Genomic DNA, 57,671 nt, shown 5'->3' with positions numbered 1-57,671 from the left:
ACCATTACAATCGAAGAGATGCTTCTGGATACCAGAAATAAGCTTGTTGTCGATGTTAGAAAAAAGGATGACTTTGACAAGGAAACATATCCTGATGCCATCAACATATTCTGGGAAGATTTTATGGAGCATAAGGATGAGCTTCCCAAGGATAGGCCTATTTATCTTTTGTGTTATTCAGGACGCAACTCTGAAGATATAGCAGATATCCTTTCTGAAGAAGGATATGAGATATACAGCGTCGAAGGCGGCTATTATTCATGGCTTCGAATAAAGCTTGAAATGTTCATGAAGGACGGCGAAGCATCCGATAAGCGCTGCAAGGATATAGAGCATAGCATTATCAAGAAGTTCAGAAAAGATATCTGGAGTCAGTTCACCAAGGCAATCAATATATATGACCTTATACAGGATGGTGACAGGATAGCTGTGTGCATCTCCGGTGGCAAGGATTCCATGCTTATGGCCAAGCTCTTTCAGGAGCTTCACAGACATGGCAAGCAGAATTTTGAAGTAGTATATCTTGTAATGAATCCCGGATACAATGATATAAACTATCAGACGATTCTTAATAATGCAAAACTTATGCAGGTTCCTATTACTGTATTTCGTTCTGACATATATAATATTGTTGCTAAGGATGATATAGCCAAGGCAGGAAGCCCCTGTTATCTGTGCGCTCGCATGAGAAGAGGCGCTTTGTATCAGAAAGCAAGGGAGCTTGGATGTAATAAGATAGCACTTGGTCATCATTATGATGATGTAATAGAGACAATCCTTATGGGAATGCTCTATTCCGGACAGGTTCAGACTATGATGCCCAAGCTTCACGCTACCAACTTTGAAGGTATGGAGCTTATAAGACCTCTTTATCTTATAAGAGAAGAGGATATTATAAAGTGGCGTGACTACAATGGACTTCATTTCATCCAGTGTGCATGCAGGCTTACAGAGAGCTGCGCCAGCTGCGGCGGAACAGAGCAAGGTTCCAAACGCGGTGAGATCAAAGGTCTTATTAAGGAACTTAGGACAAAGAGTCCATATATTGAGAGCAATATCTTTAAGAGCGTAGAGAATGTACATATCAATGCGATCATGGGATATAAGACTCCTGATGGCGCAAGACACAGTTTCCTTGATGACTATGATAATAAATGAAAAGACGCATTTTTTTCTGTATAGCATATAAAGAATGTATATATATTTGGTAATACCAAGGCAATCTTTGCATGGAAACAACATGGAGATAGCATGGAGAGAACTTACATTGCAATAGATCTTAAATCTTTTTATGCTTCTGTTGAGTGTCAGGAGAGGGGGCTTAATCCTCTTATGGCCAGGCTGGTCGTGGCAGACTCGTCCAGAACCAGTAAGACTATATGTCTTGCGGTATCTCCGGCACTTAAGGCTTATGGGATTCCTGGACGCGCCCGCCTTTTTGAAGTAGAACAGAAGGTAAGTCAGATTCAAAGGTCAACAGGAAAAAAGATAGATTATATTGTAGCTACACCTAGAATGCAGCTGTATATGGACTATAGTGCCAGAATATACAGTATATATCTTAAGTATATAGCGCCCGAGGACATACATGTATATTCTATAGATGAGGTGTTCATGGATGTCACAGGCTATCTTAGGACCTATAAGATGACAGCTCATGAACTTGCCATGACTATGGTAAGGGATGTCCTTAAAGAGACTGGTATTACGGCAACAGCCGGTATAGGAACCAACATGTACCTGTGCAAGGTGGCAATGGACATAGTTGCCAAGCATATCCCTGCTGACAAGGACGGAGTCAGGATAGCAGAGCTTGATGAGAAGAGTTATAGATATAAACTTTGGGATCATAAACCGCTTACTGATTTCTGGCGCATAGGAAGAGGGTATGCCAGAAAGCTTGAAGCTCATGGAATGTACACCATGGGAGATGTAGCCAGATGCGCACTTCAAGATGAGGAGATCTTGTACAAGCTTTTTGGTATAAATGCAGAGCTTTTGATAGATCATGCTTTTGGCATTGAACCGGCTACTATAGAAGAGATCAAGGCATATAAACCAGAGAATAACTCAGTGTCATCAGGTCAGGTCCTTCATTGTCCATATGATTTTGCAGGAGGCAGGCTCATAGTAAGGGAGATGACAGATCTTCTGGTGCTGGATCTTGTAGACAAGAAGCTCGTTACCGACCAGATAGTACTGACTATAGGATACGATATCAGTAATCTTACCGATCCCGATATTCGGAAGAAGTACAAGGGAGCTGTTACAACGGACTATCTGGGAAGGACGATCCCTGAACATGCTCACGGAAGCGCTAATATGCAGGAGTTTACATCTTCTACGGCCAAGATCATGGACGCTGTTATGGCTTTATACGACAGGATTGTCAATAAGGATCTTCTCGTAAGACGTATCAATGTTACTGCTAACCATCTCAAGGATGAGAAGGATCTGTTACAGGAAGATTCCTATGAGCAGATGGATCTTTTTACAGACTATAAGGCCGTTGAAGAAGAAAGAGCCAAAGAAAAAAAGATCCGCGAAAGAGAAAGACGTGCTCAGGAAGCAGTCCTTGCCATCAAGAAAAAGTATGGTAAAAACGCTATTCTAAAGGGCATGAACCTTGAAGAGGGTGCGCAGACAATTGCAAGAAACTCTCAGATAGGCGGTCATAAAGCCTGATATATGAGATGACAGGTACATACCAATAGAGCGGGATATATGAGATTTTATTGTTTTCTTTAGAAAGAAGCATTTTATGGATAATGAACTTACTGAAAAAGAAAAACTAACAATAAAAAAATATTCTGATATAATAGATGCGCAGCGCCCTGTGTCACTAAAGCATCCTGCTATGGACAAGATGAAGAGAGCTGCGCAGTTTTCGCCCTTTGCTGCTCTCACAGGCTATGAGGATACAGTTGAGAGTGCCAGGGATCAGTTCGTCAAAGACCTGGAGCTTTTTGGGGAGCATATGGAGAATATTGACGATTAAGATATAAAAAATAACTGATAATAAGGACTGCTTTGATAATTATAGATATTAATACACATTTTAAGGAGAACTAAAAAATTATGGGAATGAATCCGGCAATCATGATGAAACTTATGCAAAGGTTTAATATATTCAGGACGCAGCATCCTAAATTTCAGGCTTTTATTGGAAGCGTAACTCAGGGAGCTATAAGAGAAGGAACTGTTATAGAGATCAAGGTTACAGATCCGGAAGGCGGAGAGTATATTTCTAATATAAAGCTTACAAGAGAAGATATAGAAACCGTAGATATGCTCAAGAATATAAGAGAATAATTTTTTATTTTTGTTTTGGGACTATCATGTGAATTGATATATACAAAGCAAAAATCATGCAACAATTGATTGTAAGCGCTTACAAGGAGGTAAAGCGCTAGGGGGGTTCTGATTGTTTTCTTTAAGAGATAGGAATCATATGTCATGGGATCACAAAAGGATACTTTTGGGGATTCTGATAATCTGCAGTATCAGCTTGGGGCTTGGGACAAATAATCGTGTATATGCAAATGATAAACCGGTTCGTGTAGGCTATTATGAGAATGAGATATTTCAGGAAGGAGCTAAGGAAGGCTCTGTCAAATCCGGCTATGCCTACGAATATTATCGCAAGTTGTCTGAGTACACCGGATGGGAATATGAGTATGTATATGGGACGTATGCGGATCTTTATAATATGCTTATAGATGGTGAGATAGATCTTCTTGCAGGTCTTGCAATGACTGACGACAGGAAAGATATCATAGGTTATCCGGATGCGCCTATGGGGAGCGGATTATATAATCTTATAAAACATGATACAGATAACAGCATCACATCAGACCCGGTATCGTTCGAAGGCAGAAGTATCGGAGTACTGGACAGCGTGTTGGTCGATGCTCTTCGTGATTATCTAAAAGAGCAGAATGTTAGTGCTGATATAGTTTTATATGATGACTATGTTTCTTTGTTTGAAGACTTTGACAACGATGAACTAGAGATAATAGCAGTTGAAGGTAATGGTGCATACAGTAGAGAAAACTCTGTTGTATTGTGTACATTTGGATCGTCTGATTTTTATCTGTGCGTTAATATCCAAAGGCAGGATCTACTGCTAGAGCTCAATAGTGCACAGACAATGCTTGCCAATGAGGAACCTAATTATATAACCAATCTTCGTAACAGGTACTATTCGGGAAGTATTTCAAGTCTTGCCTTCTCTGATTCTGAAAAAGAGTGGCTTATTGACAATGATACTCTTGATGTTGGATATCTGGAAGACCTGCTTCCTTACTGTGATACGGATGAAGATGGTAATGTTACGGGCCTTGTGAAGGACATGATACCACAGATACTAAGTGATCTTAATATCACCGGAGTTACTGTCAATTATCATGGGTTCAGATCCTATTATGACATGATACAGGCTATGGATAAGCAGGTTATAGATCTGGCTTTTCCTGTAGAAGGAAGTCTTTTTTATTCCGAAGAAAATGGTATATATCAGTCAAGTACCGTACTATCAACAGTAAATGAACTGGTCTATAGCACTACTTATGATGAGGATTTGGATAAAGTGATCGCAGTCAATAAAAACTGTGGTCTTCAGTATTATTATATAATGGCGGTATTACCGGATGCCAAGCTAAGGTATTATGACTCGGTTTATGAATGCCTTGACGCTGTTGTAAACGGCGAAGCTGATGGCACAGTGTTGAACGGCCTTCGTGCATATGACATACTAAAGAATAGTAAATACCACGATCTTTCAGCTATTAAGCTAGGTCAAAGGGATGAGATATGCTTTGGTATTGAGATTGGTAATAAGGGGCTTTTAAAGCTTATAAACAGAGGCCTTAGCGTAATTGATGAAGACTATGTTCTTAACATGGCATCACATTATACTGACAAGCTTTATTCATATACAGTTAAGGATTTTTTGAAAGACAATTCCGAGATTGGTGTAACATTCCTGATCGTTGCATTCCTTGTGATCCTTTTTATCCTTGTACTAGGGTATCAGCAGAAGATCGAAGAAGAGAAAAATCAAAGGGCATCTATTCAGAAAATATTCGATCAGATGATCATGGCTTTTGCCAAGATGATCGATAAAAAAGATGAATATACTAGCGGACACTCCTTCAGAGTTGCAGATTATTCCAGAAAACTTGCATCCAAGATCGGATACAGCAAGGCTCTTTGCCAGAAAGTCTACAACGTAGCTCTTCTTCATGATATAGGCAAGATAGCTGTGCCTAGCAGGATCCTTCATAAGCCCAATCCGCTTGATGATAAGGAGTATTCGATTGTCAAAGAGCACGCAAGCCTTGGAATGGAGATCCTTCAGGAGATAGATGCGTTTCCGGAGATATCTCTTGGAGCAGGTTACCATCATGAGAAATATGACGGGACCGGTTATCCGGAAGGCCTTAAGGGAGATGAGATTCCGAAGATAGCACAGATCATATCCGTTGCAGATGCTTTTGATGCTATGTATTCGACAAGGCCTTACAGAAAGAGGATGAAACTTGAGGATTGCCTTGAAGAGATCAGAAAAGGAGAAGGAACTCAGTTCAATCCAAATATAGCAGAGGCCTTCATAGAACTGGTCCATGAAGGAATGCTTGATGTTGATGAAGAGTCGTACGAAGATGTGCTATGGTGGTGATACTTTTATTACAGATCTACATTCAGGTAATATCCATATCATGATGTATGGAGTATTCTGAATTGATCAATATAGTTCTATGGAGACTGGATATATGGCTTATGTGACACAATTTCTTGATATTGTACATGGATTTTCTTTGCTTGGTATTACAATAAGATTTATATTTGTAACTATAGTTGGTACTGTTGTAGGAATAGACAGAGAGATGAAGAACAGGTCAGCAGGTATCAAGACACATGTTCTTGTATGCCTTGGAGCCTGCATGGTCAGTACTACCAGCCAATATGTAAGCATCATGTTTCAGGGAGTAGCCGGAGATATCAACAGACTTGGCGCCCAGGTAATAAGCGGTGTGGGTTTTCTTGGAGTAGGTACCATCCTCATAACAGGTAAGAATCAGGTTAGAGGACTTACAACTGCAGCGGGGTTGTGGGTATGCGCCTGTGTGGGCCTTGCAGCCGGTATGGGTTTTATAGAAGGAGCTACTATCGCTCTTTTATTTATTATTTTCACTCTGAAAATTTTGAATCTTGTAGACAATAAGATTCATATGTATGCCAAGAACTTTGAATTATATATTGAATTTGAGAATACTAAAAGTGTAAGATCCTTTATAGATGATATGCATAAAAAAGATATAAGTATCTATGAACTTAGCGTCAATAAAAGTGATATAAAAGGGCAGGGACCTATCGCTATAGTGAGAGTCGGCGTTAGCAATATCAAAGACAGACCCGCTTTTATAGATAATTTAAGAGAATATGAGTACATAAGTTTTGTTGAGGAACTCTGAAACAATATCATACTAATATGGGAGAGAGTATATGCATCAGTCAGGAATCAACATGGAACAGGTCAAGTCTTATAACAGGGCTATGATCATCAAGTACATATGTGAGCACAAGACGGCATCAAGAGTTGATATAGCATCTGAATGCGGCCTTACACCTGCTGCAGTAACTCAGATAATAAGTCCCCTTATCAGAGATGAGATCATAGTAGAAGTGGGTACAAGCGGCAAGCAAAAAGGCGCCGGAAGAAGAAAAGTACTTCTTTCCATGAACTATGAGAATATATATTTATATTCGATCAATATAGGCCGCATAGAATCGTCTATAGCTATAACTGATATAAATGGCGATGTGGCAGCAATGACACATATACCTACAGATAACAAGGCTACGCCGGAACAATATCTAAAGGTAATTGCTAATGCTTGTGTCAAGCTTTCGGATGGTGTCAAGGAGCCGATCAGGAACAAGATAAAGGGAGCTAGCGTTGGGATTCCCGGTGTAGTTGATATTGAGAATGGAATAGCTGTAAGGGCGTACGGAGTTTGGGAACAAAGCGTTTTAGTAAAACAGATCCTAGCCAAAGAGCTTGGCATGCCGGTTATAATTCAAAATGATGTCAATGCCTTTGCAAGAGCAGAACTCTTATTTGGAGACGGAAGATACAAAGATAATCTTCTTATCGTCAAATGGGGGCAGGGCGTTGGCGGAGCGATAGTCATAGATGGCAATGTATATGGTAATAAAGAGCGTAAGACAGCAGAGATAGGTCATATGATAGTCGATCCACAGGGAGATATATGTAGTTGTGGCAAAAGAGGCTGTCTTGAAACAAGGGCTTCTTATAAGAAGCTAAATAGCATTATTCCTTTTGAACCGGAGGATTTTGCAGGTGCTTTTGAAAAAGGAGACGAAAAGCAGAAAAAAGAGCTTGAGGAAGTTATTTCACTTTTTGCCCTTGCCCTTGTGAATGCCTGCGAACTTGCAGCGCCTGAGAAAATAATTCTGTGTGGACCATTATTCAAGGATGAGCTTGTAAGAAACAAATTAAAACAGAGTATGATCTTGATCGATCCGTCTTTTAAGAACGATAGGCTTATATTCACAAAACTCTATGACAAAGAAGAATATCTGGGACCTGTTGCGGAATTCTTGCATAGAGCGGTATTTGGTTTGAAGTTTTAGTTATTAACAGTTTTATCTGCATTATAAAAGCCCTGCGACAATTGCCGCAGGGCTTTATAGTCGGTGCACCATAAGGCACACGTAGTTGGCATATTCAGATTCTAAGTTCCTGACCATGGTCGTTTAGCCACTTACGATGTTTCTCATAATCAGGCATAACACTTTCGACAGTAGACCAGAAAGCTTTGGAGTGGTCCATATGCGTAAAGTGAGCCAGTTCATGAACCACTACATAGTCAAGAACTTCCGGAGGAGCCATGATAAGTCTCCAGTTGAAAGATAAGGTTCCGCTTGTAGAGCAGGAGCCCCATCTGGTCTTTTGATCTCTTATGGCGATCTTCTTGTGATGAACACCCATGATCTTTTCAAAATGTTGAACACGAAGAGGAAAATATTCTGAAGCGTTCTTTTTATATCTTTTTTCAAGGAGAGCACGTTGAGTATCGGTAAGCTCCGGCATATGCTTCTTAAGAGCTTCTTCCTTGACTTTCATCTCTTTGTGCTTCTCTACAATCCATCTTGCACGTCCTTCAAGCATATCATTGATAGTAGAATCACTGGTACGAAGTGGTATTCTAAGCTCTGCACTTCCATCTGCGTTGACGATCACTGAGCCGGTCTTCCTCTTAGAGCGGATCACACTTACAGGAAGGCTGTGATGGCCGGATCTGTCAGAGTAATTGATATACTTGGTTACAGCTGCCTCACTATTATTTTTCATATCCCAATAACCCTTTGAAACTCCTCACTATATGTAATGATAATCTCCCTGCAAGTAGTATAGCATAATGAAAAAATAGGTTAAGGCTTGACTTTTGCAAATCTTTATGAAGAACGAATAACATCGGTATAAGATGCTGAAAAATACAGGAAGATTGCGGGAATAATTCAGAAATGAAAAAATAGTTAAAAACAGTATTGACATCAAAGGAAGGGAAGAGTATTATTTTTTCATAATCCTACTGAAAAAGTATGAATAGTATGAAAACAAAAATATTAAATAAATGACGATCGAAGGGAGAATAGTATTATGGCTAACATCAAGAAATCTGCAACAGAACTTATAGGACACACACCTCTTCTTGAGCTTGTTAATTATCAGAACAGCGAGAATATCAAGGATGCAAAGATCATTGCAAAACTTGAATATCTCAATCCTGCAGGAAGCGTGAAAGATCGTGTAGCATATGCTATGATAGTAGATGCTGAAAAAAGCGGTAAGATCAAACCCGGGGCAACTATCATCGAACCTACATCAGGTAATACCGGTATCGGTATTGCTTCTGTAGCAGCAGCAAGGGGATACAGAGCTATCCTTACACTTCCGGATACAATGAGTGTAGAAAGACGTACTATCCTTCAGGCATATGGCGCTGAGCTTGTACTTACAGATGGCGTTCAGGGTATGAAGGGTGCTATCGCTAAGGCTGAGGAACTTCACAAGGAGATTCCGAATTCTATTATCCTTGCTCAGTTTGATAATCCGGCCAATGCTACAGCTCATAGAACTACTACAGGACCTGAGATCTGGGAAGATACAGACGGACAGGTTGATTATTTTGTAGCAGGTGTTGGTACAGGTGGAACACTTACAGGTGTTGGTGAGTTCTTAAAGAGCAAGAATCCTGATATCAAGATCATTGCTGTTGAGCCTGATACATCAGCTGTTCTTTCAGGTGAGAAGCCCGGACCTCACAAGATCCAGGGTATCGGAGCAGGCTTTGTTCCTTCTGTTCTTAATACAGAGATCTTTGATGAGATAATCAGAGTACCTAATGAGAACGCTTTCGAAACAGGCAGAGCTTTTGCTAAAACAGAAGGTATCATGGTAGGTATTTCTTCAGGTGCGGCTTTATGGGCAGCACAGCAGGTTGCATCAAGACCTGAAGCTAAAGGTAAGAACATCGTGGTTCTTCTTCCTGATTCAGGAGACAGATACCTTTCTACACCTCTTTTTGCAGCAAAATAATTCAAGAGATATGATTCGTTATAGCCTCATGACGTGAGTAAAACGAGCGGCTGATGGTTCGGATTGATGGAGCCTTAGACATTAATTCGGGTTTTAAAATGGATCATTTTAAAACTGATCTCTTGAAAAATAATAGATAGGGATGGAATGAATTATGTCAGAATCTTTAATACAGGTCTTGAATGTCAGTAAGACATTTAAGACCAAGGAAGGCTCCGTAGAAGCTTTAAAGAATATAAGCCTTAATATTGAAAAAGGTGATATATTCGGAATCATTGGCATGAGCGGTGCGGGCAAGTCTACACTTGTCAGATGTCTTAATTTTCTGGAAAAGCCTACCGATGGCGATGTCGTTATTGATGGTAAGAGTCTTGGAGGTATGACTGAGAAAGAGCTTCGAAAGCAGAGAACGGACGTAGCTATGATATTCCAGCACTTCAATCTTCTAATGCAGAGTACAGTGCTTGATAATGTCCTTTTTCCTATGCGAATCAATAAAAAGCCTAACAAGAAAAAGGCTATGGAGCTTCTTAAAGAAGTCGGACTTGAAGATAAGGCATCAGCTTATCCGGCGCAGCTTTCCGGTGGTCAGCAGCAAAGAGTTGCTATTGCAAGAGCTCTTGCTAATGATCCGAGGATTCTTTTGTGTGACGAAGCAACAAGTGCACTTGACCCTAAAACTACGGGTGAGGTGCTGAATCTTCTTAAGAAGATAAATGAAACTCATGGCATTACTATAGTGATCATCACTCACTCAATGTCTGTAGTTCAGGAGATCTGCAACAGAGTAGCAATTATTGACAAGGGACGTGTTGCTGAAGTTGGAGATGTGTTAGAAGTATTTAGTAATCCGCAGTCAGAGGCTGCTATGAGACTTGTGCTTTCATCAGGCAATGGTGAGATACCGGAGATGAAAGGCGAGCACCTTGTCAGAATAGTATTTACAGAGAACTCCTCATATGAACCTGTTGTAGCTAACATGGTCTTGAAATTCTCATCACCTGTTAATATCATGTTCGCCAATACAAGAGATATAGGCGGAATTGCACAGGGACAGATGGTTTTACAGCTTCCGGATGATGAATCTTTAAGAAATCAGATGATTCAGTATCTCAAAGACAGGAAGCTTGAAGTGCAGGAACTGTCTTCTATGAAAGAATTTGAGGAGGCTTTGAACTGATGAGTATTGTAGAATTTTGGAATGAGTATGGTAAACTCCTTTCACAAAATACCGGAGTTACCTTATATATGGTATTTGTATCAACTGCTTTTGCCTATCTTATAGGAGTGCCTATAGGTGTAGGTCTTGTGATCACATCAGATAACGGACTTAGACCTAATAAGATAATATATGGAATTCTTGATTTTGTAGTTAATATAGTAAGAAGTATTCCGTTCCTTATCCTGCTTATCCTCATAATGCCTATTACTAAAATGATGGTAGGTAAGACCTGGGGTGCGGAAGCTACTATAGTACCTCTTGTATTTGCAGCAGCTCCATTTATCGCAAGAATGGTTGAGTCTTCTCTTATGGAAGTTGATCATGGAGTTATAGAGGCGGCTCAGAGTATGGGTGCTTCAAACTGGACTATAGTATGGAAAGTAATGGTATCTGAAGCCAGATCTTCTCTGATAGTAGGAGCAACTATAGCACTTGCAACCATACTGGGGTATTCTGCTATGGCAGGATCTGTAGGTGGCGGCGGACTTGGTGACGTAGCTATCCAGTACGGTTATTACAGATATCAGACAGGCGTTATGATCATTACAGTAGTACTTCTTGTAGTAATGGTTCAGGTAATGCAGGGATTTGGTATGTGGCTTAGTAAGCTTCTCGACAAGAGGATCACTAAGTAAAGAGAAATTGCATGGATGATTATTTGGATGTCATGAATTCCTAAATTATATATGATGTAAGGATGTCAAAAGGAACTTTTGACACCTATCTCATTATATGTTTGATCATGTATTGTTTTTTGAAGGTATATACAAGTTTATGATTTGTGGTATATACTCTTTGAATAGATTGATACACTTTAAGTATCTGAGGAGAAAAATCTATCATACGAGGAGGACTTTATTATGAAAAAGAAACTGTTTGCAACCCTTTTAACATCAGTACTTGCATTATCTGCAATCACAGGATGCAGCAAGGATGCATCTAATTCAGAGCCTGCTGAGAATACTCAGAATACAGAAGATGCTGCCAAGGAAGGTGACGGCGATCTTGAAGTTATAACTGTAGCAGCTACAGCCGTACCTCATGCTGAGATCCTTGAAAGTGAAGTCGTAACCAGCGCTCTTGCAGCTAAGGGATACAAGGTTGAAGTTACTGTATTTGAAGACTATGTTCAGCCTAATAATGTTGTAGATGCGGGCGAATTTGATGCCAACTACTTCCAGCACATTACATATCTTAATGATTTCAATGACCAGAACGGAACATCACTTGTAAATGCAGGCGGGATCCACTATGAGCCATTTGGAATCTATGGCGGAACCAAGAAGAGCCTTGATGAGATCGCTGACGGAGATACAATCGCTATTCCTAATGATACAACTAACGAGGCAAGAGCACTTCTCCTTCTTGAAGCAAATGAACTTATCAAGCTTGAAGATGGAGTAGGCCTTACAGCTACTGTCAACAATATTGCAGAGAATCCTTATAACCTCAAGATCGTTGAGGTAGAGGCTGCGCAGGTTCCTCATCAGATCGACAGCGTAAGCTATGCAGTCATGAATGGTAACTATGCTATGGAAGCAGGATTTACTGTAGCTACAGATGCTCTTGCATATGAGTCACAGGATTCAGAAGCTGCTGAGAAATATGTTAACGTTATCGCAGTTAAGGAAGGCAATGAATCAAACCCTGGAATCGTAGCACTTGTAGAAGTTCTTAAGTCTGATGAAGTTAAGGCATGGATCGAAGAACAGTATGAAGGTTCAGTAGTTCCTTACGAAGGAAAATAATAATTATTAAAAAACATACTTGATATTATTGCAGTAAATAGGTATAGTATCATAATATAAAGGCAAGGGCGCCGATGTTTATTCGTGCTCCTTGCCTTTTTTGTTATTAATATCTGTAAACGGTCAGAAAGGAAAGAAGAAATGACTAAGTATACCAGAGAAGATATTTTTCGAATTGTAGAAGATGAGGATGTGGCTTTTATAAGACTGCAGTTCTGTGATATATTTGGCAATCCCAAAAATATTGCGATCACACCTTCGCAGCTTGAAGTGGCTCTTGACAGAGAACTTACATTTGACGGTTCTGCTGTAGAAGGATTCGTTCGCAAAAATGAAAGTGAGATGTATCTATATCCGGATCTTGACTCTTTTGAAATATATCCCTGGAGACCACAGTCAGGCAAAGTTGCCAGAATGTTCTGCGATGTATACACACTTGACAGAAAGCCTTTCGAGGGAGATCCTCGCAATATATTAAGACGTGTTCTTCAAAAGGCTGAAGATATGGGGATAACTTTTAAAGTTAATCCCGAGATAGAATTCTTCCTTTTTGGATGTGATGATTCAGGCAATCCTGTTCCTGAAACGAAGGAGACTGCAGGATATTTTGATGTGGCTCCTGCTGATATGGGGGAGAATGTAAGACGTGATATCATTCTCAACCTGGAAGATATGAATTTTAATATTCTTTCATCACATCATGAGATTGCTCCTGCACAGCATGAGATAGATTTTGAAAATGATGAAGCAGGTCGTATCGCAGATATGATACAGACTTTTAAGATGGCTGTTAAGACTATAGCCAAGAAACATGGATATTATGCTACATTTATGCCAAAGCCTTTAGAAGGTGTCAACGGCTCCGGAATGCATATTAGCTTTTCTGCTTTTGATAAGGATGGTACTAATATCTTCACAGACAGCAGTGATGAACTTGGCCTTTCTAAAAAGGCATATTCATTTATTGCAGGTCTTCTGGATCATATGGAAGGCATAAGCCTTGTTACCAATCCTTTGATCAACTCATATAAGCGTCTTGTTCCGGGCTATGATGCACCGGTTAATATGACTTGGACAGCTTCAAGTGCCAATCGTACTTCGCTTATAAGAATTCCTTATAAGAGAGGCAACAAGACCAGGATTGAGCTTAGAAATCCGGACGCAACCTGTAATCCTTATCTTGCACTTGCTCTTTGCATAGCAGCCGGTCTTGACGGTATCGAAGAAGAAATGCTTCCGCCCAAGCAGCTTTCTATGCAGCAAGCTGATGATAATGAGAATGCAGAACGTTTTGATACGCTTCCTCAGACCCTCGGGCAGGCTATTACAGCTTTTACCAAAGATCCGCTTGTTAAAAAAGTCCTTGGAGATGATGTATATGCTAAGTTCCTTGAAGCAAAGGAAAGTGAGTGGAAGAGATTTAGAAGTTGTGTAACACAGTGGGAAATGAACGAATATCTTGGGAAATACTGATATATGGCCAATGTTGTTGTTGCATTTGCTAAGGATACAGATGCACTGAATTTTAAAAACATATTGGTACGAAGAGGCTTTAATGTAGCAGCTGTATGTAATTCCGGAGCACAGGCTCTATCGGCGATGGAAGATCTTGGCAATGGTGTTATAGTCTGCGGATACAGACTAGGTGACATGATATGCCAAGAGCTTGCCGAGGATCTTCCCTCTTATTTTCAGATGCTGCTTATTGCTTCTCCTGCCAAGCTTGAATCGATAGATCTTGCGGACAATGTGATATCGCTTCAGACTCCCTTACAGACGGATACTTTGATCTCGACTCTTAATATGATGCTTGACGGTGTTAGTAAAAAGAGACGAAAAGCCAGAGATGCTGCAAAGAATAAACGCTCTGACAAAGAGCTTGAAACTATTAAAAAGGCCAAAGAGCTTCTTATGGACAGACATCATATGACTGAACCGGAAGCACATCATTATCTACAGAAGTGTTCCATGGATTCGGGAACAGGTATTGTAGAAGCAGCAGAGATGATCATTTCTCTTAATAGTATATGAAAACTGTGTTGTTTTGTTTCGTACATAGAAATACATCCCTGTATTTCTAAGCATGTACTAGATACATCCTTGTATCCGTACATAGAAATACATCCATGTATTTCTGGACATGTACTAGATACATCCGTGTATCTCAAAGCAATGCAGTTTTTTTTGAGCCTCGAAATATTTTTTGACCCTTTGTTCAAAAAATATTAGGGATTTGCAAACAAATAGTGTGACATTTAGAAATTCTATGATATTATATAAACTGTTTAAGGTCATGTACCTTGTTTAAAACTTAGAAAAAAGAGGATAGTATTCATGATTCAGAAGCTGATATCAGCTATTCAAAGGACAGATGCTCCTATCGTAGTGGGACTGGATCCGAAGCTTTCGATGATTCCGGATCGCATCAAAAACAGATCGTTCGAAGAGTTCGGACAGACACCTGAAGGTGCAGCAGATGCCCTTTGGCAGTTCAATAAGGAACTTATTGATAATATTTATGATGTGATACCTGCTGTTAAGCCGCAGATCGCTATGTATGAGCAGCTTGGTATTGAAGGTCTTATTGCTTTTAAAAAGACCGTTGATTATTGCCATGACAAAGGACTGATCGTCATAGGTGATATTAAAAGAGGCGATATTGGCTCTACTTCAGAGTCCTACGCTATCGGACATTTAGGTAGTGTTACAATTGGTTCTAACAAGTATTCCGGTTTTAATGAAGATTTCGCAACTGTCAACCCTTATTTGGGCAGCGACGGTGTTAAGCCATTTATTGATGTTTGTAATTCTGAAGACAAGGGAATCTTTGTCCTTGTCAAGACATCTAATCCTTCAAGTGGTGAATTCCAAGATAGATTAATAGACGGTAAGCCTTTATATGAGCATGTAGGTGCCAAAGTCGAAGAGTGGGGCATGGGTTCCATGGAAGGCGACTATTCAAATGTTGGAGCAGTAGTTGGTGCTACATATCCTGAAATGGGTGCTAAGCTTCGCAGTATCATGCCACATGCATTTATACTGGTTCCCGGATATGGAGCTCAGGGCGGTAAGGGAAGCGATCTTAAGGGATTCTTCAATAAAGACGGTCTTGGTGCGATTGTTAACTCTTCAAGAGGAATAATCGCTGCATGGCAGAACGAGAAGTATTCGAAATTTGGCGACAATGTCGGAGAAGCTGCAAGACAAGCTGTATTTGATATGAAGGAAGACATTAACGGCGCTATCAGATAAAATCATAATATACCGCTATAAGCGGAATAAATAAAAAAACAGAGGATGGATTACATGGAAAAGTACAAGGAAGAGTTTATAAATTTCATGGTGGACAGTAATGTCCTGAAATTTGGAGATTTTACACTTAAGAGTGGAAGAAAGTCTCCGTTCTTCATGAATGCAGGAGCATACGTTACAGGAACTCAGCTTAGAAAGCTTGGTGAGTTTTATGCAAGAGCCATTCATGAAACTTTTGGCCTTGAGTTTGATATTTTGTTCGGACCTGCTTATAAGGGAATCCCGCTTGCAGTATCAACATGCGCTGCTATAAGCCAGCTCTATGGAAGAGATATCAAGTATTGTTCCAATCGTAAAGAGATCAAAGATCACGGTGATAAGGGAATACTTCTTGGAAGTAAGATCAAGAACGGAGACAGAGTCCTTATCATTGAAGATGTTACAACATCAGGTAAGTCAATCGAAGAGACTTATCCTATAATCCAGGCTCAGGCAGATGATGTAGATGTAGTAGGTCTTATGGTATCCCTTAACCGTCAGGAGAAGGGACTTGAATCAGATATGTCTGCACTTGACGAAATTCATGAAAAGTATGGTTTTGGTACACATGCAATCGTAACTATGTCAGATGTAGTAGAGTATCTTTACAATAAGCCGATTGATGGCGAAGTGATACTGAACAAAGAGATCAAGAAGAAGATCGATGAGTACTATAAAGAATATGGCGCTGTTAAGGCTTGAATATAAGGAATCACAGTCGTCTTAAAAACTCATTGTTATGTAAATAATAATGTAGGAGGTTTTATACATGGAAGAAAAGACATACAAGCTCATGGGAGGCATAGGAGCTATCAATATCACTTTTGGTATTGTTGCTATCATATCGGGAATAGCTGCAGGAGTTCTGCTTATAGTAAGTGGAGCAAAACTCCTTAGCGGACGTAAGAAGATTTTGTTTTGAAGAATAATAGGATACAGCCGTGGGGTCAAAGACCATGGGAGAAAAATCCTTGGGGGATCAATCCATGGGAGAAGGATACCGAAGAGACCTATCACGCACATAAGAACAAAAAGAAAAAGAAAAAGCACTTCCGTCTTAGAACACTTATCTTTAAAAGACGTTATATCTTTACAGATAATGTGCATCCAAGGAAGGGTATCCTGTCTTTTATACTGGGTGTCATTGCTGCCGTCGCGCTTATCATGTGCGTGAAGGCTGCTTTTGATGCCGGCGGAGTTGCCAATATCAAGTACGGCGTAGCAACGCTTCTTGCATTTGGATATAGTATTGCCGGACTTGTACTTGGCATTCTTGCATTGAAACAAAAAAAGATTTTCAAAATTTTCCCGGGTCTGGGAATCATCATTAATACTCTAAATATACTGACAGTAATATTTCTGACAGTAATGGGATCTATATAAGAATAATATTTTTAAGGAGCAGTACAAATGGCACAGGTTGGAATTGTAATGGGATCGGATTCTGATATGCCGGTCATGGCTAAAGCAGCGGATATTTTGGAGCAGCTCGGTATTACTTATGAGATGCATATCATATCTGCACACAGAGAACCTCAGGAGTTTTTTGATTATGCAAACAGCGCTGAGGAGAAGGGATATAAGGTTATCATAGCCGGCGCCGGTATGGCAGCTCATCTTCCGGGTATGTGTGCGGCTATTTTTCCGCTTCCTGTAATTGGAATCCCTATGCATACAACATCTCTTGGCGGACGTGATTCGCTCTACTCTATCGTTCAGATGCCAACAGGCATTCCGGTAGCTACAGTTGCAATAAACGGAGGCGCCAATGCAGGAATCCTTGCAGCTAAGATACTTGCTACAAGTGATCCTGAGCTTCTTAAGAAGTTAAAAGAATACTCAGCTTCTTTGAAAGAAAGCGTTGTAGCCAAAGACGAGAAACTTTCTAAGGTTGGATACAAGAACTATTCTAATTGATCTGATCAATGGGTGATAATTATTATGATGTAAGGTTCAAATAGTTCTTTTGACACCTGCTTCATTATTATTTATAAAAGGTATATTTTAGGAGGAACAAGAAGTGGCACTGAATTACAAGAATGCAGGCGTAGACATTGAGGCTGGATATGAGTCTGTGGAGTTAATGAAAAAGTATGTTAAGCAGACAACACGTCCTGAGGTTATGGGAGGCATCGGAGGATTCTCCGGAGCATTTGATCTTTCTGCTATCAAGAATATGGAGGATCCGGTTCTTCTGTCAGGTACAGATGGCGTTGGTACTAAGATCAAGTTAGCATTCCTTTTGGATAAACATGATACTGTTGGTATAGATTGTGTTGCCATGTGCGTAAATGATGTTGCCTGTGCAGGCGGCGAGCCACTCTTTTTCCTGGATTATATTGCTTGCGGTAAGAACTATCCTGAAAAGATCGCTACAATAGTTAAGGGCGTTGCAGAGGGATGCAAATTATCTGATTGCGCCCTTGTAGGTGGTGAGACAGCTGAGCACCCAGGTCTTATGCCTGAAGATGAGTATGATCTTGCAGGATTCTCAGTAGGTGTTTGTGAGAAGAAGGATCTTATCGACGGAAGTACTATTAAGGCCGGTGATGTTCTTATTGGAGTTGCTTCCAGCGGCGTTCATTCTAATGGATTCTCACTTGTCCGTAAGATATTCGATATGACCAAGGAAAGCCTAAGTACTTATTATGATGAACTTGGCAAGACTCTTGGCGAAGCTCTTATCGAACCTACACGTATATATGTCCACATGATGAAATCTGTCAAGAATGCAGGCGTTAAAGTTAAGGGCTGCAGTCATATTACAGGTGGCGGATTCTATGAGAACGTTCCTCGTATGCTTCCTGAAGGTAAGAGAGCTGTTATTGAGAAAAACAGCTATGAGGTTCCTGCTATTTTCAAGCTTATGCAGAAAAAGGGTCAGATTGATGATCAGATGATGTACAACACATATAATATGGGCCTTGGAATGGTTCTTTGTGTTGATCCTGCGGATGTAGATAAGACTCTTGAAGCTGTTAAGGCATCAGGTGAAACACCTTATGTTGTCGGCAAGATCGAAGATGGTGAAAAGGGTGTTACATTATGCTAAAAATTGCAGTATGTGTATCAGGCGGAGGAACAAATCTTCAAGCCATAATTGATGGTATAGAATCAGGGATAATAAAGGATACACAGATCGTATTAGTGTTCTCCAATAATCCCAATGCCTTTGCTCTTGAAAGAGCAAAAAAAGCAGGAATTAAAGCTGTATGCAAATCTCCCAAGGAGTATCCTTCAAGGGATGATTTCAACAAGGACTTTCTTGCTACACTTAAAGAGGCAGAGCCTGATCTTGTTGTACTTGCAGGCTGCATGGTTGTTATACCAAAAGAAATAGTAAGAGCATTCCCTAACAGGATCATCAATATCCATCCTGCTCTTATCCCATCTTTCTGCGGACAGGGCTATTATGGACTTCATGTACACGAGAAGGTTCTGGAAAGAGGAGTAAGAGTTACTGGTGCGACAGTTCATTTCGTGGATGAAGGAACTGATACAGGTCCTATCATCTTGCAGAAGCCTGTAATGGTAGAACAGGGGGATACACCTGAAGTTCTCCAAAGGCGTGTAATGGAGCAGGCAGAATGGAAGATCATGCCTATGGCTATTAATCTTATCGCTCAAGGCAAGATCAAAGTTGAAGGTCGCAAGGTGATCATAGATGAATATGATCCTATGGGATTATGATATTTAATTTATTAAAGATATATAATGATGCAGGCGTCAAAGACAGTGTTTGACACCTGCGTCATATGATACAAAATAGCATAAAATGTGATGTTTAGTGCATTAATAGCACGAATTGGCATTGTAATATGCCAAGATCACGGATATAATTGATTTGAGCAATCGGAGGAGATTCTAATGAAAGTCCTGGTAGTCGGTGGGGGCGGTCGCGAACATGCGATGGTCGAGGCAATTTCCAGAAGCAAACATGTTGATAAGATTTATTGTGCACCTGGTAATGCAGGTATTGCAAAACTTGCAGAGTGCGTTCCTTTTGGAGTTATGGAGTTTGACAAGATTGGAGAATTTGCCAAGGATAATGGTGTAGATCTTGTTGTATGCAGTCAGGACGATCCGCTTTGCGCAGGTATTGTAGATGCCCTTGAAGAAAAGGGACTTAGAGTATTCGGCACAAGGAAGAATGCAGCTATTATTGAAGGCAGTAAAGCTTTTTCCAAAGATCTTATGAAGAAGTATGGTATCCCTACAGCTTCTTATGAGACATTTACTGATGCCGACAAGGCAAAAGAATATCTTAGAACTAATGCAAAATTCCCTATTGTACTTAAAGCAGACGGACTTGCGCTTGGTAAGGGTGTTCTTATATGCCAGAGTCTTGAAGATGCTATATCAGGCGTTGATGAGATAATGCTTGATAAGAAGTTCGGAAGCGCCGGTAATGAGATGGTCATCGAAGAATTCATGACAGGAAGAGAAGTATCTGTTCTTGCATTTGTTGATGGAAAACATTACAAGCTTATGAGCTCTTCTCAGGATCATAAGAGAGCCGGAGACGGAGATACCGGTCTTAACACAGGCGGAATGGGAACATTCTCTCCAAGTCCTTTTTACACAGATGAGATCAATAAGATCGCTTGCGAAACTATATATCAGAAGACAGTTGATGCTATGGCGGCAGAAGGAAGAGAATTCAAAGGCGTTTTGTATTTTGGCCTTATGATGACTTCAGAAGGACCAAAGGTCGTAGAGTACAATACAAGATTTGGCGATCCTGAAACTCAGGTTGTACTTCCTCGTATGAAAACTGATATAATAGATGTCATGAATGCTGTGATAGATGGCACTCTTGACAAGATCGATCTTGAATTTGAAGACAAAGCAGCCGTTTGTGTTGTACTTGCTTCAGAAGGATATCCTGTCAAATATGAAAAGGGTAAAGTTATTTCAGGACTTGAAGCATTCGATGAGATTGAAGATGGGTACTGCTTCCATGCAGGAACTAAGTTCGATGAACATGGTAATGTTGTAACAAATGGGGGCCGGGTGCTTGGTATTACAGCTAAGGGAAATACACTTAAAGAAGCCAGAGAAAACGCATATAAGCTTACAGAGCTGGTAAGTTTCGATGGTAAATATATGCGTCACGACATCGGTAAGGCACTTGATGAGATCTGAATACTTCTTGGGCCTTATGTATCCGGCAGAAAGAAAGAGGTAAACTATGGAAAAAAATCGTGGGAGAATAACCGCATTGGTAGTTGTGTTTGCAACTATCATTACTCTGGTATTTGGAGGCCGATATATTGCAAGCGCTGAGACTGTAACTTATGCAACAGTTACGGCTTCATCTGCAAAGGTGCGTTCTAATACTGACACTTCTAGTGAAGTAGTAGGAAGTCTTAAGAGCGGAGATCAGGTTCAGATTCTTTCTGAAGTTACAGATGCAAATGGCCAGGTTTGGTACAAGGTCAATGTAGTAGGCGGTACAGGTTATGTAAGAGGAGATCTTGTTACTAAGGGAGAGCCTCAGGAGGTAGATACTACAAATACTACTACAACAACAACTGAGACTACACCTTCTACAGATGCTAATACTACAACTAATACCGAAACAACCACAGCACAGGATACACAGACAACGGTAGATCTTCCTGATACACAGGTTACAGCTATGGATTCTACATCTGCAACTGTAACAACAAGTAAGGCTAATGTTCGTTCAGGCGCCGGTACAGCATATTCTGTAGCAGGAAGTGTTGCAAGCGGAGATGTTGTAACTATAACAGGTACAGCCAATGATTCTGCAGGTAAGCAGTGGTACTATATCACTCTTTCAAATGGCGTTCAGGGCTTTATCCGTGCAGATCTCGTAGAGCTTGGTGCTGCTACACCTACAGATCAGACAGGTGATACAGGTGAACAGACTGATGGCGGCGAGAATACTGAGAACCCGGAGAATCCGGAGAATCCTGATAATACCGAGGGCACAGATACTCAGGAGACTACTGAGCCTGCTCAGGAACAGACCAATACAGGTAATGCTATAGTAGCAACTACATCTAGTGATTCTTATTATGTTTTTATCGATACTGACGGAACATATCAGCTTGTTAAGAATACTGATGGCAGTCCTGTAAAGTACAGCGTTGAAGGCATACTTGCAGCCAACGATTATATCCAGACACATGGAACTCAGAAAGCCTTTGGTCTTCTTGATATAATCCTTATCGTTCTTGTAATAGTCCTTGCAGGAGCTGTTATATTCCTGTTCATCAGACTTAGAAACCTTCTTTATTATGATGATGAAGGCGGCAATTACGAAGATGATAATATGCAGTACGATGAAGAGCCAAGACCACGTAAGGCAGGTTTTTTTGAAAAGCTAAGATCCAAGAAGAATGATGGATATGATGAAGGTTATGAAGATGGCTATCCTGAAGACGGTTATCCGGAGGATGGCTATCCTGAAGACTATCCTGAAGAAGAACCTGCTCCTGATAACGGAAGAGGCTCTGCTGTTAATGGCTCTACAGTAAGACCTGAGAGAGACTCAAGACCGACTCCTCGCAAATCAAGGAATTTTGCAGATGATGATGATTTTGAGTTCGAGTTCCTTGATCTTGACAACGATAATGACGGAAAAAGACGTTGATTATAATAAACGGATTATAATGTTTGACTGTTTTGGTCATCAGAGGAGTTTATCAACAAAACTGTTTGATATTTCTGGACTTCATAGTTAGATTAGTATCTGATAGGTGACATAAGATAAATTCCAAAGACGTTTACTATAGTTTAGAAAACCGGATTGAACAATGACTTTCAATCCGGTTTTTTATACTTTTTTGATTGTTGGAAAAATGGTACCTATCTGAAGTCTTAAGATGGAAGTTCTCAAAATTGGACTGTAAATGGTCTTGTTATATGGATGACATAATCCGATATTTAATAAAAGCTTAATAAAACTTCCAGTCATATTTATTGACACCAATACAGCTACTGTTATACCATTTATATAACAGTGGTTTAGAAACATTAGCCGCTCGCTTTGCTCGCGACATGAGGTTAAATATGACTATAGAAATTGATTTTAACAGTGATGATGCCATATATCTTCAGCTTTGCAATCAGATCATACTAGGTATAGCTACTTCACAGTTTCATGAAGGAGAGCAGCTTCCAAGTGTGAGAACACTTGCAGAAGCAATTGGTATTAATATGCATACGGTTAATAAAGCTTATTCGATATTGCAAAGGGAAGGCTTTGTTAAGATTGACCGTAGAAAAGGTGCTGTGATAGCAGTGGATATAGATAAGCTGCAGGCACTTGAAGAAGCCAAGCAAGGGCTTGAAGTCGTTTTGGCAAGAGCTCTATGCAAGAATATATCAAGAAATGAGATTCATAATCTTATAGATCAGATTTACGATGATTACAGCGGAATCTGATCAGACTACTGAATCATTGTCTTTCGAAATCTACAGTTTGAGCGGATTTTTTAAGATGTATTCAAGAAGTCTATTTTCTTTTTGATTCAAAAAATAAACAGCAGGAGGGAATGTAAATATATGAATTCACAGTTTACAGATAAAGCCGAAAACGCGCTTAAAACAGCTCGCAAGGCTTCAAGAAGTCTGAAACTGAACTATGTGGGAACGGAGCATATATTGCTCGGTCTTATCAGAGAAGAAGGAAGTGTCGCATCCAGAATTTTAATAGATAATGGAATAGATGAAAAACGTCTCATGGATCTTGTCAAAGATCTTATAGTCCAGGATGGAAGTGTTACTACTATGGACCGTGACGGTTTTTCACCAAGAGCACAGCAGGTCCTTAATGAGGCTCACCGTCAGGCGGACAGATTCCGTGCGTCCAAGACAGGAACAGAGCATATCCTTCTGGCTCTTATCAAGGATGGCGAGAATGTAGCTGTCAGACTTATCTCAACTCTTAATGTTCCGGTTCAGAAGCTCTATGCAGAGACTCTTGCAGCTATGGGTGAAGATCCTAATCTTGTCAAAGAAGATCTTGGAAAGCGCCAGTCAGGTCGTAAGAAAGGAAGTGCTCTTGCGCAGTACAGCCGTGATCTTACAGCACTTGCAGCTGCAGGTAAGCTCGATCCTGTTATCGGACGTGAGTCTGAGATCAAACGTGTTATTCAGATTTTGTCCAGAAGGACCAAGAACAATCCGTGTCTGATAGGAGAACCCGGAGTAGGTAAGACTGCAGTTGTTGAAGGTCTTGCGCAGAGTATCGTATCCGGTGATGTTCCGTTTACAGTTCAGAATAAGCGTCTTCTTACTCTTGATTTATCCGGTATGATCGCTGGATCTAAGTATAGAGGCGAGTTCGAGGAACGTATCAAGAAGGTCATCCATGAAGTTGCAGAAGATGGCAATATCATCCTCTTTGTAGATGAGATGCATACACTTATCGGAGCAGGCGGTGCAGAAGGTGCTATTGATGCTTCTAATATTTTAAAGCCATCTCTTGCAAGAGGTGAGATTCAGATAATAGGTGCTACTACTATATCTGAGTATAGAAAATATGTTGAGAAAGATGCTGCATTGGAGCGTCGTTTTCAGCCTGTAACAGTAGAAGAGCCTACGATGGAAGAGACTCTTAATATTTTAAATGGTATACTTTACAAATATGAAGAGCATCACCATGTACGTATTCTTCCTGAAGCTGTTAAGGCTGCTGCAGAACTTTCCAACAGGTATATCAATGATAGAAATCTTCCTGATAAGGCTATTGACCTTATCGATGAAGCCGCATCTGCAGTGAGACTACACTCAATGGGAGATACATCCAAAATGCGTGACCTGGATAGTCAGATCAAGGATCTTGATGATCAGGTTGAGGAAGCTCTTAAGAGTGAAGACTATAGACAGGCAGGAGAGCTTAACAGACAGCAGGCGCTTCTTATCAAGAAGTACAACAGGATGAAGGCTGCTAATGAGCGCAAAGAACAGACTGGTTCGATCACTGTTGGTGCTAATGATATAGCTGAAGTTGTTGCCCTTTGGACCAAGATCCCTGTTAAGAAGATTGCAGAAAAAGAATCTGAGCGTCTTCTTAAACTTGAATCTACTCTTCATAAGAGAGTAATAGGTCAGGCAGAAGCTGTTCAGGCAGTATCAAAAGCTATAAGAAGAGGACGTGTAGGCCTTCAGGATCCAAATAGACCGATCGGGTCATTCCTCTTCCTTGGACCTACAGGTGTAGGTAAGACAGAGCTTTCAAAGGCTCTTGCAGAAGCTATGTTCGGATCAGAGAACTCTCTTATCCGTGTAGATATGTCCGAATATATGGAACCGCATAGTGTGTCCAAAATGATCGGATCACCTCCAGGATATGTAGGATATGATGAAGGCGGTCAGCTTTCTGAGAAAGTAAGAAGAAATCCTTATTCCGTAATTCTTTTTGATGAGATAGAAAAGGCACATCCGGATGTGTTCAATATCTTGCTTCAGGTACTTGATGATGGCCATATTACAGATGCAAAGGGACGTAAAGTAAGCTTCAAGAATACTATCATAATCATGACATCCAATGTTGGTGCCCAGAAGATTGTATCTCCTAAGAGACTTGGCTTTGATACTAAGGCTGATGCCAAGAAAGATTATGAGACTATGAAGAGCGGCGTTATGGACGAAGTTAAGCGTCTGTTCAAACCTGAATTCATCAATAGAATTGATGAGATCATGGTATTCCATCAGCTTTCTAATGAAGAGATGATGCAGATTGTGACACTATTGTCATCCTCTCTTGCAAAAAGATGCAAAGAGCAGCTCAATATTAAGCTTACTATATCACCTGCTGTTAAAAAGCACCTTGTTGACAAGTATTCAGAGCAGAAGATGGGTGCAAGACCGCTTAAGCGTGCTATTCAGACAGTTATCGAAGATTCGATGGCAGAAGAACTTCTCAAAGGCAATATTAAGCGTGACAGTGAAGTCGTTGTAGGAATTAAAGATGGTACTATTGTCTTTACAAGCAAGGCAGAAAAAGCTGCAAAGGCTGCAAGTAAGGCAAAGTCATCTGCAAACAAGAAGGCTAAAGCAAAGAAAACGCCTGCTAAGAAGACTGCAGAGGCTAAAACTAAAAAGAAGGTCGGAAGACCCAAAAAAGTTGCAACTGTTTAAGGTGATTTGATTTTAGAAATGTTTTATTGTTAATCACGGATGTTTAACATATTTTGAATTTTAGTATGGTATAATGGTTATTACCCAAAAGGGATAATGCACTTTGAAAAAACTTTTTTAACGTACCAATAGGAGGTTCCATATGGCTGTAGTAGAACAGTTGCTGCGGGCAGAAGCTGACGGTACAATCAGCTTTGGTAACTACGAGCTTCCATCTAAGTCGAAGCTTGAAGATTTCAAGCACGGCGGAGATTTGCTCAAGGTCAAGACGTTCAAGGATATCACAAGACTTGAGGCAAATGATATGTTTGTCTACGAATCTGTTCCGGGAACGGCAGTGACTCACTTCAAAGAGACCGAAAAAGGTGTGACATTCATAGTTGAAGGTAACGCAGATGCTCAGATCACATTAGGTATGGAGGACAATACAGAGTACAATGTACTCATAGATGGCTCCAGTGAAGGAAAGATGAAAACTGGTCTTGGCGGTAAGCTGTCAATCAGTGTTGAACTTTCCGGGAAGCCGGTGACAGTAAAGGTCGAAGAAGTTTAAAAATTTAATATTAAGGGCACAGATATACAAAGGAGTATGTCTGTGCTCTTTTGTTATGCGCAAGGCGTGGAGGCAGAGGGTCTATATTTATGTTAGAATTAAAGATAGTTATTGCAATGATCGGGGGACTTTTTTATGCCTGCTAAGATTAAAACAGCATTTTTTTGTCAGAACTGCGGATATGAATCATCTAAGTGGATGGGACAGTGTCCGTCATGTCATGAATGGAATACGATGGTTGAGGAGATGGTCAAGCCTGAGCCCAAGAATAAAAGAGCAGCACTTGGGAGTGGGATGTCTGTTCATGCTGCTTCATCTGTAGATGCTGCTCCAAAATCATTATCTCAGATAGAATTAGGTCAAGAAGACAGAAGTGATACACATATAGGTGAACTTAACAGAGTACTTGGAGGGGGACTTGTAAGAGGTTCCCTTACACTTGTGGGAGGAGATCCGGGAATAGGCAAGTCAACACTTCTTTTGCAGGTTGCCAGGAATATGTCTGATGACGGACATGCTATCTTGTATATATCAGGAGAGGAATCATTAAGGCAGATAAAGCTAAGAGCCAATCGTATCGGAACTTTTACAGATAATCTTAAGTTTTTGTGCGAGACCAACCTTTCTACAATAGAGGCAGTTATCACCAAGGATAAACCCGAGATAGTGATCATAGATTCTATTCAGACTATGTTCAATGAAGATGTATCATCCGCGCCGGGAAGCGTATCACAGGTAAGAGAGACAACGGCAGTTCTTCTTCGTATAGCCAAGAGCATGAATGTATCAATATTTATAGTAGGGCATGTCACCAAGGAAGGAACAGTAGCAGGTCCCAGAGTTCTTGAACATATGGTTGATACTGTGCTTTATTTTGAAGGTGATCGACATGCATCCTATAGGATACTTAGAGGAGTCAAGAACAGGTTCGGTTCGACCAATGAGATAGGTGTATTTGAAATGAGACAGGACGGTCTTGCAGAAGTTGCCAATCCGTCTGAATTCATGCTGGACGGAAGACCAGAAGATGCCAGCGGAAGCATTGTTACATGTTCAGTAGAAGGTACAAGGCCGATACTACTTGAGATACAGGCGCTTGTATGTCGTACAAGTTTTGGATTCCCAAGAAGACAGGCCAATGGTACAGATTATAACAGAGTAAATCTACTTATGGCTGTTCTTGAGAAAAGAGTAGGACTTCAGATGGCAGATTGCGATGCATATGTAAATCTTGCAGGAGGAATGAAGCTTCAGGAGCCTGCGCTAGACCTTGGAATATGCCTTGCGGTTATATCAAGCTTTAAGAATAAACCTATAGATTCATCTGTTGTTGCATTTGGTGAAGTGGGACTATCCGGAGAAGTCAGAAGCGTAAGTATGACTGAGCAAAGAGTTATGGAAGCTAAGAAGCTGGGATTTAAAACCATAATCCTTCCTAAAGCTTATGAGAATAAGCTCAAAGATACAAAAGGGCTTGAGATCATAGGCGTAAGATCACTTCAGGATGCAATGAAGATATTCTAACTGACATATGACTGACAATTACCCCTTGGGACGGAGTTAAGAGACTATTTGGCTTATTATTGGAAGTTTAAAAAAAGTCTCTTATCTTAGTCATCAAGGGTTATTTTGTAAAAGAAGAAACGTCATTAAATGTGCATAGAAACGATATAACGATTCTTTGAAAAATCTTCAAAAAACGCTTGCATACAGTAATATGCTTTGCTATAATTACTTTCGTTGACGGCGATAAGTCAGCAGAGCCAAAGGGGAATCATACAATGGCTAGTATCACGGTCTCCAAAACCGTTCATGGGAGTTCGAATCTCTCTTCCCCTGTTTCATAGAGTAACAGGTAAGCATCGGATGTTTCCGATGCTTTTTTATTACCATAAAAGTGCAGTTGTTAGAGAAATTAACTCTGACACCTGCACTTATTTTTATTGCCAAAAGAAGAACTTCATTAACAAAAAACTCTGGGGATGTAGTCTCCAGAGCTTAGAGCTCTATTTATTGACTACATCCTCAGAGGTCTTTTGCTAAATGTCATCTGATCTGTCTGTGCTGCTGGAACTGTGCATATAGTTCGGGATTAGCACTTATAACAGAATCTTTGTCCAAACTGTGGCGCTTTGCAAGTCTTGGCTTTGCAATAGCTGTTGATGATCTTACAGAAAGAGATGGTCTTAGCAGGTTCTTGGAAAGAGATATGTGTTCATTCATAGCTCTTAATATATAGAATCCGCATTTTCCGATTTCGATCCTGTCCTGTTTGACTGTTGTAAGTGGAGGATCAAGGTGCTGCGCCAGAGGAAGATCATCAAAACCAATAACACTTATATCTTCCGGAACTTTATAGCCGCTTCGCTTGCATTCTTCTATAACACCTGATGCTATAAGGTCATTGCCGCACAGTATCGCTGTAGCGCCAAGATCCAGGAATGTAGGTACATGATAGTGAGCAGCATCCGCTACGAAATATCCATATACAGCAAGATTAGGATCTACCGGTAAGCGGTGACTTGACATGCTATCAAGATAAGCTATCATTCTAAGGTCGGATACCATTGATCCTCTCGAACCATCAAGAAAGGCTATTTTCTCATGCCCTAATTTGGTAAGGTGCTCTATAGCAATAGCGATGCCTTCTTCAGAATCTGTTCCTATATATCCGACATTGGGATTTTTCTCAATGAAGTTATCAAGAAGGACAGTACTAAAAGCTGTAGATTTGATCTGTTCCATCCAGGGATCTTCTAAAGAAAAACCAAGAAGAAACGCTCCCGAAAAACCATTGCCAAGCATGTAGGTATCATACTTTTCACTCACCTGAAATTCGTGGCTTACCGGCTGTATTACAACTTCAAACTGTTCCTTATATGCAGCCTGTCTGAATCCGAGTACTATATCATAACCGAAGGTGCCTGTGGATTCATAATCCATGTTTTCTATAAAGATGCACAGACGTTTCTGACTCTGCCTTTTGGTCTTTCGACCGGTATATCCCATCTCGACAGCAGTTTCTAATACTTCCTGCCTTAGAGAAGCGCTGATGTCTTTGGCACCATTCAATCCTTTGGAAACGGTGCTGACTGAAATGCCAAGCTTATTGGCAATATCTTTTATGGTAGCCATGTTATCCTTTCATTTAGCCTATTTTCGCAAATTCTTATGTAAAATCTCCAGAATATATAGAATAAAGCATAATACGAAAAACTGCAAATCATCCTTAATTCATCTTTTTACATTATAAGGTTACCAAAGAGCAAAAACAAGATAATACGAAAATAAACGAAAATATTTGAAAGATATGCAAAAATCGCAGCTTGATAATTTGTATAATATGACGAATAAATAAATAACACGGTCGAAATATTGACAAATATCCACAAAGTGTGTTAAAACATAATTGTCAAACGAAATTTTCGGAAATTTTCGATTTTCTTGGTTTTGGGTATTATGCTTTAGAATTTGAGGTGCATTGGCACTTTAAATAAAAAGTTTAAAAAGGAGAGGAAAACATGAAAAAGAAAGTTTTAACCGTTTTACTGACACAGGCTCTCGTGGCTTCCATGCTTGTTGGTTGTGGTGGTTCAAGTACTGACAACAACGAGGGTGGCACTACAGACAACACACAAAGTACTGATAACTCAGCAGATAATACACAGACAACAGACGGCGATCAGAGCACTGCAGAAGCCACTGCAGAAGCTCCTGCAATCGATTATGGTTCAGGTGAGATCACAATCTGGGTTGCTGAGAACGTAGTCGATCTCACACAGAAACTTGTTGATGATTTCATAGCTTCCAACGATGCATATTCAGGATATGCCGGCAATATCACAGTAGAAGCTGTTGGCGAAGGTGATGCTGCTTCTAACATGATCACAGACGTATCCGGCGGTGCTGATATTTATGGATTCGCACAGGATCAGCTTACACGTCTTGTAGCAGCCGGTGCTCTTCAGCCTCTTAATGACAATATGTCATCATGGGTTACTTCTAATAATGATGAAGGTGCTATCGGAGCAGCTACATCAGGTGACACTCTTTATGCATTCCCTATGACATCTGATAACGGATATTTCCTGTACTATGATAGCTCAGTAGTTACAGATCCTACGTCTCTTGAGCAGATCATCGCTGATTGCGAAGCTGCTGGTAAGGGATTCTATGCTGATCTTGATTCTGCATGGTACAATGCAGCATTCTTCTTCGGTACAGGATGTACATGTTCTTTTGAAACAGATAAAGATGGTAACTTCACAGGCGTTACAGCAGACTATGCTTCAGATGCCGGTCTTGTAGCTATCAAAGAGATGGCTGAGGTTGCTTCTTCTAAAGCATTTGTTGATGGCTCATCAGCTGGTGAAGCTACAAATGTAGGTGCTATCATCGATGGTACATGGGATAGCGCAGCTCTTGAAGAGATGCTTGGTGACAACTATGCATGTGCAGCTCTTCCTTCATTTGAAGGTGTTGATGGACAGACATATCACCTTAGCGGATTCTCAGGCAACAAGCTTCTTGGTGTTAAGCCTCAGACAGAAGGCGGCAAGCTTGCTATGTGCTATGAGATAGCTAAGATGCTCACAGATACAGATGCTCAGCTTGAAAGATTCACAGCTCAGGGTTGGGGCCCTTCAAACCTTGCAGCACAGGGTGATAGCGAAGTTCAGGCCAATGTAGCTCTTGCAGCTCTTCAGGAGCAGATGCCTTACATGATTCCTCAGGGTCAGTATCCTGGAGAATGGTGGGATCTTGCAGGCTCTCTTGGAGCAGACGTTGAGAACGGAACTCTTACAGTAGATTCTTCTGACGATGACTTCATGGCAGAGCTTAAGACACACGATGACACATGCGCTACACTTGTACAGTAAATAGCTGAATATTTGTTACAAATATCAGGTTGGATATTCAGGGGAGAGGTTTTCCTCTCCCCTGTTTTTTCGGGAGTGCTTTTATGGAAAAAAACAAAAACAATGTGCTAAGCATTATCGCAGGTAATATCAAAAATATTGGTATTACTTTTAAAGAGGGAGATTGGAAAACAAGGCTTTCTTTCCTTGTCATGGGATTTGGTCCTATTATGAGGAAATCCTTTGCAAGAGGAATCGCTTATCTTCTTATCGAAGTTGCCTTTATCGCATATATGGCAACCTCAGGCATAGCTAATCTATCTAAATTATCAACACTTGGTACTGAAGAGACACATATGGATCCGAATACTTTCCTTACTACATATGGAGACAATTCGTTCCTTATACTTTTGTATGGTGTACTTACAGCAGTACTGTGCGTACTTTTTATCACTTTCTGGAGAATGAATATCCAGGAAAATCAAAACGAAGAGAAGATCATTAAAAATGGAGGACATATTCCTACTTCTTCTCAGGATTTAAAATCACTATTGGATCAGAAATTTCATGCAACACTTCTTGCACTTCCCGTGCTGGGCGTTCTTGTATTTATGGTAGTGCCTATTATATTCATGATATGTGTTGCATTTACTAATTATGATTCCACCCATCAGGCTCCAAGTAAGCTCTTTACATGGGTTGGATTTGAGAACTTTACACAGCTTCTTAAATTTGGCGGCAACGGTATGGGATCTACTTTCACAACGATCCTTATCTGGACTTTGGTATGGGCTTTCTTTGCAACATTCTCCACATATTTTGGAGGAATCGCACTTGCTCTTCTTATTAACAAAAAAGGTGTAAAGTTCAAAAAGTTCTGGCGTACTATTTTCGTAATGACTATAGCTATTCCACAGTTTATATCTTTATTGTATGTATCCAAGATGTTTGCAGCTGATGGTCTTATTAATACATATTTTGTAAAATGGGGCATCTTCGAAAGGTCTTACAACTTCTGGGCACATCCTATGACAGCCAGAGTCCTTATCATAGTGATCAATCTCTGGATAGGTATCCCTTATGTAATGCTCATGGCAACAGGACTTCTTATGAATATTCCTGCAGATCTTTATGAAAGTGCAAGAATTGACGGAGCAAGTCCATGGCAGATGTTTAGAAAGATCACAATGCCATATATGCTCTTTGTTACAGGACCTTACCTTCTTACATCATTTACAGGTAACCTCAATAACTTCAACGTTATATACCTTCTGTCAGGAGGCGGACCAACATCCATGCAGCTGTATGGAGGATCAGGTTATACCGACCTTCTTGTAACATGGCTTTACAAACTTGTTCTTAACAGCACCAACTACAAACTGGCAGCCTGTGTAGGTATTATTACTTTCGTTGTTGTTGCATTTACATCTCTTATTGCATATAGCAAACTGCCTTCAATTAAAGATGAGGAGGGATTCCAGTAATGGCTGAACCAAAATTACACAAACAACATAACGCTTTAGGTAATGCTATAGCGTATATACTTTTAGTAATACTTAGCATAATATGGCTGTTTCCTTTTGTATGTATCGTATTACAGAGTTTTAGAGCCCCGACTGAAGGCGGCGGAGGAATGGTAGCATATCTTATGCCAAAACAGTTCTCGCTTGACAGTTACAGATGGCTGTTTTCGGCAGATTCTAACTTTGTAAGATGGTTTGGAAACACATTCATCATTGCTTTCTTTATAGCAATCGGTCAGACCTGTTTTGTACTTATGGTTAGTTATGCGCTTTCACGTATAAGATTTGCAGGAAGAACACTTCTTATGAAGTTCTGGCTTATACTTGGAATGTTCCCGGGATTTTTATCCATGATCTGTCTGTATTTCCTTTTGAAAAATATAGGACTTACACAGGCAGGAGCTATTCCCGGCCTCATCCTTGTAGGTGTTGCAAGTTCTGGTATGGGATACTATGTATGCAAAGGTTTTTTTGATACTATTCCTAAGACACTTGATGAGGCAGCAAGAATTGACGGAGCATCCCGTGCAAGGATCTTTTTCACAATGCTCCTTCCTCTTTCAAAGCCTATCATCATCTATCAGGCACTTATTGCATTCATGGCACCATGGTGTGACTATATCTTCGCTTCATACATTGCCTTTGGTTACAGTAAGAGCTATAACGTAGCAGTTGGTCTCTATGACTGGGTCAACACCAATGACTATCAGGGATACTTCACAAGATTCTGTGCAGGCGGCGTTCTTATAGCAGTTCCTATCACAGCACTGTTCATGTCACTTCAGAAGTATTATGTAGAAGGTGTAACAGGCGGAGCAGTAAAGGGCTGATATTCATCTATATAAGTGAATGTTTTTTCAGCTTATTGATATCGATCCAAGAAGCTGAATACCTTTTGGCTTTTAAAGGCAGAGGCAGAATTATCTGTCTTTGCCTTTTTACTTCTTGAACGTAAATTACAAAAAACGCGCATTTGTTTTTACCGGCTTAGTAAATACAGAGGATTTATATGAAAAATACTTTGAGTATAATAAAGAAAATTTTGGTATCAAACATTGTCATAGCACTGGCGGTATCAATGCTTGCAGGGTGTGGCAAAAAAGATGAAAGTGAAAAGCTCAATATCATAGATGATAATTACAGGAATTATTATGAGATATATGTACACTCATTTTATGATTCTAATGAAGATGGTATAGGTGATCTTAACGGGGTGACTCAGAAACTTGACTATCTCAAAGATCTTGGGATCAATGGCATATGGCTTATGCCTATAATGCCATCACCAACTTATCATAAATATGACGTTGTTGACTATATGGATATTGATTCTGAATATGGCACAATGGAAGATTTTGATAAGCTTGTAGAAGAGTGTCATAAAAGAGGAATAAACATTATCATTGATATGGTAATGAATCATTCTTCATCCCAAAATGAGTGGTTTGTAAAAGCCTGCGACTATCTTAGAACACTTAAGGAAGGTGAAGAGCCTGATAAGAACGTATGTCCATATGTATCTTATTACAATTTTTCCAAAGAAAAGAAAAATGAAGCCTGGTATAGCGTAGAAGGAACTGACTGGTACTACGAAGGTGTGTTCTGGTCTGAAATGCCGGATCTTAACCTTGAAGATGATAATCTAAGAAAAGAATTCGAGACTATATCTGATTTCTGGATAGAACATGGAGTTGACGGATACAGAATGGATGCAGCGATGCATTATGAGGATGATGATCAGGGCGCAACTCTTGAGATAATGAACTGGATATATAATTACTGCCTTTCCAAAAAGTCAGACTTTTATATGGTATCAGAAGTCTGGGCCAATAAGGCGACAATTGCAGCTTTTTATAAGAGCATGACTCCCAGTATGTTCAATTTTGCAGCAGCAGGAGCTGAGGGAACGATTGAGAAAGCTGCAAGGGGACAGCTATCTGCTGATGGCCTTGTAAATGCAATGATTGATTATCAGACTACATATTCTGCGTCCAATCCTGATTATATCGATGCTCCTTTTATCACCAATCATGACCAGGTCAGGGTAGCCAACAATCTAAACTGTGATGCGGGTGATATGAAGATGGCAGCAGGAATACTCATGACTATGAGCGGAAGTACTTTTATATATTATGGCGAAGAAATCGGTATGAAGAGTCAGGGCAAGGATGATCCTAACAAAAGACTTCCTATGAACTGGTCCTATACAGATCCTACGGGAGTATGCGATGTCCCTGAAGGCGCTGACAATGATGTAGAGCAGTCGTTTGAGGCAGTAGATGCGCAGCTTGGGGATGAGATGTCCTTACTAAACTACTATAAGATGGCATTAAAGCTTAGAAACATGAACCCTGAGATTGCCAGAGGAACTATCACAAGAGAAGATGATCTATGCAGCGACTCTTATGCAGCTATAAAGAAGACCTGGACAAGAGATGATGAAACGGGCACGACAGTGACGTCAGCAGTCATAATCTTATATAACACATCAGATGAAGCAGTAGTAGTCGACCTGACAGCTGATGAGTATAAAGAACTGACTATAGCAGGATATCTGACACTTGATGATGTAAGTATATCAATAGAAAATGGCCAGGTAACTATGCCGCCGCAGTCTATATGTGTGTTTAGATAAAAAAGTTATGATCCATATGTACAACTGATACCATGCGACGATGCGCCGCATATAAGCGAAAGGATTAGTTATATATGAAATTAAAATATGACAATTATATTTTTGACTTATATGGAACTTTGATAGATATACACACTGATGAGAGTAGTCCGAAGTTTTGGAAAAAGATTACCGAATTTTATTCATGTTACGGAGCCGATTATAGTCCTGAGCAGTTGCAGCAGACCTATTTTGATCTTGTAAGACAGCAGGAACATGAACTTGCTTACAAACTGGCAATAAGCTTCCCTGAGATAGAGCTTGAGAGAGTCTTTGTAAAGCTTCTGCTAAAAGCTCCTTCTCATCATGAGACATATAGCTCTGTATATCAAATGAATGAGGAAGAGCTTGTGCATAGTCAGTGGGTTCAGGATCTGTCCAATATGTTCAGGATATTATCAAGAGACAGGCTTAAGGTATATCCGGGAGTTATCGACACTCTAAAGACAATTCAAAAAGAAGGCGGAAGGATATTCCTTTTATCTAATGCCCAGGGTCTTTTTACAAGACCTGAGCTGGAGATAACCGGCCTTGCAGGGTATTTTGATGATATTTATATCTCTTCTGAGAATCAAATGAAAAAGCCCCAGCCCCAGTTTATGAAAAAGCTCCTGGATGAGCAGCAGATCACAGCATCAAGCGCTGTTATGATAGGCAATGATTTTCAAAGTGATATAGGAATTGCTGCAGCCTGCAAAGTTGATAGTATATTCCTTAATACAGATGGCCTTAGCCAGCTGGAGATGCGTGCCAGATTATCAAGAGTAACAGATGACTATTACAAAGGCTATAAACCTGAGATAGTAATATCCGGTGATATCAGGGAGATCCTTGATATATGCACTAATAATTAACTATGCAGCTTTTTGCTCCTTGTATTCTTCTGAGAGAGATCTGAATACGGTCTTACGTCCTATAAATCCTATTATCCTTACTATGATAACTCCGGCTATGATGCCTATGGAATCGATGGCTACATCTCGAAGCTGTGGTGATCTTCCATATGAAAATGACTGATGATATTCGTCGAGGAAAGCATATAGTACGCAGAATAAAGTAGCCAGGAAAGATAACTTAAAGCCTCTTATCTTGTATACATATAGAGGCAGGGAAACTGACATTGCAAGAAGGAAATACTCTGTAATGTGAGCTGCCTTTCTTATATAAAACTGGTTGTTTAAAGCATAGTTTGCGATCTGACTTGATGACAGGTCCAGAGCGAATAGGTTGTTGATAAGATCATAAAAATGAAATCCAACATCATAGCTTAAAGAACTAGATTCTGTACCGCTCTGACCTGAAAAAGAATAGATCAGGTACATCATCACAAGTGCAGGAACAAATGATAGTGGTTTAAGTGTGTATCTTAATGTGTATTTGATATACATTCGTAAATATTTCATAGTTAACCTCATTATTATCTGGTGTACTGACTTATTCATATTTGATCAAATATGAATGAGTCAGTACACCAAGGCTATAAATATCTATAAATCTTCTTGTAAGATAAGTCAAGTTGGAGATTATCATCCTAAATTACGATCACAACATATTGATATTAAGTATAGATAATCATTATAATCTATAGTATAGGGGCGAAACATAAAACTAACTTAAAATGGGACTTATATTAAGATTGTTTGCTAGCTTTGCCCAGAATATGAGGTTGTACTTGAAAGGCAGTAGGTTTGAAAATGGCAACTTGATGACGTTTTAGAACGTTTGTTCAAAAATATCATCGAAAATGGCAAAATATTTGGAGAATCGCACTCTGTACAATTTGTGACACTGTTGTTATAATTTATCAGAATTGCGGAGTTGCGTTGTTTTGTAACTATCATTACTGAAAAAATGAGGTGAAGAACATGGCAGATGTAACTGAGAATAGCCCGCAGGATATTGTTAACCGTTATCGTGGTATGGTAGAGACTCTATCTAAGTATTTGAAGTGGTTCAAAGAAAATGATAGCAAAGCAGTCGATCAGAAGTATAATGGATCGAATATGGATACTACCATGATATTTCCGGTATATGATTCTACAGTCCTTTCTTTTGTAAAGGATGCGCAGGCTTCCGGTCTTATGGACCGCAATTATGTGTATTTATATAGTAGGAAGAATCTAAAAACCTGGAAAGACGAACTTGAATATATATCAAATGTAGACATTATGCATTTGGACGATGTCAATCGTATTCTATCCAAGTATGTTCTGGGTGGACAGGTCAAAGCCGGAATGTGGTCAGAAGCTGTTCAGCATGGGATCTTTGAACATGCTGTCAGGAAGATGCAGGAACTTATTGAATTGTGGGATCATGAGAACTGATCCCGTAGTAGAACGCTTTTTCATGCGGGGAGAAGTATGGGAGCCAAGGCAAGCAGAACTGAAAAGCATATTTTAGCTAAGGCTAGGGAGATTTTTTCCAAAAAAGGCTTTAAGAATGTTACTATGCAGGATATCGTAGATGCCTGCGATATAAGTCGTGGTGGATTATATCTTCATTTTTCAAGTGTCGAAGATATATTCCTGGCTGTTCTTAAAGCAGAAGATTCTATTGGATCAGATAACAAAGTTTCTTCTGAGAATGTTGAAGGCGAAGGTGACTATTTAGATGGCATCAGTGTCAGCACTAAACTTTCTGCATCTGACAGATTTGCAGCATTTTTGAAGGAGCAGAAACGCTTTATCCTTCGCAGAAAAGATGGTCTTAGTCTTGCTCTTATGGAATACTATTCTGGTCACAATTCATCCCCTGACAACAATTATATTAAGGGTCGTTTTGACGATTGCGTTCACACCATCGAAGAGATTGTTTCTGATGGTGCTTTAAGTGGTGAATTTGAGTGTGAGGATGTAGCTGGTTTTGCCAGAAATCTTGCATACGTATTGGAAGGACTTAAGACTATGGCAACAGTTGTATCTATATCTGAACAGACCGTCGACAAGGAGATGTTTTATATTCTGCAGGGCATTGTACCTGTAGATCAATATATTAATAATTAATGAAAATGTGCTTCGAAATTCGGAGCACATTTTTTTAAAAAAGAAAGAGGAGAATTATGGTCAGAAGAGTCTATGTAGAAAAAAAGAAACCTTTTGCAGGCAAGGCAAAAGACCTGCGACATGAGATAAGAAGGTATCTTGGTATCATGTCATGCGAGGATGTTCGCGTACTTATAAGATACGATATTGAGAACGTATCTGATGAGGTATTTGAGAAGGCTTGTACTACAGTTTTTTCAGAGCCTCCTGTTGATATACTTTACAGAGAGTCTTTTGACGTTAATGAAGGTGAGCGCGTATTCAGCGTTCAGGCCCTTCCTGGACAGTTCGACCAAAGAGCTGACTCAGCTGAGCAGTGCGTCCGCTTTATACGAGGCGAAGAAGAGCCTATCATCAGAAGTGCTGATACATATGTGATCATAGGCAATGTATCTGACGAGGAGCTTGATAAGATCAAAGAGTATGTTGTAAACCCTGTAGATTCTCGTATAGTAGATGAGACCAAGGCTGATACTCTTGCAACCACATACCCTGAGCCTGAAGATGTCAAGATCTTCGACGGCTTCAAGGATATGAGTCAGGAAGAGCTTAGAAAGCTCTATGATTCACTTGGACTTGCCATGACTTTCAAGGATTTCGAATGGATCCAGACCTACTTCCATGATGAGGAAAAAAGAGATCCTTCCGTTACAGAGATCCGTGTTCTTGATACATACTGGTCTGATCACTGCCGTCATACAACATTTGGCACTGAGCTTAAGACTATAACATTTGGCGAAGGCGATTACAAAAAGCCTATCGAGAATGCATATAATGAATACCTTATCGCACGTGATGAGCTCTACGCTGATCCTGCTAAGAAAAAAGAGAAGTTCATCTCCCTTATGGATCTTGCTCTTGTAGGAATGAAGAAGCTCAAAAAAGACGGTAAGCTCACAGATATGGAAGAATCTGAAGAGAACAATGCCTGCACAGTAGTAGTTCCTGTAGAAGTTGATTACGGTCAGGGCAAGACAACTGAGAACTGGCTTGTATTCTTCAAGAATGAAACACACAACCATCCTACAGAGATCGAGCCTTTCGGCGGCGCTGCAACATGTCTTGGCGGTGCTATCCGTGATCCGCTTTCAGGAAGAGGTTATGTATATCAGGCAATGCGTGTGACAGGTGCTGCAGATCCTACAGTTCCTGTATCCCAGACTCTTAAAGGTAAGCTCTCACAGAAGAAGCTTGTAAGAGGCGCTGCTCAGGGATATTCATCCTATGGTAACCAGATAGGTCTTGCTACAGGATATGTTAAGGAAATATATCACCCTAACTACGTAGCTAAGAGAATGGAAATTGGTGCTGTTATGGGCGCTGCTCCTCAGGCCAATGTAATGCGTAAGAGCTCAGACCCGGGAGATATCATCGTACTTCTTGGCGGACGTACAGGCCGCGATGGAATAGGAGGAGCTACAGGATCTTCCAAGGCTCATACAAATGCCTCACTTACAACATGTGGAGCTGAGGTTCAGAAGGGTAATGCTCCTACAGAGCGTAAACTTCAGAGACTCTTTAGAAGAAAAGAAGTATCATCTATCATCAAGAAGTGTAACGACTTTGGTGCAGGCGGTGTATCAGTAGCAATCGGCGAACTTGCAGATGGCCTTGATGTAAATCTTGATCTTGTACCTAAGAAATATGCAGGTCTTGACGGAACAGAGCTTGCTATATCAGAATCTCAGGAGCGTATGGCAGTAGTGGTTGATCCTAAGGATGTCGATCAGTTCCTTGCATATGCAGCAGAAGAGAACCTTGAAGCTGTAAAGGTGGCGGTAGTAACCAAGGAACCTCGTCTTGTACTTAACTGGAGAGGCAAGAAGATAGTAGATATCTCCAGAGCATTCCTTAATACTAATGGTGCTCACCAGGAGACAGATGTAGAAGTGGAGATTCCTTCAAAGGTAGATAACTATTTTAACAAGGTTGCTTGTGAGAAAGCTGGCGAAGCTCTTTCAAAGGGCGATGTAAAGGCAGCATTCCTTGAGGAGATGAAAGACCTTAACGTATGTTCTCAGAAGGGTCTTGTAGAAAGATTTGACTCATCTATCGGAGCTGCAACAGTTGAAATGCCTTATGGTGGTAAATACCAGCTTACAGAGACTCAGAACATGATAGCAAAGCTTCCTGTTCTTGATGGCGAAAGTGATACAGTAACAATGATGGCTTACGGATTTGATCCATATCTTTCATCCTGGAGCCCATATCACGGCGCTGTATATGCAGTAACAGAGTCTGTAGCAAGAATCGTAGCAGGCGGCGGCGAAGTTAAAGACCTTCACTTCACATTCCAGGAGTATTTCAAGAGAATGACAGAAGATCCAAAGAGATGGTCACAGCCATTTACAGCTCTTCTTGGTGCTCTTGATGCTCAGCTTGGATTTGGTAAGGCTTCAATCGGTGGTAAGGACTCTATGTCAGGATCATTTAATGACATCAACGTACCACCAACACTTGTATCCTTCGCTGTAGATGTAGCAAAGCTTTCAGATGTTGTAACACCTGAACTTAAGGCAGCAGGAGATAAGCTTGTAGAAGTAAGAATCGCAAGAGATGAATATGATCTTCCTGTATATGAGAAAGTTATTGCTCTTTACAATAAGGTTTCAGAGCTTATGAAGAGCGGCGTTATAAAGTCTGCTTATGCTCTTGACGGCTACGGAATCGCTGCAGCAGCTGCAAAGATGTCCTTTGGTAACAAGCTTGGAGTAGCATTTGATGATGCTGTAAGTGCAAAAGATCTTTTTGCAAACGGAATGTGTAATCTCCTTGTAGAAGTTTCTGAAGCAGACCTTTCCAAGGTGCTTGAAGTTGAAGGCGCAAGACTTGTAGGAAGCGTAACAAGCGAAAATGTCTTCACAGTAGAAGGCATCAAGGTAGACGGTGAGGAGCTTCTTAGTGCATGGACAGGAACACTTGAAAAGGTATTCCCTTCAAAAGCAGGAGATGACGAGACTGTTATCGAAACAAAGCTTTATGATACAAAAGATATATATGTATGCAAGAACAAAGTTGCAAAGCCTACAGTATTCATTCCTGTATTCCCGGGAAGTAACTGTGAGTATGACTCTGCAGCAGCTTTCAAGGCAGCAGGCGCTGATGTAGATATCAAGATATTCAGAAACCAGAATGCACAGGATATCTACGAATCAGTTGAAGAGTTTGAAAAGTCAATTGAAAAGGCACAGATCATCATGTTCCCCGGCGGATTCTCAGCAGGCGATGAACCGGACGGATCAGCTAAGTTCTTTGCAACAGCATTCCAGAATGCTAAGATCAAAGAAGCTGTAGAAAAGCTCCTCAACGAAAGAGACGGACTTGTACTTGGTATCTGTAACGGATTCCAGGCTGTCATCAAGCTTGGACTTGTACCAAACGGCAAGATCACAGGTCAGAACGTAGATTCACCTACACTGACATTCAATACAATAGGACGTCACATCTCCAAGATGGCATACCTCAAGGTTGTATCCAATAAGAGCCCATGGCTCCAGGAAGCAAAGCTTGGCGGAGTATATACAAACCCTGCTTCACACGGCGAAGGAAGATTCGTTGCTCCTGAAAATGTTATTGATGACCTGTTTGCAAACGGCCAGGTTGCATTCCAGTACTGCGATGTAGATGGCAACATCTCTATGGACAGCGAATGGAACATCAACGGATCCTACAGAGCTATCGAAGGTATCACATCTCCTGACGGAAGATGTCTTGGTAAGATGTGCCATGCAGAGCGTCGTGGCAAGGGCGTAGCTGTTAACATCTATGGCGAGCAGGATCTTAAGATCTTTAAGTCAGGTGTAGAGTACTTTAAGTAATCAGATATCCTTCGGGCTCTTACAGGGTCCGAAGGTTAACTTTAGTAAAGACAATTATTTTCTTCTTTTTAGAAGCGGAAGGGACAGATAGTTTATGAAAAAAGCCTTTTTAATCCTTGAAGACGGAACAGTGTTTGAAGGACAGGCAATTGGCGCTGATAAGGAAGTTGTCAGTGAGATAGTATTTAATACAACTATGGCAGGCTACACAGAAGTATTTACCGATCCTTCATATGCAGGTCAGGCGGTATGCATGACATATCCTCTTATCGGTAACTACGGAGTATGCCTTGACGATATGGAATCCGAGAGAATCTGGCTTGACGGCATCATAGTCAGAGAACTCTCTGAGGTAGCATCAAACTTCAGATGTGATATGACTTTGGAAGAGTTCCTTGTAAGGTATGATATTCCCGGAGTACAGGGAATCGATACAAGAAAGCTTACAAGGATCCTTCGTGAAAAGGGAACCATGAATGGCGTCATCACAACTAATGAAAACTACAACCTTGATGAGCTGATCAAGAAGATGAAAGCTTATACAACAAAAGGCGTGGTTGAGAAGGTTTCCTGCAAAGAAAAGTATGAGGTTAAGGGCGCAAGAGACCTTTCTGATAACGGACCTGTATCAGGAAGTGCTGTATTTAACGAGGATAACTATAAAGCAGATCTTGCGGGAGATCACTCAAAGAGAGAAAAGAAGCCTTCACTTGTAAGAACACTTAACGGCATAAAGGCAGACGGAACTCACCTTAAGGTAGCTCTCCTTGATGTAGGAGCCAAGTACAATATAGCAGGCTCACTTGCGGCAAGAGGATGTGATGTAACAGTATATCCATATAATACAAGTGCAGAAGAGATCCTTGCCGGAAATCCTGACGGAATAATGCTTTCAAACGGCCCCGGAGATCCAAAGGACTGTGAATCAGTAATTAAGGAAGTTAAAAAGCTCTATGATTCAGATGTTCCGATCTTTGCTATCTGCCTTGGTCATCAGCTCATGGCGCTTGCAACAGGAACAGATACACATAAGCTCAAGTATGGTCACAGAGGTGGTAACCATCCTGTCAAAGAGCTTGCTACTGGCAAGGTGTACATCAGTTCTCAGAATCACGGCTACGTAGTAGATACTGATAAGCTTGATCCTAAAGTTGCAGTACCTGCTTATGTAAATGTTAACGATGGCACTAATGAAGGGCTTAGATATACAGGCAAGAATATATACACTGTCCAGTTCCATCCCGAAGCCAGCGCAGGCCCTCAGGATACAGGAACACTTTTTGACAGCTTTATACACATGATGACAGATGGAATGTTTAGCTAAGATCAGATGAAATGCGGGAACATTTTTTATCTGAGAATATGACCTGATAAAAAGTGTTGTAAAAACTATTGATCGTCAGCTGTTTAAATCATATATAGGAATTGAAAGGAAGTTATTAAATGCCTAAGAATAAAGATGTCAAAAAAGTTTTGGTCATTGGCTCCGGCCCAATAGTAATAGGTCAGGCAGCAGAGTTCGATTATGCCGGTACACAGGCTTGTCGTTCACTTAAAGAAGAGGGAATTGAAGTAGTACTTGTTAACTCAAACCCTGCTACTATCATGACAGACCGCGACATTGCAGACGAAGTTTATATAGAGCCTCTTACAGTCAAGGTTCTGGAACAGATCATAGAAAAAGAAAAACCGGATTCAATCCTTCCTACACTTGGTGGTCAGGCAGGACTTAACCTTGGTATGGAACTTGCAGAATCAGGATTCCTTGATAAGCACGGAGTCAAGCTCCTTGGAACAACTGCTGAGACTATCAAGAAGGCAGAAGACCGTCAGGAATTCAAGGATACTATGGAAAAAATCGGTGAGCCCTGCGCAGCTTCTCTTGTAGTAACAGATGTGGAATCCGGCGTAGAGTTTGCAAGAAAGATCGGATACCCGGTAGTACTTAGACCTGCCTTCACTCTTGGAGGATCAGGCGGCGGTATCGCTCACAACCAGGTAGAACTTGAAGATATTCTTGCTAACGGACTTAGACTTTCACGTGTGCACGAAGTACTTGTAGAAAGATGTATCTCAGGTTGGAAGGAAATCGAGTACGAAGTAATCCGTGACTCAAACGGTAACTGCATCACAGTATGTAACATGGAGAACATTGACCCTGTTGGTGTTCACACAGGTGACTCAATAGTAGTTGCTCCTTCTCAGACACTTACTGACAAAGAGTACCAGATGCTCAGAAGCTCTGCTCTTAATATCATCAATGAACTTCAGATCACAGGTGGATGTAACGTGCAGTTTGCACTTCACCCGACATCTTTTGAGTACTGTGTAATCGAAGTTAACCCTCGTGTAAGCCGTTCATCAGCGCTTGCATCCAAGGCTACAGGTTATCCTATCGCCAAGGTTGCAGCCAAGATCGCACTTGGCTATACACTTGATGAGATACCTAATGCGATCACAGGTAAGACCTATGCTTCATTTGAGCCTGCGCTTGACTACTGCGTACTGAAGTTCCCAAGACTTCCATTTGATAAGTTCATCACAGCTAAGAGAACTCTCTCAACTCAGATGAAGGCTACAGGTGAAGTTATGTCTATCTGCACCAACTTCGAAGGTGCCATGATGAAGGCTATAAGATCACTTGAGCAGCATGTAGACTCACTTACAAGCTATGACTTTACAGATCTTTCTGATGAAGATCTTGCAGAAGATCTTAAGAAAGTTGATGATATGCGTATCTGGCGTATAGCAGAAGCTTTAAGAAGAGGCGTAAGCTACGAAGAGATCCATGATATATCTCAGATTGATATATGGTTTATCAATAAGATAGATAATCTTGTAAAGGTAGAGAAGGCTATTAAGGCTGAAGGTAAGAATCTTTCAGTAGATACACTTCTTAAAGCCAAGAGACTTGAGTATCCTGATAACGTAATTGCAGAATATACGGGCCTAACAATAGATGAAGTCAAAGAGCTTCGCTACAAGAACAATATCGTTGCATCATACAAGCTCGTAGATACCTGTGCAGCAGAGTTTGAAGCTCAGACACCATACTACTATTCAGTATATGATGGACCTGATTCTGAGGATGAAGCAGCACTTAAGAGAACTGACAAAAAGAAAATCCTGGTACTTGGTTCAGGCCCTATCAGAATCGGTCAGGGTATCGAGTTCGACTACTGCTCAGTACATGCTACATGGGCATTTAAGAAAGCCGGATTTGAGACTATCATCATCAACAATAACCCTGAGACAGTATCAACAGACTTCGATATAGCAGATAAGCTCTACTTCGAGCCTCTTACACCTGAAGATGTTGAGAATATAGTACGTCTTGAAAAGCCTGACGGAGCTGTAGTTCAGTTCGGTGGTCAGACTGCTATCAAGCTTACTCAGGATCTTATGAAGATGGGTGTTAAGATCTACGGAACTGATGCTAAAGACGTAGATGCAGCAGAAGATAGAGAGATCTTCGATGAGATTCTTGAAAAGACTCAGATAAAGCGTGCCGAAGGTGCTACAGTATATACAGCAGAAGAAGCCAAGGAAGTAGCTAACAGACTTGGATATCCTGTACTTGTACGTCCTTCATATGTACTTGGCGGTCAGGGAATGCAGATAGCACTTTCTGATCAGGAGATAGAAGAGTTCATGAACATCATCAACAGATATGCTCAGGATCATCCTATCCTTGTAGATAAGTATCTTCAGGGTATTGAGACAGAGGTTGACGCTGTATGCGACGGCGAAGATATCGTAATCCCCGGTATCATGGAGCATATCGAAAGATCAGGTGTTCATTCAGGTGACTCTATATCAGTATATCCTGCCCAGTCCCTGTCCCAGAAGGTTAAGGATACTATCGCAGAGTATACAAAGAGACTTGCTAAGGCCCTTAATGTAATAGGTCTTATCAATGTTCAGTTTATAGCTGTTGGAGATGAAGTATACATCATCGAGGCTAACCCAAGATCATCCCGTACTGTTCCATACATCAGTAAAGTAACAGGTATACCGATAGTAGACCTTGCAGCACAGGTTATGATGGGAAGGAAACTTAAAGATCTTGGCTATACACCGGGACTTCAGCCGGAAGCATCACATGTAGCTATCAAGATGCCTGTATTCTCCTTCGAGAAGATAAGAGGCGCTGAGATCAGCCTTGGACCTGAGATGAAGTCAACAGGTGAGTGTCTTGGTATAAGCACAAACTTCAAAGAAGCTCTGTACAAGGCTTTCCTTGGAGCAGGAGTATCACTTCCCAAACACAAGCAGATGATCATCACAGTTAAGGATGCCGATAAGGGCGAGATCATCGATATCGCAAGACGCTATGAGAAGCTTGGATATATCATCTATGCTACACTTGGAACAGCAGATGTCCTGAACCAGAACGGCGTCAAGGCACGTAAAGTCAACAACATCCACCAGGAATCACCTACAGTCATGGACCTTATCCTAGGCCACAAGATCGACCTTGTAATCGATACACCTACTCAGGGTCGTGACAAGAGCCGTGACGGATTCCTCATCCGCCGTACTGCCATAGAGACAGGTGTAAATGTCATCACAGCACTCGATACTGCTAAAGCTCTTGTATCAAGTCTTGAGAATGCATATAACGAAGAGGGACTTGAGCTTGTAGACATAGCTAAGATCTGATATATATCAAATGTATAGTTTCCCGCTTTTTTGAGAAAAACGAGAACTTATATGTAATAATATAAAATACAAATCCTCCTAAGAAGACACGTAATAAGACCTGTTCTTTTTAGGAGGATTTTTTGACCTGTTTCATAAATTTCGATGCATTTCATCGGGTATAATATGCATTTCGTCAGAAATCCATGAATGATAGATTTTTGTAAGTATAATATGTGTGAGACATTGAGCTTATTGAAGGTCAATGTAAACAACTAATTATTTGGGGGAGAATGTAATGAGAAACAGGATATTCATGGATGTACCAATGTCAGTAAGTTAGGTTATCAATAGAATTAAAAGTGTGTTATTCGTAATAAGTTATTTTAAGGGGAGTTTATGGTTATTTTTGAAGAAACAAAAGATGATTATCATGATATATTCAGCCTGTTTTGGTTCTTGGTTTTGATTACAATATGGGCAATTTTTGGCGTTTTAATAGACTATACAGGCGGAATTAATTCAGAATTAAATTATCCTTTTTATATAATATTAGTAATTGGCTTTTTCTGGGGCATTATATTGTTGATAGCCAATTTAAAGCGATGTATTTCTAATTTAAATAAAAAGAAATTCATTTTTGATTATCATTCTTTTACCATCAAGCATTTTATTTTCAAGAAAAGATATGAATACAGCGGACTTCGTAATGTGAGTATAAATTATGATTTTATAACTTTTGTATATTATGATACGCATAATACTATTGAAATTAAGGAATATGAAATTGCATATAATGTTGCAGCAGAAATAGAAAAACATCTTAAGGCAGGAGACATGGCAGACTGATGAGTTTTTGTGACAAATGTATTGATCGTACTGATATAAGAATCGGTGACTATTGGAGCGCCTTTGAAGGCAGTGAAGAGGCTCTTCCTTTTTTCCCAAAATTTAATAATCTGTCAGTTGAAAACACAGAGTATTCAAACCGGTTTAAAATAAGGGTTTCCAACAATGGAGCATTTGGACTGGAGTATATTTTGACACAGGGCCAGTATTGCAGTTCATTAAAAAGAAAATATAGTATACCATTTGTATTGTTAAAACTTTTGCTTGGCGCTTATTATGCATACTTTATCTATGCATCTGTTGCATTTGAATATGAAGCGAATTTTGATAGGTATATGGAATGTTTGTTTTTTATTATGATTCCTATCACGTTGTTTCTGGCTCTTTTGTACTGGACTTCTTTCAAATACTTTAGGCTGGTTGAAAAATATGTTCTGAAATATAAATGTGAAAAAGAGATTCCGTCGTATTATGCATCATCTAGATCATTTAATGATGACTCTTTTGATAAGACTTATGATGCTGTTAGTAAATTTGATGAGCTATTCGACGAAGACCATTTCCTGGAGTTCGATTCGATAGATGATTCTGACGACCTTTGCAGAGGGTTAAAAGATCTGATCTTGGATGATGCAGATTATGATGATAATGCATATCGCAGCTTTGTTGAGAATCTGAATATAGAGCTTATTGATATCACAGATAATGCTGCGCAGGTTTTGTATAATAGCTTTGGAGCTTTTGACGTTCAATATGATGAGTTTGCGTTAAGATTTAGACAGCTTTTGTCAGAGACAGATGTTATTCATGGAAGCAAGTATCAGAAAATCTATATTGCGGGGGGAGATCTTGCTAAAGAACATTTAGGAAGTCTTAAGCATTTTATGATGCTGGATAAGGTCTATAGTATTTTTCTTGTCGTGTATCCTGATGAAACTGTTGTTATTGGGTATGGGGAATTTGAGTCGTAGAATATCCTGATGTTATAGATCATTTATTCTTTTTTTATAGAAGGGGATGAATATAATGGATATTGTATATAAAAAGCTAACTGAAAATGAACTTGACCAGATCATTGAAATGAGAATTAATCAGCTGACAGAAGAGTATACTTCGGAAGGTAAGACTGTTCCTGAAAATGTGGATCTTAAGAAGTCGCTGATGGATTTTTATACCAAGAATATGGCTGCTGGTACATATGTATCCTGGCTTGCTTTTGACGGCGATAAGATAGTTGGCACAAGCGGAATGTCTTTTGCAGAAAAGCCTCCGTACTTCACTTGTCCTACAGGGAGACTTGGAATCTTATCAAGTATGTATACTGATCCTGATTATAGAAGGATGGGGATTGCAACGCAGCTTCTGGACAGAGTTGTCAAGGAAGCTAAGGACTATGGATGCGGAACAATCTATATTACAGCTTCTAATATGGGTGTTAAATTATACGAATCATATGGATTTAAGCAAAATGGTAATTTCATGCAATATAATTTCTGAGAAAATATAAAGGTTAGAGATATTTATTTTTAATAAAGATGTTATGCCGGTCACTGTTAGATATTTGTAACAGTGACCGGCACGTTTTTTCTCATTAGTGAGAAGTTTAGTAATAGTATTGTTTTTTAGGGCACAAAAAATGGATCCGAAGATCCATCTGGAAGTATTATTTAGGCCATTCTTGCGAAGGCTGCAGTACATTTGTTGAAGATGTCATCTGCGAGATCGTCGAGATTATCATTATCTTCTTCAGTAATGTTATCAGTTGCGGAAGTGGTTGTTGTACCCTGCATGCTCAGAAGTCCGTTGATTACGTCAACTGCTTTGATGTAGTTGTCATCTGATAACATTTTTAGTTTTTCTAAAGTTGTGTCAAGCGCCTGCATTACTAATAAATCCTTTCATATATCATCCTTAATAAAAAATCAACTTTTATATAATAGACCGAAAAAAAGCCATTTTCAAGCTAAAACTTTAATTCGCATAGTGCTAGACGGCATTTGGATTATGCCTTGATTTTATTTAGTTTTCTTGATTAAAATTCATGTTTGGGGCCTATGTTTTTGACGAAAATTTTGAGTAAAAAAGCCTTGCAAAAAGGTATGGTTGGGTGTATATTGAATACAACATATGAACAAATGCTCATATAATTAAAAATAAATCAAGGCCATGGTGCCGGAAAGAGGAATAATATGAAGAAAACTTACGCTATTGATGTTGATTGTGCTAACTGTGCAGCTAAGATGGAAGATGCTGCCAAGAAGACAGAGGGTGTAAAGGACTGCGTAGTTAACTTTATGGCTCTTAAGATGAAGGTTGAGTTCGAAGAGGGCGCTGATCCTGCAGTTGTAATGCCTGAAGTACTTAAGAACTGCAAAAAGGTAGAGGATGACTGTGATATTACATTCTAAGTCTTGTAAATTATTGAATGTTAGGGAATTTTAGATATTAGGATATCTCTTTTGGGTAGAAAAGGAGATGTTCGATTAAGAGTAGCCGTTTAAATGAATATATACTTTAAAGGCTATTAAGAAGGAATGCTTATGAACAAGAAACAGAAAAAGACACTAATCAGGATCATAATATCAGCAATACTTATGATAGCCGGAATATTCATTCCGCTCGAAGGCATTGCGCTGTTTGTTTTTTACCTGATTCCATATTTTATCATTGGATATGATGTCCTTTTGAAGGCATGGAAGGGTATATTAAACCGCCAGCCTTTTGATGAATGCTTCCTTATGGCTGTTGCAACCATAGGAGCTATAGTCGTAGCTATCATGGGTAAGGGCGAATATACTGAGGCGATTGCGGTTATGCTTTTTTACCAGATAGGAGAGTGGTTCCAGAGCGTGGCTGTAGGTAAGTCAAGGCGCAATATCTCAGAGCTGATGGATATAAGACCTGACTACGCTAATATAGAAAATGAGGATGGAAGCCTTGAAAAGGTTGATCCTGATGAGGTAGAAGCTGGAACTGTTATAGTTGTGGAGCCTGGCGAGAAGATTCCGATCGATGGAATCGTAGAATCAGGTAGATCTACTCTTAATACAAGTGCTCTTACGGGTGAGAGCATTCCTACTGATGTAGAAGAGGGCGATGAGGTGCTTAGCGGCTGCATCAATATGTCTGGTATCCTTCGCATTAGAACTACTAAAGAGTTTGATGAATCTACTGCTTCCAAGATCCTTGATCTTGTTGAGAATGCAAGTTCAAGAAAGTCTAAGTCAGAACAGTTCATTACTAAGTTCGCAAGAGTTTATACTCCTGTAGTTGTATACAGTGCTCTTGTGCTTGCAATCCTTCCCCCACTTGTAAGGATGCTTTTCATGGGACTTGATCCTATGTGGCCTGAGTGGATCTACAGGGCGCTTACCTTCCTTGTAATCAGCTGTCCTTGTGCTCTTGTTGTTAGTATACCTCTTAGCTTTTTTGCCGGACTTGGCGGATCAAGCAGAGAAGGCGTACTTATAAAGGGCTCCAACTATATGGAGATGCTGTCAAAGGTTAGAACTGTTGTTTTTGATAAAACAGGAACTCTTACAAAGGGCGTATTTGAAGTTAACGGAATTCATCATTCAAAGTTTCAGGACGAGGAGCTTTTGTATTTTGCAGCACATGTTGAGAGTGCTTCTTCACATCCTATCAGTAAGAGCCTTCAGAAGGCATTTGGTAAGGATATTGACAGAAAGCTTGTTTCTGATATTAAGGAGATAAGCGGTAAGGGCGTAACGGGAATAGTTGATGGCAAGAAGGTTGCGGCAGGTAACGAAAAGCTCATGAAAGAGCTTGGAATCGACTTTATACCATGTCATCATACCGGCACAATAGTGCATGTTGCAATTGATGATAAATATGCAGGTCACATTTTGATCTCTGATGTGATAAAATCAGAGTCAGGCGATGCGATAAGGTCTCTTAAGGGAAGCGGCATCAAAAAGACTATCATGCTTAGCGGCGATGCCAAAGCTGTTGCTACGGAAGTCGCAGAAAGCCTTAAACTTGACGAAGTCAGAAGTGAACTTCTTCCAGGAGATAAGGTATCTGAGATTGAAAGAATCATTAATGAAAATGGTAAAGATGGTAAGGTCGCTTTCGTTGGTGACGGAATCAATGATGCACCTGTACTTTCAAGAGCAGATATAGGAATCGCCATGGGAGCTCTTGGTTCGGATGCGGCTATAGAAGCTGCAGATGTAGTTCTTATGAACGATGATCCAAGACTTATAGCAAAAGCAATAAAAATATCGCGTAAGTGTATGAGTATCGTTTATGAAAACATAGTATTTGCGATTGGTGTTAAGGTAATATGCCTTATCCTTGGAGCTGTTGGTATTGCAAATATGTGGCTTGCGGTATTCGCTGATGTAGGCGTACTCATTATCGCAGTTATAAATGCTATCAGAGCTCTCTTTGTAAAGAAGTTGTAAAAAGAGATAATGGATATGGTGTGACTATAGATGGTACAGTCTACATCGATAGTGTTATAGATCAGAAAATGGAGAATTATTATGGCAGAACATTTTAAAATACCACAGAGCATAAATGCAGATGATGAGAAGCTTATGAATCTTGCGGATCTGTTCAAAGCATATGGAGATGTTACAAGGCTTCGTATCATGTTCAGACTTTCAGATGGTGCGTGCTATGTTACGGATCTTGCAGATGATCTTGGTATGACGCAGTCTGCCATATCTCATCAACTTAAGCTCCTTAGACAGGCAGGACTAGTGGGAGCAAAGCGTGATGGAAGAAATATAATCTACAGCCTTGCGGACGAGCATGTCAGCACTATAATCTCACAGGGCTGGGATCATATTAATGAATGATATTAAAGGATGACCAGACATACTACTAAAGCACATATAGTACCGGTTATGACTCCGGCAACTATCTCAGGGAATGTATGTCCCATCTTTTCATCAAGATTTTTATCGTAAAGAGGTTCTTTATTTTCAGCAAGATCTCGTTCTCTGAGCTTGTTGAGGATATAGGCCTCTTTTCCTGTTGTAAGGCGAACGCCCATTGCATCGTACATTACGACCATTGCAAAGAAGAATGCGATAACAAATTCAAAAGAAGAAACGCCGTATACGATACCTGTAGAAATAAAAAGTCCTGTAACGAGAGATGAATGTGTGCTTGGCATGCCGCCACCGCCTACAAGGCGCTTAACACTAAAACCGTCACGTATAGAATCAATTATTACTTTGACAAGCTGAGCTACGAACCATCCTGAACCGGCTGATACGAAAACTTTGTTGGTAAAAAGATCTGTAAGAAATGAAATCATTGTATATTCCCCCGAAATACTATCCCTATATTTTGTATGCAGGTATATAAGGTATTTTTGATACCTGCTGAAGATCAGATTACGATCATAATCCTCACGTCATATAATAACACAGAAAAAATCAAGTACCCAAAACGAATTTCCGCATATTTGTGAAAAGTGTTTAAAAGAATCTAATAAGTATACCCTAAAATAAATATTTCACTTCACAAAGTGGCGTAAAATCTAGCAAACCACATTTTGTGGAAAAAATATCTTTTGCAAACACAATATATAGTGGTATAATTTCTGTGGGGATATTGGATATTAATTCATTTTATTTCGTTTATATATTTTTTCACGGATAATAACAACAATGAGAATAGCCGGAACGATCAAACATTCACTGGTCAATGGACCAGGTATACGTTTTGTAGTCTTTTTTCAGGGGTGTATTCATCACTGCAAGGGTTGCCAGAACATGGACACCTGGGACCCGGACGGTGGCGAATCCATAGAACCTGATGAGCTAATAGAGATGATCAGAAATACAAAACATCTTGACGGAGTTACACTATCCGGAGGAGATCCTTTTATGCAGGCACAAAGCGCGGCGTATGTTGCTAAAGCCTGCCATGATATGGGACTTTCTGTATGGTGCTATACAGGATATACCTACGAAGAGATCATGGAAGGAAAGGCTCCCGAAGGGGCAGTAGAGCTTCTTGGAGAGACAGATGTTCTTGTGGACGGAAGGTTTGAAATTGATCTTAAATCCGAAGAGTGTCTGTACAGAGGAAGTACCAACCAAAGGCTTATCGATACGAAAGAAAGTATAGCAAAAGAATATGTGTGTGATTGGAGGCAGACTGACTGATAGAGCTGGCTTACATCTTATAGGGGCCGTTTCTGCCTTTTGGACTGTTTAAATTTATAAGGGGGTTTACAATGATCAACACTATCGTAAAACGTGACGGTACACAGGTGAAATTTGATGAGGCCAAGATCACCTCAGCCATGCAGAAGGCACTGGATTCAGTCAAGGCCGACTATTCTGATAAGGATCTCAAGACGCTCACAGGTGCGGCTGTAGTAGATCTTTATGTCAACAGTGCTGACAAGAACCTGTGTGTATCTGTCGAACAGGCTCAGGATGCGGCAGAAGCAGCTCTTATGAGGGGCGGCTATTATACTGCTGCAAGATCTTTTATCCTTTACAGACAGACTCACAAGGTTATAAGAGGTATAACCAAAGAGGTTAAGAATTTTGCCGTAGGTATGGTAGATGGTTCACTTGGTAGTGCTGATGATATGACAGATGCTGATCCTTGTCAGGCTATGGATATCATAAAGAATCAGAACGCTTCTACAGCAGGTGGCACCATGGGTGCGGCTATCCTTGCAGAGTCTGAAGCTATTACCAAGATGTGGTGGGAGAATATATATGATCCTGAGATAAGATCTCTGTGCCAGATTGATGGCGGCAATGGTGAGATATATATCCATGATATGGGTATGGCAGCAGGATACTGCGCAGGATGGTCACTTAAGGATCTTCTGCTTAACGGTCTTGGCGGCGTTCCTAACAAGATTGCATCAAGCCCTGCATCACACTTATCTACTGCAGTTATGCAGCTTGTAAATTTCCTTGGAATCATGCAAAATGAATGGGCTGGTGCTCAGGCTGTATCTTCTTTTGATACATATCTTGCACCTTTTGTTAAGGCTGATGATCTGTCCTATGCAGAAGTCAAGCAGTGCATGCAGTCATTTGTTTTTGGCGCCAACGTATCAAGCAGATGGGGAAGCCAGTGTCCTTTTTCCAATATAACTTTGGACTGGACTGTTCCGGAAGATATGGCTCCGCAGAAGGCTATAGTAGGCGGCAAGGAGCAGGAATTCACCTATGGCGATTGCAAGCGTGAGATGGATATGATCAATAAGGCATTCCTTGAAGTTATGATTAAGGGTGATGCCAACGGAAGAGGCTTCCAGTATCCTATTCCCACATATTCAATTACCAGGGATTTCGACTGGTCTGATACAGAGAACAACAGACTTTTGTTCGAAATGGCTGCCAAGTACGGAACACCATATTTTTCCAATTATATTAATTCCGATATGAAGCCATCAGATGTCAGATCTATGTGCTGCAGACTACGCCTTGATCTTAGAGAACTTAGAAAGCAGAATGGCGGTAATTTCGGAGCCGGAGAAAACACAGGATCGATAGGTGTAGTAACTATAAATCTTCCGCATATAGCATATATATCTGCAACTGAGGAAGATTTCTTCAAAGAACTTGAATATGCAATGAATATTGCTGCAAGAAGCCTTGATATCAAGAGAAGAGTAGTGACACAGTACCTTAATAAGGGCGCATATCCTTATACCAAGGTATATCTTAAGGCAGGATTCAAGAACCACTTCTCGACAATAGGACTTGTAGGAATGAATGAAGCGTGCCTTAATGCAGGATGGATAGGCGAAGATCTTACATCCGACAGGGCGCTTGAGTGGGCCGGAAAAGTTCTTGATTTTATGAGAAATAAGCTCTCTGATTATCAGGAACAGTACGGGTGCCTTTTCAACCTTGAGGCAACTCCTGCAGAGTCAACCTGCTATACACTTGCCCGCATGGATAGAAGGAACTTCCCTGACATCATTACAGCAGGCAGAAGCGGCGAAACTCCTTACTATACCAATTCATCACATCTTCCTGTTGGAGCAGTTGATGATATATTCGATGCTCTGGACAAAGAAGATGACCTTCAGTGCAAGTATACAAGCGGAACAGTATTCCACGCATTCCTTGGGGAGAGACTCCCTGACTGGAAGCAGGCAGCTAAGTCTGTAAGGACTATCGCTGAGAACTATAGACTTCCATACTTTACACTTTCTCCTACATACTCAATCTGTGAAGATCACGGATATATTAATGGAGAGACCAGTATCTGCCCTGTATGCGGAGGTAAGGCTGAGACTTATTCAAGGATCACGGGATATTATCGTCCTGTAAGTAACTGGAATGCCGGTAAGGCTCAGGAATTTGAAGACAGGAAGACCTACAATATGAGCCGTATTGTAAGTAAGAGTGCATCTGAGATCCTGAATCATGTTGATGCAAATAATGATGCGACTCAGAATGCTATCGAGAAGGAATTCGAGCAGGCCAGAGTTGCAAGAGAAAACCTGGCATCTTTCTTGTCAGGAGACAGCGCAGTTTCGAAGGAACCTGTTCTTGAAGTTATCGAAGAACATAGCGATGAACCGGGAATCATGGTCACAGATGATCAGATAACTCTTCTGACAACCAAGGACTGTCCCAGATGCCGCATGGCCAAGGAAGCTTTGGATCAAAGAATGGTAGAGTATTCTATCATCGATGCTTCCTTTGATGAAGGAAGAGATATGGCACTCAAATACGGAATCATGTCAGCACCTGCCATGTTCGTAGATTATGGAACTTCTGAAAAGGTCATTACTGACTTTAACGAGATAATGCGATTCATAAAGACAATTGACGTAGCTGAGAAGGTTGGGTATTAATTAGTAACTGTAACTTCGCGTTTGGGCGGGGGCAGTATCACCAAAGGATTTGCAGGGACGGACAGTATATAGATTCTTGCCATGCTGTTAATCGTTTTAAACTTCATGGCACGATAGCTGTAGCTTTTCATTCTGGGGTCCAAAACTCGCTTCGCTCAGACAGTTGGACGACAGTGTAAATTTACTGTAGGATTTAATGGGTTAAAGGAACCTTGATATGCCTTCGCCTTGTTGGCATCATAAGAATAAGCGAAATTTCATCCGCTCATTTTAGGCTATCATCATGAAGTTTGAGTGTCAATAATAGTCCCCTTTCCATCGTACTAAACTAATGTAATTGCTACCGTACGCCACCCTTGACCGAACCCGACAGAAACGCTGCTTGGCTTTGCCGACGGTGAAGATGATAAGAACAGCTAATACTTCCACCGTCGGGGACAACATCGTAGCGTTTCTGTCGGAACCCATCAAGGGCAAGCCCTGCTACGCAGGATGGCTGGTTCTATACCTCGGGCTCAGAATCCAAGAACAGCTTTATGCGTTTTTATTCAACTTATCATAAGGTCCATATTTGACTGTTGAAATATAACTTTTCTTTGGTCTGCAAACTCAATGATTGGTTCATCTGATCATAGTATTTTCCTACAAGCCCATGCTTATTGCGTTCTGAACTAAGTATTTCACTGGATGATAGTATCTGGCTGTATTCAGCTCCTGCCGCTACTGGTTCTTCCTTTTGGTAACGTACTAGTTCCAGCATATCTCCTCCGTTCTTATAGTACGCTCTGAGTCGGCACATCTTGTCTGCACCAATCCGACTCCACCCATGAGGCCTCGAGCTCATTCTATCAGAAAGTATGTGGCTTACATGGCCTTCTGCACTACAGCCC

At 40.4% G+C, this 57,671-nt stretch carries 50 protein-coding genes and 1 tRNA gene (1 of these 51 running past the window's edge); 45 read left to right on the top strand and 6 right to left on the bottom strand.

What is annotated here, in order from left to right:
- The 7 genes from BMX21_RS15165 to BMX21_RS15135 all read left to right on the top strand — a co-directional run.
- Nucleotides 1–1,158, top strand: partial view of a PP-loop family protein gene (locus BMX21_RS15165; protein WP_022753453.1) — the 3' portion only. 9 nt of this gene lie to the left of the window's left edge; the window shows 1,158 of its 1,167 coding nt (coding positions 10–1,167); the start codon falls outside the window, past its left edge; its stop codon occupies nt 1,156–1,158.
- A 93-nt stretch (nt 1,159–1,251) separates the two neighbouring features.
- A complete protein-coding gene (locus BMX21_RS15160) occupies nt 1,252–2,685 on the top strand; it encodes a Y-family DNA polymerase (protein ID WP_092045639.1) in 1,434 nt (477 codons plus the stop codon).
- Between the two features lie 76 nt (nt 2,686–2,761).
- A complete protein-coding gene (locus BMX21_RS15155) occupies nt 2,762–2,998 on the top strand; it encodes a hypothetical protein (RefSeq protein WP_092045637.1) in 237 nt (78 codons plus the stop codon).
- Between the two features lie 80 nt (nt 2,999–3,078).
- Nucleotides 3,079–3,312, top strand: a complete 234-nt coding sequence (locus BMX21_RS15150) for a hypothetical protein (protein ID WP_022753456.1) — start codon at nt 3,079–3,081, stop codon at nt 3,310–3,312.
- Nucleotides 3,313–3,424: 112 nt separating this feature from the next.
- Nucleotides 3,425–5,680 (top strand): HD domain-containing phosphohydrolase, encoded by a 2,256-nt coding sequence (locus BMX21_RS15145; RefSeq protein ID WP_177174061.1) that lies wholly within the window; start codon nt 3,425–3,427, stop codon nt 5,678–5,680.
- 94 nt (nt 5,681–5,774) lie between these two features.
- Entirely contained in the window at nt 5,775–6,476 is a 702-nt protein-coding gene (locus BMX21_RS15140; protein ID WP_022753458.1) for an MgtC/SapB family protein, read from the top strand.
- A 31-nt stretch (nt 6,477–6,507) separates the two neighbouring features.
- Nucleotides 6,508–7,659 (top strand): ROK family transcriptional regulator, encoded by a 1,152-nt coding sequence (locus tag BMX21_RS15135; RefSeq protein WP_092045630.1) that lies wholly within the window; start codon nt 6,508–6,510, stop codon nt 7,657–7,659.
- A gap of 94 nt (nt 7,660–7,753) precedes the next feature.
- Here BMX21_RS15135 and BMX21_RS19100 read toward each other — a convergent pair whose 3' ends face one another.
- Nucleotides 7,754–8,380, bottom strand: coding sequence for a M48 family metallopeptidase (locus tag BMX21_RS19100; RefSeq protein ID WP_110072907.1), 627 nt, complete (start codon nt 8,378–8,380; stop codon nt 7,754–7,756).
- Between the two features lie 309 nt (nt 8,381–8,689).
- Here BMX21_RS19100 and cysK point away from each other — a divergent pair, with 309 nt between their 5' ends.
- The 20 genes from cysK (at nt 8,690) to BMX21_RS19430 (ending at nt 28,397) form a co-directional block, all read left to right on the top strand.
- Entirely contained in the window at nt 8,690–9,628 is a 939-nt protein-coding gene (gene cysK / locus BMX21_RS15125) for a cysteine synthase A (RefSeq protein WP_022753461.1), read from the top strand.
- 154 nt (nt 9,629–9,782) lie between these two features.
- Nucleotides 9,783–10,808: a methionine ABC transporter ATP-binding protein gene (locus BMX21_RS15120; RefSeq protein ID WP_074755071.1), complete on the top strand. Its 1,026-nt coding sequence runs from the start codon at nt 9,783–9,785 to the stop codon at nt 10,806–10,808.
- The gene (locus tag BMX21_RS15115; protein ID WP_092045628.1) at nt 10,808–11,485 is read left to right on the top strand and encodes a methionine ABC transporter permease; all 678 of its coding nucleotides are present in this window, start codon (nt 10,808–10,810) and stop codon (nt 11,483–11,485) included. The genes BMX21_RS15120 and BMX21_RS15115 overlap by 1 nt, the downstream gene beginning before the upstream one ends.
- A 225-nt stretch (nt 11,486–11,710) precedes the next feature.
- Entirely contained in the window at nt 11,711–12,598 is an 888-nt protein-coding gene (locus tag BMX21_RS15110; protein ID WP_092045626.1) for a MetQ/NlpA family ABC transporter substrate-binding protein, read from the top strand.
- Between the two features lie 141 nt (nt 12,599–12,739).
- Nucleotides 12,740–14,071, top strand: a complete 1,332-nt coding sequence (glnA, locus tag BMX21_RS15105) for a type I glutamate--ammonia ligase (protein ID WP_022753465.1) — start codon at nt 12,740–12,742, stop codon at nt 14,069–14,071.
- A 3-nt stretch (nt 14,072–14,074) separates the two neighbouring features.
- Nucleotides 14,075–14,629: an ANTAR domain-containing response regulator gene (locus BMX21_RS15100; RefSeq protein ID WP_092045624.1), complete on the top strand. Its 555-nt coding sequence runs from the start codon at nt 14,075–14,077 to the stop codon at nt 14,627–14,629.
- Nucleotides 14,630–14,932: 303 nt separating this feature from the next.
- Nucleotides 14,933–15,850 (top strand): orotidine-5'-phosphate decarboxylase, encoded by a 918-nt coding sequence (gene pyrF / locus BMX21_RS15095; protein ID WP_022758027.1) that lies wholly within the window; start codon nt 14,933–14,935, stop codon nt 15,848–15,850.
- A 54-nt stretch (nt 15,851–15,904) separates the two neighbouring features.
- Nucleotides 15,905–16,591, top strand: coding sequence for an orotate phosphoribosyltransferase (pyrE, locus tag BMX21_RS15090; RefSeq protein WP_022753468.1), 687 nt, complete (start codon nt 15,905–15,907; stop codon nt 16,589–16,591).
- A 67-nt stretch (nt 16,592–16,658) separates the two neighbouring features.
- On the top strand, nt 16,659–16,811 hold the full coding sequence (locus BMX21_RS19435; RefSeq protein ID WP_027205360.1) for a hypothetical protein: 153 nt from the start codon (nt 16,659–16,661) through the stop codon (nt 16,809–16,811).
- Nucleotides 16,808–17,272: a DUF6142 family protein gene (locus tag BMX21_RS15085; protein ID WP_051199696.1), complete on the top strand. Its 465-nt coding sequence runs from the start codon at nt 16,808–16,810 to the stop codon at nt 17,270–17,272. The genes BMX21_RS19435 and BMX21_RS15085 overlap by 4 nt, the downstream gene beginning before the upstream one ends.
- A gap of 27 nt (nt 17,273–17,299) precedes the next feature.
- Complete coding sequence (gene purE / locus BMX21_RS15080; protein ID WP_022753471.1) at nt 17,300–17,806, top strand: 5-(carboxyamino)imidazole ribonucleotide mutase; 507 nt, start codon at nt 17,300–17,302, stop codon at nt 17,804–17,806.
- Between the two features lie 109 nt (nt 17,807–17,915).
- Nucleotides 17,916–18,941, top strand: coding sequence for a phosphoribosylformylglycinamidine cyclo-ligase (gene purM, locus BMX21_RS15075; protein ID WP_092045658.1), 1,026 nt, complete (start codon nt 17,916–17,918; stop codon nt 18,939–18,941).
- Nucleotides 18,935–19,579, top strand: coding sequence for a phosphoribosylglycinamide formyltransferase (purN, locus tag BMX21_RS15070; RefSeq protein ID WP_092045622.1), 645 nt, complete (start codon nt 18,935–18,937; stop codon nt 19,577–19,579). Before purM ends, purN begins: the two co-directional genes overlap by 7 nt.
- A 177-nt stretch (nt 19,580–19,756) precedes the next feature.
- Nucleotides 19,757–21,034 carry a phosphoribosylamine--glycine ligase gene (gene purD / locus BMX21_RS15065; RefSeq protein ID WP_022753474.1) on the top strand — a complete coding sequence of 426 codons (1,278 nt, stop codon included), beginning with the start codon at nt 19,757–19,759 and terminating at the stop codon, nt 21,032–21,034.
- Nucleotides 21,035–21,080: 46 nt separating this feature from the next.
- Complete coding sequence (locus BMX21_RS15060; protein ID WP_092045620.1) at nt 21,081–22,511, top strand: SH3 domain-containing protein; 1,431 nt, start codon at nt 21,081–21,083, stop codon at nt 22,509–22,511.
- 419 nt (nt 22,512–22,930) lie between these two features.
- A complete protein-coding gene (locus BMX21_RS15055) occupies nt 22,931–23,305 on the top strand; it encodes a GntR family transcriptional regulator (protein WP_027205356.1) in 375 nt (124 codons plus the stop codon).
- A 120-nt stretch (nt 23,306–23,425) separates the two neighbouring features.
- Nucleotides 23,426–26,005, top strand: a complete 2,580-nt coding sequence (locus BMX21_RS15050; protein ID WP_092045618.1) for an ATP-dependent Clp protease ATP-binding subunit — start codon at nt 23,426–23,428, stop codon at nt 26,003–26,005.
- Nucleotides 26,006–26,147: 142 nt separating this feature from the next.
- Nucleotides 26,148–26,558 (top strand): hypothetical protein, encoded by a 411-nt coding sequence (locus tag BMX21_RS15045; protein ID WP_027205354.1) that lies wholly within the window; start codon nt 26,148–26,150, stop codon nt 26,556–26,558.
- Nucleotides 26,559–26,693: 135 nt separating this feature from the next.
- A complete protein-coding gene (gene radA / locus BMX21_RS15040; protein WP_092045615.1) occupies nt 26,694–28,082 on the top strand; it encodes a DNA repair protein RadA in 1,389 nt (462 codons plus the stop codon).
- A gap of 243 nt (nt 28,083–28,325) precedes the next feature.
- Nucleotides 28,326–28,397: transfer RNA gene (locus BMX21_RS19430), tRNA-Trp, on the top strand.
- A gap of 207 nt (nt 28,398–28,604) precedes the next feature.
- On the opposite strand, the gene BMX21_RS15035 is transcribed toward BMX21_RS19430, so the two are convergent.
- Complete coding sequence (locus BMX21_RS15035; protein WP_080666275.1) at nt 28,605–29,693, bottom strand: LacI family DNA-binding transcriptional regulator; 1,089 nt, start codon at nt 29,691–29,693, stop codon at nt 28,605–28,607.
- Nucleotides 29,694–30,079: 386 nt separating this feature from the next.
- Here BMX21_RS15035 and BMX21_RS15030 point away from each other — a divergent pair, with 386 nt between their 5' ends.
- The 5 genes from BMX21_RS15030 (at nt 30,080) to BMX21_RS15010 (ending at nt 36,468) form a co-directional block, all read left to right on the top strand.
- Nucleotides 30,080–31,438, top strand: a complete 1,359-nt coding sequence (locus tag BMX21_RS15030) for an extracellular solute-binding protein (protein ID WP_027205353.1) — start codon at nt 30,080–30,082, stop codon at nt 31,436–31,438.
- Nucleotides 31,439–31,521: 83 nt separating this feature from the next.
- Nucleotides 31,522–32,901, top strand: coding sequence for a carbohydrate ABC transporter permease (locus tag BMX21_RS15025; protein ID WP_027205352.1), 1,380 nt, complete (start codon nt 31,522–31,524; stop codon nt 32,899–32,901).
- Nucleotides 32,901–33,770 carry a sugar ABC transporter permease gene (locus BMX21_RS15020; protein WP_022753483.1) on the top strand — a complete coding sequence of 290 codons (870 nt, stop codon included), beginning with the start codon at nt 32,901–32,903 and terminating at the stop codon, nt 33,768–33,770. The genes BMX21_RS15025 and BMX21_RS15020 overlap by 1 nt, the downstream gene beginning before the upstream one ends.
- Nucleotides 33,771–33,949: 179 nt before the next feature.
- Nucleotides 33,950–35,575, top strand: coding sequence for an alpha-amylase family glycosyl hydrolase (locus BMX21_RS15015; protein WP_092045613.1), 1,626 nt, complete (start codon nt 33,950–33,952; stop codon nt 35,573–35,575).
- 74 nt (nt 35,576–35,649) lie between these two features.
- Complete coding sequence (locus BMX21_RS15010) at nt 35,650–36,468, top strand: HAD family hydrolase (RefSeq protein ID WP_092045611.1); 819 nt, start codon at nt 35,650–35,652, stop codon at nt 36,466–36,468.
- Here BMX21_RS15010 and BMX21_RS15005 read toward each other — a convergent pair whose 3' ends face one another.
- Nucleotides 36,469–37,017: a VanZ family protein gene (locus BMX21_RS15005; protein ID WP_092045609.1), complete on the bottom strand. Its 549-nt coding sequence runs from the start codon at nt 37,015–37,017 to the stop codon at nt 36,469–36,471. It lies immediately after the preceding gene.
- A 462-nt stretch (nt 37,018–37,479) separates the two neighbouring features.
- Here BMX21_RS15005 and BMX21_RS15000 point away from each other — a divergent pair, with 462 nt between their 5' ends.
- The 8 genes from BMX21_RS15000 to BMX21_RS14965 all read left to right on the top strand — a co-directional run bounded on the left by BMX21_RS15000 (nt 37,480) and on the right by BMX21_RS14965 (nt 49,460).
- The gene (locus BMX21_RS15000; protein ID WP_022753487.1) at nt 37,480–37,938 is read left to right on the top strand and encodes a DUF6508 domain-containing protein; all 459 of its coding nucleotides are present in this window, start codon (nt 37,480–37,482) and stop codon (nt 37,936–37,938) included.
- Between the two features lie 36 nt (nt 37,939–37,974).
- Nucleotides 37,975–38,616: a TetR/AcrR family transcriptional regulator gene (locus BMX21_RS14995; protein WP_092045607.1), complete on the top strand. Its 642-nt coding sequence runs from the start codon at nt 37,975–37,977 to the stop codon at nt 38,614–38,616.
- A gap of 56 nt (nt 38,617–38,672) precedes the next feature.
- A complete protein-coding gene (locus BMX21_RS14990; RefSeq protein WP_092045605.1) occupies nt 38,673–42,473 on the top strand; it encodes a phosphoribosylformylglycinamidine synthase in 3,801 nt (1,266 codons plus the stop codon).
- Between the two features lie 94 nt (nt 42,474–42,567).
- Entirely contained in the window at nt 42,568–43,797 is a 1,230-nt protein-coding gene (locus tag BMX21_RS14985) for a carbamoyl phosphate synthase small subunit (RefSeq protein WP_092045602.1), read from the top strand.
- Between the two features lie 119 nt (nt 43,798–43,916).
- Entirely contained in the window at nt 43,917–47,135 is a 3,219-nt protein-coding gene (gene carB, locus BMX21_RS14980; protein ID WP_092045600.1) for a carbamoyl-phosphate synthase large subunit, read from the top strand.
- Nucleotides 47,136–47,513: 378 nt separating this feature from the next.
- Nucleotides 47,514–47,963 carry a hypothetical protein gene (locus BMX21_RS14975; RefSeq protein ID WP_092045598.1) on the top strand — a complete coding sequence of 150 codons (450 nt, stop codon included), beginning with the start codon at nt 47,514–47,516 and terminating at the stop codon, nt 47,961–47,963.
- Complete coding sequence (locus BMX21_RS14970) at nt 47,963–48,934, top strand: hypothetical protein (RefSeq protein ID WP_092045596.1); 972 nt, start codon at nt 47,963–47,965, stop codon at nt 48,932–48,934. The genes BMX21_RS14975 and BMX21_RS14970 overlap by 1 nt, the downstream gene beginning before the upstream one ends.
- A gap of 55 nt (nt 48,935–48,989) precedes the next feature.
- Entirely contained in the window at nt 48,990–49,460 is a 471-nt protein-coding gene (locus BMX21_RS14965; protein WP_092045594.1) for a GNAT family N-acetyltransferase, read from the top strand.
- A 170-nt stretch (nt 49,461–49,630) separates the two neighbouring features.
- Here the strand turns inward: BMX21_RS14965 and BMX21_RS14960 are convergent, their stop codons facing one another.
- The gene (locus tag BMX21_RS14960) at nt 49,631–49,846 is read right to left on the bottom strand and encodes a hypothetical protein (RefSeq protein ID WP_027215783.1); all 216 of its coding nucleotides are present in this window, start codon (nt 49,844–49,846) and stop codon (nt 49,631–49,633) included.
- A gap of 306 nt (nt 49,847–50,152) precedes the next feature.
- Here BMX21_RS14960 and BMX21_RS14955 point away from each other — a divergent pair, with 306 nt between their 5' ends.
- From BMX21_RS14955 to BMX21_RS14945, 3 genes are all read left to right on the top strand, one after another.
- Nucleotides 50,153–50,371, top strand: coding sequence for a cation transporter (locus tag BMX21_RS14955; RefSeq protein WP_092045592.1), 219 nt, complete (start codon nt 50,153–50,155; stop codon nt 50,369–50,371).
- 132 nt (nt 50,372–50,503) lie between these two features.
- Entirely contained in the window at nt 50,504–52,390 is a 1,887-nt protein-coding gene (locus BMX21_RS14950; protein WP_092045590.1) for a heavy metal translocating P-type ATPase, read from the top strand.
- Between the two features lie 81 nt (nt 52,391–52,471).
- Complete coding sequence (locus BMX21_RS14945; RefSeq protein ID WP_092045588.1) at nt 52,472–52,789, top strand: ArsR/SmtB family transcription factor; 318 nt, start codon at nt 52,472–52,474, stop codon at nt 52,787–52,789.
- Nucleotides 52,790–52,791: 2 nt separating this feature from the next.
- On the opposite strand, the gene BMX21_RS14940 is transcribed toward BMX21_RS14945, so the two are convergent.
- Nucleotides 52,792–53,253, bottom strand: coding sequence for a divergent PAP2 family protein (locus tag BMX21_RS14940; protein WP_051199693.1), 462 nt, complete (start codon nt 53,251–53,253; stop codon nt 52,792–52,794).
- Nucleotides 53,254–53,608: 355 nt separating this feature from the next.
- Between BMX21_RS14940 and nrdG the strand changes: the two genes are divergently transcribed.
- Together nrdG and BMX21_RS14930 are read left to right on the top strand one after the other, a co-directional pair.
- The gene (gene nrdG / locus BMX21_RS14935; protein WP_022753497.1) at nt 53,609–54,109 is read left to right on the top strand and encodes an anaerobic ribonucleoside-triphosphate reductase activating protein; all 501 of its coding nucleotides are present in this window, start codon (nt 53,609–53,611) and stop codon (nt 54,107–54,109) included.
- 71 nt (nt 54,110–54,180) lie between these two features.
- On the top strand, nt 54,181–56,781 hold the full coding sequence (locus tag BMX21_RS14930) for a ribonucleoside triphosphate reductase (protein WP_177174060.1): 2,601 nt from the start codon (nt 54,181–54,183) through the stop codon (nt 56,779–56,781).
- 556 nt (nt 56,782–57,337) lie between these two features.
- Here BMX21_RS14930 and BMX21_RS19975 read toward each other — a convergent pair.
- Nucleotides 57,338–57,671, bottom strand: a 334-nt coding sequence (locus BMX21_RS19975) for a UPF0236 family transposase-like protein (protein ID WP_330390240.1), incomplete at its 5' end; no start/stop codon positions are given.

It is taken from the genome of Butyrivibrio sp. TB (assembly GCF_900110805.1).
GTDB classification, from domain to species: Bacteria; Bacillota; Clostridia; order Lachnospirales; family Lachnospiraceae; genus Butyrivibrio; species Butyrivibrio fibrisolvens_C.
Note: the sequence above shows the minus strand (reverse complement) of the source record. Positions and strands in the feature narration are given on the sequence as shown.

Excerpts from the sequence above, each read along its gene's own strand:
- BMX21_RS15160 (WP_092045639.1), top strand. The coding sequence starts at position 1,252 with ATGGAGAGAACTTACATTGCAATAGATCTTAAATCTTTTTATGCTTCT.
- BMX21_RS15155 (WP_092045637.1), top strand. The coding sequence starts at position 2,762 with ATGGATAATGAACTTACTGAAAAAGAAAAACTAACAATAAAAAAATAT.
- BMX21_RS15150 (WP_022753456.1), top strand. The coding sequence starts at position 3,079 with ATGGGAATGAATCCGGCAATCATGATGAAACTTATGCAAAGGTTTAAT.
- BMX21_RS15140 (WP_022753458.1), top strand. The coding sequence starts at position 5,775 with ATGGCTTATGTGACACAATTTCTTGATATTGTACATGGATTTTCTTTG.
- BMX21_RS15135 (WP_092045630.1), top strand. The coding sequence starts at position 6,508 with ATGCATCAGTCAGGAATCAACATGGAACAGGTCAAGTCTTATAACAGG.
- BMX21_RS19100 (WP_110072907.1), bottom strand. The coding sequence starts at position 8,380 with ATGAAAAATAATAGTGAGGCAGCTGTAACCAAGTATATCAATTACTCT.
- cysK (WP_022753461.1), top strand. The coding sequence starts at position 8,690 with ATGGCTAACATCAAGAAATCTGCAACAGAACTTATAGGACACACACCT.
- BMX21_RS15120 (WP_074755071.1), top strand. The coding sequence starts at position 9,783 with ATGTCAGAATCTTTAATACAGGTCTTGAATGTCAGTAAGACATTTAAG.
- BMX21_RS15115 (WP_092045628.1), top strand. The coding sequence starts at position 10,808 with ATGAGTATTGTAGAATTTTGGAATGAGTATGGTAAACTCCTTTCACAA.
- BMX21_RS15110 (WP_092045626.1), top strand. The coding sequence starts at position 11,711 with ATGAAAAAGAAACTGTTTGCAACCCTTTTAACATCAGTACTTGCATTA.
- glnA (WP_022753465.1), top strand. The coding sequence starts at position 12,740 with ATGACTAAGTATACCAGAGAAGATATTTTTCGAATTGTAGAAGATGAG.
- BMX21_RS15100 (WP_092045624.1), top strand. The coding sequence starts at position 14,075 with ATGGCCAATGTTGTTGTTGCATTTGCTAAGGATACAGATGCACTGAAT.
- pyrF (WP_022758027.1), top strand. The coding sequence starts at position 14,933 with ATGATTCAGAAGCTGATATCAGCTATTCAAAGGACAGATGCTCCTATC.
- pyrE (WP_022753468.1), top strand. The coding sequence starts at position 15,905 with ATGGAAAAGTACAAGGAAGAGTTTATAAATTTCATGGTGGACAGTAAT.
- BMX21_RS19435 (WP_027205360.1), top strand. The coding sequence starts at position 16,659 with ATGGAAGAAAAGACATACAAGCTCATGGGAGGCATAGGAGCTATCAAT.
- purE (WP_022753471.1), top strand. The coding sequence starts at position 17,300 with ATGGCACAGGTTGGAATTGTAATGGGATCGGATTCTGATATGCCGGTC.
- purN (WP_092045622.1), top strand. The coding sequence starts at position 18,935 with ATGCTAAAAATTGCAGTATGTGTATCAGGCGGAGGAACAAATCTTCAA.
- purD (WP_022753474.1), top strand. The coding sequence starts at position 19,757 with ATGAAAGTCCTGGTAGTCGGTGGGGGCGGTCGCGAACATGCGATGGTC.
- BMX21_RS15060 (WP_092045620.1), top strand. The coding sequence starts at position 21,081 with ATGGAAAAAAATCGTGGGAGAATAACCGCATTGGTAGTTGTGTTTGCA.
- BMX21_RS15055 (WP_027205356.1), top strand. The coding sequence starts at position 22,931 with ATGACTATAGAAATTGATTTTAACAGTGATGATGCCATATATCTTCAG.
- BMX21_RS15050 (WP_092045618.1), top strand. The coding sequence starts at position 23,426 with ATGAATTCACAGTTTACAGATAAAGCCGAAAACGCGCTTAAAACAGCT.
- BMX21_RS15045 (WP_027205354.1), top strand. The coding sequence starts at position 26,148 with ATGGCTGTAGTAGAACAGTTGCTGCGGGCAGAAGCTGACGGTACAATC.
- radA (WP_092045615.1), top strand. The coding sequence starts at position 26,694 with ATGCCTGCTAAGATTAAAACAGCATTTTTTTGTCAGAACTGCGGATAT.
- BMX21_RS15035 (WP_080666275.1), bottom strand. The coding sequence starts at position 29,693 with ATGGCTACCATAAAAGATATTGCCAATAAGCTTGGCATTTCAGTCAGC.
- BMX21_RS15030 (WP_027205353.1), top strand. The coding sequence starts at position 30,080 with ATGAAAAAGAAAGTTTTAACCGTTTTACTGACACAGGCTCTCGTGGCT.
- BMX21_RS15025 (WP_027205352.1), top strand. The coding sequence starts at position 31,522 with ATGGAAAAAAACAAAAACAATGTGCTAAGCATTATCGCAGGTAATATC.
- BMX21_RS15020 (WP_022753483.1), top strand. The coding sequence starts at position 32,901 with ATGGCTGAACCAAAATTACACAAACAACATAACGCTTTAGGTAATGCT.
- BMX21_RS15015 (WP_092045613.1), top strand. The coding sequence starts at position 33,950 with ATGAAAAATACTTTGAGTATAATAAAGAAAATTTTGGTATCAAACATT.
- BMX21_RS15010 (WP_092045611.1), top strand. The coding sequence starts at position 35,650 with ATGAAATTAAAATATGACAATTATATTTTTGACTTATATGGAACTTTG.
- BMX21_RS15005 (WP_092045609.1), bottom strand. The coding sequence starts at position 37,017 with ATGAAATATTTACGAATGTATATCAAATACACATTAAGATACACACTT.
- BMX21_RS15000 (WP_022753487.1), top strand. The coding sequence starts at position 37,480 with ATGGCAGATGTAACTGAGAATAGCCCGCAGGATATTGTTAACCGTTAT.
- BMX21_RS14995 (WP_092045607.1), top strand. The coding sequence starts at position 37,975 with ATGGGAGCCAAGGCAAGCAGAACTGAAAAGCATATTTTAGCTAAGGCT.
- BMX21_RS14990 (WP_092045605.1), top strand. The coding sequence starts at position 38,673 with ATGGTCAGAAGAGTCTATGTAGAAAAAAAGAAACCTTTTGCAGGCAAG.
- BMX21_RS14985 (WP_092045602.1), top strand. The coding sequence starts at position 42,568 with ATGAAAAAAGCCTTTTTAATCCTTGAAGACGGAACAGTGTTTGAAGGA.
- carB (WP_092045600.1), top strand. The coding sequence starts at position 43,917 with ATGCCTAAGAATAAAGATGTCAAAAAAGTTTTGGTCATTGGCTCCGGC.
- BMX21_RS14975 (WP_092045598.1), top strand. The coding sequence starts at position 47,514 with ATGGTTATTTTTGAAGAAACAAAAGATGATTATCATGATATATTCAGC.
- BMX21_RS14970 (WP_092045596.1), top strand. The coding sequence starts at position 47,963 with ATGAGTTTTTGTGACAAATGTATTGATCGTACTGATATAAGAATCGGT.
- BMX21_RS14965 (WP_092045594.1), top strand. The coding sequence starts at position 48,990 with ATGGATATTGTATATAAAAAGCTAACTGAAAATGAACTTGACCAGATC.
- BMX21_RS14960 (WP_027215783.1), bottom strand. The coding sequence starts at position 49,846 with ATGCAGGCGCTTGACACAACTTTAGAAAAACTAAAAATGTTATCAGAT.
- BMX21_RS14955 (WP_092045592.1), top strand. The coding sequence starts at position 50,153 with ATGAAGAAAACTTACGCTATTGATGTTGATTGTGCTAACTGTGCAGCT.
- BMX21_RS14950 (WP_092045590.1), top strand. The coding sequence starts at position 50,504 with ATGAACAAGAAACAGAAAAAGACACTAATCAGGATCATAATATCAGCA.
- BMX21_RS14945 (WP_092045588.1), top strand. The coding sequence starts at position 52,472 with ATGGCAGAACATTTTAAAATACCACAGAGCATAAATGCAGATGATGAG.
- BMX21_RS14940 (WP_051199693.1), bottom strand. The coding sequence starts at position 53,253 with ATGATTTCATTTCTTACAGATCTTTTTACCAACAAAGTTTTCGTATCA.
- nrdG (WP_022753497.1), top strand. The coding sequence starts at position 53,609 with ATGAGAATAGCCGGAACGATCAAACATTCACTGGTCAATGGACCAGGT.
- BMX21_RS14930 (WP_177174060.1), top strand. The coding sequence starts at position 54,181 with ATGATCAACACTATCGTAAAACGTGACGGTACACAGGTGAAATTTGAT.